This window comes from Lentzea flaviverrucosa, assembly GCF_003350445.1.
Classification (GTDB): domain Bacteria; phylum Actinomycetota; class Actinomycetes; order Mycobacteriales; family Pseudonocardiaceae; genus Lentzea; species Lentzea californiensis.
The window spans coordinates 112,436-167,578 of the sequence record NZ_QQAU01000019.1; the positions used below are offsets into that span (position 1 = coordinate 112,436).

The following is a 55,143-nucleotide window of genomic DNA, read 5'->3' on the forward strand; positions in this document are numbered from 1 at the left end:
GACGGACACGTCACCGTCGTGCGCGCCGACCACGGCGGACACGATCGACAGCCCCAGCCCGGTGCTGCCCGCGGCCCGTGAGCGCGAGGAATCGCCGCGCGCGAACCGTTCGAAGACCTCCAGGCCTTCGGGGACGCCCGGGCCGTCGTCGGTGACGCTCAGGTCGACGCGTCCGTTGTGGACGGACAGCCCGGTAGTGACGGTGGTGCCCGGCGGCGTGTGCGCGCGGGCGTTGGACAGCAGGTTGCCGATGACCTGGTGCAGCCGTTGCACGTCACCGGGAACCGTCACGGGCTCCTCCGGCAGCGCCAGCTTCCAGCTGTGGCCGGGGCCCGCGATCCGGGCGTCGCCGACCACGTCCAGCACCAGCCGCGACAGGTCGACGGCCTTGCTCTCCAGCGGGCGGCCCGCGTCGAGGCGGGCCAGCAGCAGCAGGTCCTCCACCAGCGACGTCATCCGCAGCGCCTCGGACTCGACGCGGCTCATCGCGTGCGTAACCGCGGGCGGCAGGTCCTCTCCCGTGCGCCGGGTCAGTTCGGCGTAGCCGCGGATGGCGGCGAGTGGCGTTCTGAGCTCGTGCGAGGCGTCGGCGACGAACTGCCGGACCCTGGTCTCGCTGTCGTGCCTGGCTTTCAGGGCCTGGTCGACGTGGCCGAGCATCTTGTTCAGCGCGAGGCCGACCTTGCCTGCCTCGGTGTCCGGATCGGTGTACTCCTCCGGCACGCGTTCGGCGAGCGCGACCTCGCCCTCGTGCAGCGGCAGCTCGGAGACACGCGCCGCCGTCTCGGCGACCCGGTCCAGCGGCACGAGTGCGCGCCGCACGACCACCCTGCCCGCCAGGGCGACCGCCGCCGCGCCCGCGACGATGAGCCCGGCGAGGATCCAGACCATCTGCCACACGATGTCCGTGACGGGCTGCAGCGACAGGCCCTTGATGTCCCTGCGGTCGGTGACCACGCGGAACTCGCCCGCCTCGCCCAGGTCGACGGTGTGCGGCGTCGACGGCGCGGCCGCCAGCACCTTGATCTCGTCATCGGTGAGCAGGCGCGGCGCCTGCCAGCCGGGCAGTTCGATCGTGCCGCGGATGCTGCCGTCGGGGAAGATCCTCGCGTTGATGCCGGGGGGACCGTAGGACGAACCGGGCGGCGCCGGCCGCAGCGTCGTGACCTCGCGGTCGAGGTTGGTCATCAGGAACGCGTGCAGCGCGAGCACCGAGACGCCGCCGATCACCAGGCACAGCGCGGTGAGCAGGACGATCTGGCCCGACACCAGCTTCGCCCGCAGCGTCCTAGGACGCAGGCTTGAGGACATAACCGGCGCCTCGCATCGTGTGGATCATCGGGGTGCGCCCGGCGTCGATCTTCTTGCGCAGGTACGAGATGTAGAGCTCGACGATGTTCGCCTGACCGCCGAAGTCGTAGCTCCACACGCGGTCCAGGATCTGGGCCTTGCTCAGCACGCGCTTCGGGTTGCGCATCAGGTAGCGCAGCAGCTCGAACTCCGTCGCGGTCAGATCGATCGAGGTGCCGGCGCGTTCGACCTCGCGGGTGTCCTCGTTCAGCGACAGGTCGCCGACGACCAGCCGGGTGCCCGCGTCCGCGTCGGTCACGCCGGTGCGCCGCAGCAGTGCGCGCAGCCGCAGTACCACCTCCTCCAGCGAGAACGGCTTGGTGACGTAGTCGTCGCCGCCCGCGGTGAGCCCGGCGATGCGGTCCTCCACCGCGTCCTTCGCCGTCAGGAACAGCACCGGCAGGATCGGCGCCTCCGCGCGCATCCGGCGCAGCACCTCGAAGCCGTCGAAGTCGGGCAGCATCACGTCGAGCACCACGACGTCCGGCCGGAACTCGCGCGCGGTCCGCACCGCCGTCGTGCCGTCGAGCGCCGTGCGCACGTCCCACTTCTCCATGCGCAGCGCCATCGACATCAGCTCGGCCAGAGTGGACTCGTCGTCGACGACGAGCACCCGGACGGGCTGCCCGTCCGGCCTGCGGAGTTCGGTCTTCATCGCGCGCATGGCTCCCATCGTGAACGCGGATCCTGTGTACCAGCTGTGAGCGATGTGCACAGCTCAGGCCTACTGGGCTCACAGGTTCGGCACAGCCGGCGCCGACACGGTGGCTCTCATGACCGAACAACAGTCCCCGGAGTGGGGCGCACCCCAGCCCGCCGAACCCGCCGAGCAGTCCGGTCGCCCGGCGTGGAACGTCAAGAAGACGGTGGCGGCCGTGGCCATCGCCGTCGCGATCGCCGGTGCCGGTGGCGTCGCCATCTACGCCGCCAGCGGCACGAACCAGCAGACCGGTGCCGGGGGCATGGGACCCGGCGGCATGGGCGGCGCACCGCCGGACAGCCAGGGCGGCATGCGCGGCGGCTTCGGCCTCGGGACCGGCACCACGACGCACGGCGAGTTCCAGACCGGTGAGGTCACCGCGATCAGCGACTCGTCCGTCGAGGTGAAGTCCACCGACGGTTACACGAAGACCTACGTGGTCGACGCGGACACCGTGGCCGAAGGTGTCGAGAAGGGGGACACCGTGACGGTGATCGCCACCACAGAAGACGGCAAGTCCGTCGCCTCGAGCGTCGTCGAACCTGGTCAGCGCGGCCAGCGGGCCGGACAGGCCCCTCCCGCGAGGTGATTTGGGGTCAAGTGTGAGCGGTTATGGTCGGGTGATCAGCCCGACCACAACCGGAGGTGAGCGGCGTGCGCACGTTCACACTGACTGTGATGGGGTCGACGGACCTGCACGGCAACCTGTTCAACTGGGACTACTACCTCAACCGCGAGTACGACGACTTCGCGCACAACGACGTCGGGCTCGCGAAGATCTCGACCCTGGTGAACGACGTGCGCGCGGCCGTGGGGCGGCATCGCACGTTGCTGCTCGACGCCGGTGACACCATCCAGGGCACGCCGCTCGCGCACTACTACGCGAAGGTCGAGCCGATCACGCGCGGTGCGCACACGCATCCCATGGCCGCCGCGATGAACGCCATCGGCTACACCGCCGCCGCGCTGGGGAACCACGAGTTCAACTACGGGCTGTCCGTGCTGCGGACCTTCGAGCGGCAGCTGGAGTTCCCGCTGCTGGCGGCGAACGCCCTGGACGTGGCGACCGGCCTGCCCGCGTTCCAGCCGTACGTGGTGAAGACGCTGTGGCGCACGGGCGGGCCGCCGTTGCGGGTCGGCATCCTCGGGCTGACGAACCCCGGCATCGCCGTGTGGGACCGCGCCCACGTCGACGGGGTGCTGACGTTCCCCGGTCTGGTCGAGCAGGCGCTGCACTGGGTGCCGGAGCTCCGGCACAAGTCCGACCTGGTGATCGTCGTGGCGCACTCCGGGGCCGATCTGTCGTCGTCGCTGGGCGACCAGGTGCCGTTCCCGGAGAACTGCTCCGAACTGCTGGCCGAGACCGTGCCCGGCATCGACGCGGTCCTCGTCGGCCACGCGCACGTGGAGATCCCCTCGCGGTTCGTGACGAACAAGGTGACCGGGCGGCCCGTGCTGCTCACCGAGCCGTTGTTCTCGGGCAAGCGGCTGTCGGTGATGGAGTTCGACCTGCGCCACGACGAGCACTGGCAACTGGTGACGTCGCGGTCGTCCGTGCTGTCCTCGGCCTCGGTGGAGGAGGACCCGCGGATCGTGCGGCTGCTGCGGCACGACCACGAGCGAGTCATGTCGTACGTCAACTCGCACATCGGGACCTGCGCCTCGGCGATGTCGGCTGCGCGGTCGCGGTTCGAGGACACGCCCGCGCTGCGGTTCATCAACCACGTGCAGGCGCTGGAGATCGCGAAGTCCACGTCGCTGCCCGTGCTGTCGCTGTGCGCGCCCTTCAACCGGGCGGCGGCGATCCCGGCGGGAGAGGTGTCCATCCGGGACGTCGCCGGGCTCTACATCTTCGACAACACGCTGGTCGGCGTGCGGATGACCGGCGGGCAGGTGCGCGACCTCCTGGAGGAGTCGGCGCGGTACTTCCGGCAGGTGTCCTCGCCGGGCCCGTTCTCCGCCGCCGAGATCTCGAACGACGTGCCCGACTACAACTTCGACATCGCCTACGGCCTGACGGAGCCGCTGACCTACGACATCGACGTCTCGCGCCCGGCCGGGTCGCGGATCCTCGGCCTGTCGTACGGCGGGGTGCCGGTCGAGGACTCGTTCGAGTTCGCCGTGGCCGTGAACAACTACCGGCAGGCGGGCGGCGGCGACTTCCCGCACATCGCCTCGGCACCCGTGCTGCACAACCAGCAGCAGGAGGTCCGCGAGCTGCTGATCGACTGGGTCAAGGCAGCGGGCGTGCTGGACCCCGCCTCGTTCGCCGGTGCGGACTGGCGCCTGGTCGTCGCTGGCGAACCCGTAGTGGTGTCCACGAACGAGTGAATTCGGGCGCGGTGTCCTGGGGGTTCCGCCCGAGGCGCTGGCACCCGGTCGGCCGGATGGGATAGTCCAAGCGCGTGCAGTTGCCGCAACGCGTTGTCGTCGGTGCAGTGGTCGTGCCGGCGTTGCTCGCCTCGGTGGGTCTCGCGGTGCGTCCCGTCCCGTCCGGCCGGCTGGTGCTCGCGGTGCGCGCGTCGGAGATCGTGCTGGCGGGCACCGCCATCTCGGCCGGGGAACGGCAGGAGGTCGTGGACGCCGTGCGCGCGCTGACCGCGGCCCACCGCATCACCGACGTGATCACCCCCGACGCGGGCGAACGCATGCCCGTCACCCCGGCCGCGGCCGCGTCACTGCTCGCGGTGGTGCTGGAGCACGGCGTCACCGACTTCACCGGTGTCGTCCACAAAGGACACGTGACCGCGTCGGCACGCGTCGCGGACCCGGAGCGCGCGGGCTCGCTGAGCGACGCCCTGCGCTCGGCCGCCCCCGGACTGCGCGTCGACGAGGACTTCACGACTACGGGCTAGGAGCTGTTCGGTGTTCGGGTTCTTCTTCCAGATGTTCCTGCTGTGCGCGGGCGCGTTCCTCGCCGGCGTCCTGCTGACCTGGCTGACCATGCGCTCACGCGAGTCCTCGGCCGTCGAGGTCCAGTCCCTGTCGATCATGGAGGAGCCCGCCGCCACCGCGCCCGCGATCAAGGCGAACTCGCGCACGATGATGTTCCACACCCCCGAATCGCCGTACTACAAGCGCATGAAGGGTGACGCGTTCTTCCATTCGCCGGAGGATGCGCGGCGTGCCGGTTACACGATGTGGACGCCTCGCCCGCGCGTTCCCGCGAGCGCCTAGGTGGCGCGCAGCCAGGCGTCGAGTTCCAGGTAGCCGGCGTCGGTCAGGCCGTGGCGTGGGTCCACCTTGAGCAGTAGGGCTTTGTGGTGGTGCTCGGTGACCCAGGCACGGTCCTTCTCGCTGATCTCGTCGTCCACCCAGGCGAACGGCCTGGTGCCCGCCAGCGCGACCAGGCCGCGGGTCTTCCAGTGCAGGCCCTGGCGCGCGTCCGCGTCCTCGGTGGCCGGGTCGTCCGGCCAGGTGGCGACCGGCAGCGCCGGAAGACCGAGCAGGGGCGCGATGTGCGTGTTCGCCTCGTCCATCCACGTCGTGGCCCAGATCAGCTCACACGGCAGGGCGGTGAGCCACGGGCCGTGCGTCGGGTCGAGCCTGGCCAGGCCCGGCGTGCCGGGGACGCCGTCGCCGAACGGGAGCAGCGGGCCGTCGACGTCGAGGAAGAGGATCGGGAGCGCGGCCACAACGGGCACGCTACGACGGACCTCGTAGGCTTGGCCACGTGATTGCGGACGTGATCAAGCCCGGCCTGGACGTGCTCTTCTGCGGCATCAACCCGGGCCTCGTGTCGGAGGCGACGGGACACCACTTCGCGCGGCCCGGAAACCGGTTCTGGCCCGCGCTGCATTTGTCCGGGTTCACCCCGTCCCAGTTCGCGCCGGCCGAGCAGGAGAAGCTGCTCGATCTCGGGCTCGGCATCACGAACGTCGTCGCGCGGCCCAGTGCCAGGGCCGACGAGTTGACAATTGACGAAATGCGGCAAGGTGCGATCGAGCTCGCGGAAAAGGTCGAGCGGTATTCACCGAAGGTTCTCGCGATACTCGGGGTGACGGTGTACCGGGCGGCCTTCGGGCGCAAGAAAGCACAGGTGGGGGCGCAGCAGGACGCCGTGGGCGGTGCTCGGCTGTGGATCCTGCCCAATCCCAGCGGGTTGAACGCGCACTGGCAGTTACCGGCGTTGGCCGAGGAGTTCGGGCGGCTCAAAGCGAGCATCTAGAAACCGCGACGAAAGTTCACATTCATGCCCACTGAAAGTGGGCTGGACGGAGTGGGGTCTGGTCTGGTTGCATCCAGATCTGCGTCCGTTCGAGTGCATTCACCCAGAAGTGGAACCCCGGAAAGCCAGGCTGCGTCAAAATTTGGCAATGCCGTGCATGACTCGGTGAATCTTCAACACTGGTGGGGGCACAGTGGAGGTCAGGATTCTCGGGCCGGTCGAGCCGTCGGTGCCGCCCAAGCCCGCGCAGATCCTAGCTGTCTTGGCCGTCGAGTGCGGGAAGGTCGTGCCCGTCGAGCGGCTCATCGACCTCATCTGGGGTGAGGAGCCGCCGCCACAGGCGCGCAAGTCGCTGCAGGTGCACATCTCCAGCCTGCGCCGGGCCGGGCTGCCGGTCGAGCACCGCGCGGCGGGGTACGTGCTCAGCGCCGAGCCCGAGAGCGTCGACCTGCACGCGTTCCGCAAGCTCGTGAGCAGAGCGGGCGACGAGGCCGACCTCAAGGTGAAGGCCGACGTCCTCGGCCAGGCGTTGCAGCTCTGGCGCGGCACGCCGGTCGTGTTCGCGCAGACGCTCGACGTGCAACGGCTCGCGGCCGCCGAGGCGTGGGTCGACGCCGAACTGGCGCTCGGCCGGCACGCCGGGCTCATCGACCGGCTCGGCGCGTTCGTCACCGAGTACCCGCTGGCCGAACGGTTGCGCGGGCAGCTCATGACGGCGCTCGCCAGGGCCGGGCGCCGGGCGGACGCCATGCGGGTGTTCCGCGAGACGCGCAAGGTGCTCGTCGACGAGCTCGGCGTCGAGCCCGGCGAGCAGTTGCAGAAGCTCTACCGCGATGTGCTGGAAGGCTCGCGGGACAGCCGCCGCAACTACCTGCCGCGCGACGCGGGCGACTTCACCGGGCGCGACCGGGAGCTCGGCAGGCTGCTCGACGGCGACGGCGGCGTGTGGTGGATCGAGGGGCCGGCGGGCGTCGGCAAGTCGGCGCTCGCGGTGCACGCGGCGCACCGGCTGGCCGACCGGTATCCGGACGGGCAGCTGTTCGTGGACCTGCACTCGCCGTCCGGCGCGCTGGACGCGTTGCTGCGCGCCATGGACGTGCCGAGCGAACGGATCCCGGAGTCCGCCGAGGAACGGGCGGCGCTCTGGCGCGCGCGGGTCAGCGGGCGGCGCGTGGTGATCGTGCTGGACGGCGTCACGAGCGTCTCGCAGGTCAGGCCGCTGCTGCCGGGCAGCCCCGGCTGCCTGACGCTGATCACCAGCCGCAGCAGGCTGTGCGGGCTCGAAGGCGTGCGGCGCGTCCCGCTGGACGTGCTGAGCAGCGACGAGGCCGTCACGCTGCTCCAGCGCATCCTCGGCGACGACCGGGTCTCCGCGGAACCCGACCAGGCGCAGGAGGTCGCGCGGCTGTGCGGGTACCTGCCGCTCGCGGTGCGGATCACCGGCGCACGGCTGGCCGGACGGGCGCACTGGCCGGTGTCGAAGCTCGTCAGGAGGCTGTCCGACGAACGGTCGCGGCTCGACGAGCTCGTCGCGGACGACCTCGCGGTGCGGGCCGGGCTGGAGCTGACCTACCGGGCGCTCGACGAGAACGTCCGCCGCGCCTACCGGATCTTCGGGTTCCTCGGGCTGCCCGAGGTGCCGAGCTTCCTGTGGGTGCACCTGCTCGACGAGGACGTGCTCGACCAGCTCGTCGACGCGCGGCTGCTCGACGTCATCGGCAGCGCGCGCTATCGGATGCACGAGCTGGTGCGGCTGCACGCCCGTGAGCTCGCCGAGGCCGAGGACGGGCAACAGGAACGCGAGGACGTGGTCAGGCGGGCCGTGGTCGCCGCACTGTCCACTGCGGACGGTCTGACCGAACAGCTCTTCCTCGCCGTGCCGCGCATGCAGGACTCGCTGGGCGTCGTCACGTCGGCGGCGCGCCCGACCGACAAGGACGCCTGGTTCGCCCGCGAGGAGTCGTTGCTGACCAGGCTCGTGGAACGCGCTGCCGAACTGGATCTGGCGGCGATGGCGTGCCAGCTGGCCGAGGTGCTGGTGTTCGCGTGGTTCGGGCTCAGGAACCGTTACGAGGCCTGGGAACGAACACACACGGCGGCGCTGGAGGCCGTGTGGAGGACCGGGGACGTGCGGCTGGAGGCGGTGCTGCGGTGCAGCCTCGGGCAGATGCACTACAAGCGCGACAACCTGGAGCAGGCGCGGTCGTGGTTCGACACCGCGAAGACGTTGTTCGTGAACCTGGGCGACCAGCGCGGCGAGGCCGTCGCGATGAACGGCATCGGCATGGTGTGCCGCGATCTGGGCCAGTACCCGTGCGCGCTGGAGGCTCTGGGCAGGGCCCGTGAGCTGCTGGAGGCCCAGGACCTCGAGGGCGAAGCGCACGCGCTGTACGGGATCGGCTCCATCAAACGGGAACTGGGCGACGACGAGGGTGCGTTCGGCACGCTGCGGCTCGCCGAGACCATCTACCGCCGGGCCCGCAGCCGGCGGGGTGAGGCGCTGGCCGCCCGCGGGATCGGGCTCGTCCACCGCGCCCGCGGTGAGCTCGACGACGCCGAGGACCACATCCGGCGCGCCCACGAGATGGTCGCGGGCACCGGCGACGAACTGCTCGGCTGCTACACCGCGCAGGCGTGGGCGAAAGTACTGCTGCGCAAGGGTTTTCTCGATCCAGCGGCGGAACTGATCCAGCAGGCGCTGGACGGCTGCCGTGACGTCGGCGACCGGTTCGGCGAGGCCCTGATGCGCCGCACGCTGGGAGAGTGGAAGCTCGCGGCGGGAGACCACGCGGGTGCGCGGGTGGTGCTGACCGACCTGATGCCGGTGTGGAACGAGCTGAGCCTGCCGCTGTGGCGGGCTCGGACACTGCGCGACCTGGGAGCGGTCCACGCCCGTCTGGGGGACGTCGAAGGCGCGGACCGCTCCTGGCGCGAGGCCGCCGGCCTGTTCACGCGACTGGGCACCAGGGAGATGGGAGAGGTGCGCCAGTGGCCGGCTCAATGGGCCCCGCCCGCACTCAGCCGGTGATCTTCTTGTACTTCCACGGGGCGTAGCCGCCGCTCTTCAGCGAAGAGATGGTGACGGTCTCGTGGTCCATGTCCGTCGCGGTGCTGCCCTCTTCGTAGATCCACGCCGACGTCTTCGCCGAGTTGGCCCACTTCTCGAACAGCTTCACGTGACCGTTGCGCAGGATCATGTCGCCCGGCTTGAGGTTCGCCCAGGAGATCTTGGTGGCGACCTCGTCCAAAGTGGACGTGTTGCGGCTCGTCGTGAGCTTCCACGTCATGGACACGAAACCGGAGCAGTCCGTGCGGTACTTCTTGCCCTTGCCGATGTCCCAGGCGTAGGCGGACTGGCTGTAGGGAACCTTGCGGTCCCACCAGTCCTTGGCGCGCTTGATGACCTCGGTGCGGCTGATCGAACCGCCGTACCCGGCCGCCGCCTGGACCTGCGAGAGGGAGGTCTCCTGCTCGGCAGGACCCTCCGGTGCGGCCTGGGCGGTGCCACTCAGGCCACCCAGCAGACCCAGCGAGATCGCGGTCGCCGCGACTGCGTGGCGAATGCGCATGGTGTAGCTCCGATCGACTTGCTGTCGGTGATGACCGGAACTGTCCACGGTGGCGCCAAAGATCGGCCTAAGGCTGGTTTAGGCCTTCCTTTACCGCTCCTTCCTAGGTTTCGCCGCACCTTGGGCATAAGGAGAGAGAGCACATGTTCGTTCGCACGATCGCAGCCGTGGTCGCGATGTTCGCCGCTCTGATCATGGGCGCGTCCGTCGCGTCGGCGGCCCCGGCGAAGTACACCCACTCGCAGGCCACCGCGCAGCTGCGCGCGGCCGGCATCACCTGGACGTCCAGTGGTGGGTGCAGCGACCGCAACAGGTCGAACTGCACCTCGTTCGAGCAGATCAACCAGACGACCATCGCGGGTGCCAAGACGTTCAAGAGCGCGTCGGGCTGTGCGCTGACCATCACCGGCGGCACGGAGACCGGCCACGCGTCGGGCACGTACTCGCACTGGAACGGGTACAAGGTGGACTACCGGCTGTCCAGCTGCGTCACCAACTACATCAAGGGCAGCTTCTCGTCCATCGGCGGCAACAAGTGGAAGTCGAACGCGGGCAACATCTACTACCTCGAGTCGAACCACTGGGACGTCACGTACCACAACTGCGGGTGCTGAGGTTGTTGCTGATCTGAGGTGAGGCCGGTAGTAGTTGTCGGGTGATCACACTCGGCGCCGTCTACCGGCCCCAGCTCCCTCCCGAGAACCTGCGTCCGGTCGTCCTCGCGGCCGAGGAGTCCGGTGTGGACTCGCTGTGGCTGTGGGAGGACTGCTTCCTGGAGAGCGGTATCGCCTGCGCCTCGGCGGCCCTGGCCTGGACCTCACGGCTGAAGGTCGGCGTCGGCCTGCTGCCGGTGCCGTTGCGCAACGTCGCCCTGACGGCGATGGAGGCGGCGACGCTCGACCGGTTGTTCCCCGGCCGCGTCATGATCGGCGTCGGCCACGGCGTGCAGGACTGGATGGGCCAGGTCGGCGCGCGGGTGGCGTCCCCGCTGACGTTGCTGCGCGAGTACACCGACGCGCTGAAGGCACTGCTGGCCGGCGAGCGGGTCACCGTCGAAGGCCGGTACGTCAAGCTGACCGGCGTCGCACTGGACTGGCCGCCGTCCGCGCCGATGCCCGTGTACGTGGGCGGCCTGGGCGAGAAGACCCTGGACCTGGCGGGCGAGGTGGGCGACGGCACGATCCTCGACGCGTCGGCCGACCTCGAACGCGTCCTGACCGTCAGCGCCACCCGCGAGCACCCCGTGATCGTCTACGTGGAGACGGACTCGCGGGACCGCGCGTTCGTCACGGACCTGGTCACCTCGGTGGCCGCCGCGGGCGCTACCAGCGTGATCCTGCAACAGTCCGCCACGAGCGAGGACCCGGAAGGGTTCGTCCGTTTCGTGGGATCACTCGATGGAGTGAGTGCATAGCGTCGTAGATAACGGCGGATTCCTCCGTGCGATGGAACGGTCATGGGCCTTTCGTCGCCGAACGGGGAGGTAAGCATGCTCGGGCGCAAAGACCGCCGGATCGCTGAGCTGGAGCGGGCCGTGGAGGGCCTGCAGGAACTCCTCGCCCGGATCGGTGACGCCCGATCAGCGCAGACCGTCGCGCTGGAAGAGGTCGACAGAGCCGGTGCCGAACTAGTAGCGCTGCGGCACCGGATCGACAAGGCGCGCGCCGAACTGCGACCGTTGAAGGAAGAACTGATCTTGCAACGAGCAGGCGTGTTCCGCACCGACGCCGTCGCGGACCACCAGGCGCAGCTGGACCTCATCCACGACGAGATGAAGACCCTGATCAAGACCGGCGCGGCGATCGAGGGTGGCGGGCAGGTCACCTACAACGGATCGGACGCGACCGGACGCAGGCTCGTCGAGGACTGGTCGGCGCTGATGCTCCGCTCGTACAACTGCGAGGCCGAGAACTGCCTGCGCATGCTGCGAGCCGGTGGCCTGGACGCGGCGAGGAGGCGGCTCGATCGCTCGGCGTCGGCGATCGAACGCCTCAGCGGGACGTTCGCGCTCCGCATCTCGCCGCGTTACCAGGCCTTGCGCACTTATGAGCTCGAGCTCACCGCTGATCACCTGCAGCGCAGGGCGGAGAGCCGCCGCACCCGCCGGATTGCTTCCTGATGGTCCGTTCGGGTGGGTTTGCCCGGTTGGTCTAACAGCCATCGCGCGCTCCGCGATGACGCCGATACGTGTCGTCGCACCGAGGGGGCCCACCCATGTTCGGCAGCAAGCAGAAGAAGATCGTTTCGCTGGAACAGGCTGCCGGCGGACTGCAGGCACAGGTCAACCAGTTGAGTGCGCACCTGCAGCAGATCGGCGGACTCGACCACGTCCAGGTGCGCCAGGAGATCGACCGCATGCGCGCCGAACTCGCGGGCCTGCAGCAGGCGCACGCCGGTGAGAGACAGGCGCACCAGGTCGCACTGGCCGCCGAGCGGCGGACGCAGGACGAGGCGCTGGCGTTGCAGAAGAAGGGTTTCGAGCAGGGGCTGGCCCAGTTGCGCGCCGAGCTGGCGGACGCGCAGAAGACGCTGGTGCCTTTCAGCGACGAGCTGCTGTTCCAGGACGCCGGTGTGTTCCGCTACCACCACCCGCTGGAGAACTCCGAGGCGTACAAGCGCGAGCTCGACCGCGTGCAGGACACCATGAAGCAGATGATCAAGGACAAGACCGCGGTCACCGGCAGCAGCAACTTCACCTTCAACGGGTCCAGCAGGGAAGGCGCCAAGATGGTCGCCGACTGGTGCAAGCTGATGCTGCGCTCGTACAACTCCGAGGCCGAGAACAGCCTGCGGGTGATGAAGGCGGGTTCCGTCGACGCCGCCAAGAAGCGGCTGGTGCGCGCGGCCGAGGTGATCGAGAAGCTCGGGAAGATGCTCAGCATCGAGATCAACGACCGTTACGAGGCGCTGCGCATGCGCGAGCTCGAACTCATGGCGGACTTCCTGCAGAAGAAGCAGGAGGAGAAGGAGGACGAGCGCGCCGAGCGCGAGCGTTTGCGCGAGGAGGCCAAGGCGCAGGCCGAGTTCCGCCGCGAGCTGGAGAAGCTCGAGAAGGAGCGCAAGCACCTGGAGAACGTCCGCCGGGCGTTGCTGGCCAAGGGGGATGTCGCCGGAGCGGAGAAGCTCCAGTCCGAGTTGGACGAGGTCGTCTCCGGCATCGAGGGCGTGCACCAGCGCGAGGCGAACATCCGGGCCGGGTACGTCTACGTGATCAGCAACCTGGGTGCGTTCGGGCCGAAGATGGTCAAGATCGGGATGACCAGGCGGCTGCATCCCGAGGAGCGCGTGCTCGAACTCGGTGACGCGTCCGTGCCGTTCCGCTACGACACCCACATCCTGCATTACTCGGCCGACGCGGTCACCCTGGAGACCAAGCTGCACCAGGCGCTGTCCGATCGCAGGGTCAACCGGGTCAACATGCGGCGCGAGTTCTTCTACGCCACGCCCGAGGACGTCCGCGAGCTGCTGAAGACGCACTCCGGCCAGATGCTGGAGTACGTCCTCGAACCCGAGGCGGCGGAGTACCGGCAGAGTATGGCTTCCTGATCCACGGGGTAGTCCTCAGCATGGCTGAGGTCACCCTGAACATCGAGGCACCCGTCGCGCACGTGTGGGACGTGCTCGCCGACGGCTGGTCGTACGCGGGCTGGGTGGTGGGCGCGTCGCACATCCGCGACGTCGACACCGGCTGGCCCAAGCCCGGCACCCGCATCCACCACAGCGTGGGCCCGTGGCCGCTGGTCATCCAGGACGTGACCGAGGTGGTGCGGTGCGAGGCCCCCCGGCTGCTGGAACTGGACGCCCGGCTCTGGCCCGCGGGCGCGGCGCGGATCACCTTCACCCTGCGGGCGCTGTCCGAGTCGCTGACGGAGGTGCGCATGGCCGAGAGGGTCGTGCGCGGACCGTCGACGATCCTGCCGAACGTCGTGCAGGACCTGCTGCTGACGCCCCGCAACAAGGAGACGCTGCAGCGTCTGGACGACCTGGCCAGAGGGCGCTCCTGATTCACCACCCTTTCACTAGGTAACTAGTGAAAGGGTGATACGGTTGCTCCCATGAGTCAGAGGGAGCACCCGCCGGTCCTGGCTGAGGACCTGGGGAAGAAGTACTCGCGGGGCTGGGCGTTGCGCGACTGCTCGCTGGAGGTCCCGGCGGGCCGGATCGTCGCGCTCGTCGGGCCGAACGGGGCAGGCAAGAGCACGCTGATGGGCATGATCACCGGACTGCTGCGCCCGACGACGGGCCGGATCTCGGTGTTCGGCGACGAGCCGAACGGGCGGGGGATGCACCGGTCGGTGTCGTTCCTGACGCAGGCCAAGCCGTTGTACCCGCAGTTCACCGTCACCGAGACGCTCCGGTACGGCCGCAACGCGAACCCGGGGTGGGACCAGGCGTACGCCGAGGAGCTCGTCGAGAAGGCGCAGGTGCCGTTCGCGGCCAAGGTGGGGACGCTCTCGGGCGGCCAGCGGACGCGGGTCGCGCTCGCGCTGGCGCTGGGGAAGCGGCCGCGGTTGCTGATGCTGGACGAGCCGCTCGCGGACCTCGACCCGCTGGCACGCGAGAGCGTGCTGCGGACGTTGGTGCAGGAGTGCCGGACGCAGGGCATCACGGTGCTGCTGTCGTCGCACGTGCTGGCGGAGCTGGAGGACGTGTGCGACCACCTCGTGCTGCTCGCCGACGGCCGGGTGCGGCTGGCGGGTGACGTCAGCGCGCTGCTGCGGGCGAACGCGCAGCACCGGACGCTGAGCCAGCTCGCGCTCGCCTACATGCGGATGGAGGTCGCGGCATGACCTGGATCGTGTGGCGTCAGCAGCGGCCCGTGTTCATCACGCTCGTCGCCGGGCTGGCCGTGGCGGTGGTGGCCGTCCTGGTGCTGCGGGCCTCGATGTCGGCGGACCTCGTCGCGCGCAACCTCGTGGACTGCGCGGCGAAGGGTCTGGAGTCCTGCATGGGCCCGGCGGCCACCGAGTTCCAGACCGCCTGGTTCGACAAGATGCACATCGCGCTGGCCACGGTGCTCGCCGCGCCCGTGCTGATCGGCGTCTTCGTCGGCGCGCCGCTGTTCGCGCGGGAGTTCGAGCAGGGCACCCACGCGCTGGCGTTCACGCAGTCGGTCAGCAGGACGCGCTGGATGGCGACCAAGTTCCTCGTCGCGGCACTGCCCGCGCTGGTCGTGGTGGTCGTCTACCAGCTCGTGGTGCACAGCTGGCTGGACGTGGCCGGTCAGCTCGGGCCGTTGTCGACGGGGGAGTTCTACTTCACGGTCTTCGACTCCCGTGGCGTGTCCCCCGTCGCCTACACGCTTTTCGCCTACACGCTCGGCATGTTCGCCGGTGCGCTGTTCAAGCGCACGCTCGTGGCGATGACGCTGACGCTCGGCCTTTTCGTCGTCGTGCGGGTCTTGGTCGGCGGCGTGCGGGAGTCCCTGATCACGCCGACCCGGATCATCTCCGACGACGTGGCCGAGCCGGCGTCGGCCGATCGCGGGCCGCTGGTGGTCGAGGCGGGATACCTCGACGCCAAGGGGAACGTGATCGCCGATCCGGCGCCGATGATGAACTGCGGCTCGAAGGCCGACGCGCAGGGCGTCGTCGACACGGCGGCCTGCTACCGCGAGAACGGGCTCGCGCAGCGGTACGCGGACGTCATCCCCACCGACCAGGCGACGACCCTGCACCTGCTCGAAGGGGCGATCTTCGCGGGACTCGCGGTGCTGTTCGTGCTGGGCTCGGTCTGGGCAGTGCGCAGGCAGGTGTGACTTGAGCGGACGGGTGGACACCTATGCTGAGCGGCGTGATCGAGTTTCGCATCGATCGGCACTCCGGGGTGTCCACCTATCTCCAGATCGCCGCGCAGGTCAAGCAGGCCATGCGGATGGGGCTGCTCGGCCCCGGCGACAAGCTGCCGACGGCACGGGAGGTGGTGGAGGCCACGAGGGTCAACCCCAACACCGTGCTGAAGGCGTACCGCGAGCTCGAACACGAGGGTCTCGTGGAGGGCCGCCGGGGCATGGGCACGTTCGTCACTGCCTCGCTCGCCACCGACGCGACGAAGGCGGACGCGCCGCTGCGGCAGGGCATGGAGCAGTGGATGGACCGCGCGGTCGACGAGGGACTCACCGGCGACGAGGTCGACGCCATCTACACCGACGTGCGGGGCACGCACTACTGATGTCCACTGTGGACGTGGGAGCACGATGAACACCAGTCCGGTGCGGGCGGAGAACCTCGCGAAGCACTTCGGGCGCACCAAAGCGCTCGACGGCTGCTCGTTCTCGCTGCCGGAGGGCAGCGTGACCGGGCTGGTGGGGCCGAACGGCGCGGGCAAGAGCACACTGCTGTCCTTGATCGCCGGGCTCGCGAAGCCCACCGCCGGCGAGATCACCGTGCACGGCACGGCGGTGCGCGGCCGGATGCACCCCGACGTGTCGCTGCTGACCCAGAAAAGGCCGCTCTACGACCAGTTCACCGTGCGCGAGCTGATGCGGGCGGGCGCGGCGATGAACGACCGCTGGTCGGCCGAGCGCGCGGACGAGGTGCTGGACCTCCTTGCGGGAGTGGACAAGGACGCGAAGGTGCGCACGTTGTCCGCCGGCGCGCGCACGCAGGTCGCGATCGCGCTGACGCTCGGCCGGCTGCCGAAGGTGCTGCTGCTGGACGAACCGCTGTCCGACCTCGACCCGCTGGCGCGCGACGAGACGTTGCGGATCGTCATGACCGACGTCGCGGAACGGGGCACGACGGTGCTGCTGTCGTCGCACCTGCTCACCGACCTCGGCGACGTCTGCGACCACCTGCTGCTGCTGGACGAGGGCCGCGTGCAGGTGGCGGGCGAGATCGAGGAGGTCCTGGACGACCACCAGGTCGTCGTCGGGCCCACCGGGCTGGACCTGGAGACCGACGGGGTCGTGGTCGACTCCTCGCACACGTCCCGCCAGACGACGGCGCTGGTGCGCGGCAGCGGTGCGCCCGAGGGTTTCCAGACCGAGCGCCCCGACCTGGAAGCGCTGGTGATGGGATACCTGCGGGCGTCGCGCACGCGCAGGTACGCCCGTCAGTAGATGGCCTTGTGGGCTCCCTGGATCAGAGCTCGGTACAGGCCACCCGCCGCACCCCAACGAGCCAGCGCCGCTCGTGCCGCGTTCGCACCCGCCGCACCGTGCACACCGCCGCCCGGCCACGCCGACGAACCCGTGAGGTAGAGCCGGTCGAACGGGGTGTCCGCGCGGCCGAGCCCGGGCACGGGCCGGAAGACGAGCTGCTGGTGGATCGCCGCCGTGCCGCCGTTGACCGATCCGATGTCGTCGGGGCCGAGCACCGAGCGCCCGAGTATGCGCGAGCGGAAGCCGGGCGCGCGTTCCTCGATCATCAGCTCCAGGCGGTCGGCGCGGCGCTTCAACCGGTCCGGCGTCCAGTTCCCGCCCAGCGGCACGTGGGTGTAGGCCCAGGCGGCCTCGGTGCCGGCGGGGGAGCGCGACGGGTCGGTCGTCGTCATCTGGCCCAGGATCATGAACGGGTTGCGCGGCACCTTGCCGCACGCCAGCTCGTGGGCCACGCCGGCCAGGCCGTTGACGTCGCCACCGAGGTGGACCGTGCCCGCCTGCGCGGCTTCCGCGTTGCGCCAAGGGATCGGGCCGGACAGCGCCCAGTCGACCTTGATCGTGTCGCCGTCCCACTGGAACCTCTTCAGGTCCTCCGCGAGCTTGCCCGGCAGCGCGTCACCGCCGATCAGGTCGAGGTAGAGACGGGGCGCGGGTACGTCGGCCAGGACGGCACGGCGTGCGCGCACAACGGAACCATCTGCCAGACGCACGCCAACGGCGACACCGCGTGCGTGCAGCACTTCGGTGACGCGAGCACCGGTCTCGATGCGTCCGCCGAACCTGCGGACCAGAGACGCGGCCAGTTCGCCCGCCCCGCCGCGCGGCACGGGGTTGCCGACGTCCTGGGCGAGCATGGCGAGCAGCCAGCCGAAGCCCGCGCCACCGGCCTGGTCCGGGCCGAGGTCCGAGTGCATCGTGTTGCCCGCCAGCAGCAACCGGGCGCCTTCACCGGCGAAGAGCTCCTCGCCGAGGCGGCGCACGGGCAGCGTCAGCAGTCGCGTCAGCCGCAGCGCGTCACCGGCCCCGAGCGTCCTGAGCAACGACAGACCGCCGCGCACGGGCGGGAAGGGCCGGAGCAGGCTGTCCAGCACGGCATTGCGCACCTTCTGCCAGCGGGCGTACTCGGACTGCCAGGCCTCGGCGTCCGAATGAGCGAAGGAGCCGACGGACTTCGCGGTGACGTCCACGTCACGAGAGAGGAGCGCGACACGGTCGTCCGGCAGCACATGGGCCAGTACGGCAGGTGCGTGTTGCCACTGCACGTCGAGGTTCAACGCGCCGATGACGGGAGAGCCGAGACCGAGGGGGTAGAACGCGCTGTAGACGTCGTTCGTGAAGCCCGGAGCGGTGATCTCGGCCGATGTCACGGCGCCGCCGGCCGTCTCGCGCTGCTCCAGCACGAGCACGTCCCAGCCCGCGTCCGCCAGCAGGGTCGCGGCGACCAGTCCGTTGGGGCCGGAGCCGATGACGACCGCGTCAACCTCGTTCACGCACGTCCTCCCATTGCAGCGATGACCTCACGCAGCACATCGCGCGCGTCGTGTTCGGGCCACCATTCCAGATCTTCATGTGCTCGTGTGGTGTGCACGAGAGGTGCCTGATCGGCCATCCGGACCCACTCGGGGGTCAGGGGCTGCAGCCCGAGCCGCGCTGTGGCGCCCGCGAGCTTCTCGATCACCGGGTACGGCACCGGCACCCGGACCGCGCCCACGCGTTCGGCGATCATCGGCGCGGTCAGCACCGGTTCGGCGGCGAGGTTGAAGGCCCCCAGCGCTTTGCGGCGGATGATCTCGACGATCGCGCGAGCCACGTCGTCCGCGTGCACGAGCTGCAGGCGCAGGTCGTTCCACAGCGGGACCGGCAGGAACGGCAGCAGTGCCGGCGGCAGCAACGGGCTGAGCAGCCAGCGGCGGATCTTCGCTGCGGCGGACGCCTGCCCGATGCCGCACGGCCGGATCACCGTGCACGGCAACGGATAGCGCTGGACCATCTGCTCCAGCCGCACCTTGTGCGCGCTGTAGGTGTTGCCCGCGATGCCGGTCAGCTCCCACGACTCGTCGACCCTCGACCAGCGTTGCGCAGGGCCGTAGGCCGCGACCGAAGAGGCAAGGACCAGATGACCGACGTCCTCTTTGACGCACGCGGCGAGCACGTGCTCGGTGCCGTCGACGTTGGTCTTCTGGTTGGTCGGCTTGATCGCCCACGCGAGATGCACCACGACGTCGGCGCCCCGGATCGAGTCGCGCAGGGACGAGAGTGTGCGCACGTCAACAGCGGCGTCCTCGAAGTCCAAATGGCGGCGCAGCGCGCTGCCGACGTTGCCGGACGCACCGGTGACGACGATTTTCACCCTGTCCGGATACCCGCGATGTGACCGATCACGCGTATCTCATTTCGTTCGGTACCGAAGAGCTAGCACACTCCGTAGTCGAACGGTAGTCACATGAACCTTACGAGCTTGTGTTCCGTAGCACATAAGGGGCCATTATTTAGGCCTCCGCCCAATACTGAGCTACCGCTTAGTACGGCTCGATCTCCGGACAAGGACCCTGCATGCCCCTCCGCCGTGTACTGCCCACCGCCGCCTTGGCGCTCGCCGTCCTGGTGGCCGGCTGCGGTGCCAAGACAGACGAGAAGGCCCAGGTCAAGACCGGGCCGGGCGTTACCGACGACACGATCTCGCTCGGCATCCTCACGGACATGACAGGGCCGTTCAAAGCCTCGGCGCTGACCCGCATGAAGGGCTACGACCTGTACCTGAAGCAGGTCAACGACCGCGGCGGCATCTGCGGCCGCCGGATCGAGCTCAAGCAGAAGGACCACGCGTACGACGTGCAGAAGGCGCTCGACGCCTACTTCGAACTGGAACCGCAGGTCCTCGGCCTGCTGGAGCTCGCGGGCACGCCGATGACCGCCGCCATCGAGCCCGACATCATGCAGACCCGCACGCTGACCGCTCCCGCCTCGTGGGCCGCGTCCCTGCTCGGCAACCCGCACATGATGATCGTCGGCACCACGTACGACCTCGACGTCATCAACGGGCTCGACCACTACAAGCGCAAGGGCGTGATCAAGGACGGCGACACCGTCGGCCACGTCTACGTCCAGGGCAGCTACGGCGACAACGCCGTGGAGGGCAGCCGGTTCGTCGGGACGCAGTGGAACATGAAGATCGCCGAGCAGCCGATCGGCGAGACCACGGCCGACCTCGCGCAGCAGATCGGCGCGCTCAAGGCCGCGGGCGCCAAGGCAGTCGTGCTCAGCACCACCCCCGCTCAGACCGCTGCCGCCGTCGGCGTGGCCGCGGCGCTGAAGTGGGACGTGCCGTTCATGGTCAACGTGGTCGGCTTCGACACCGCGATCCTCGACTCGCCGGTCGGTCCCGCCGTCGAGAAGCAGGTGTCCGTGGTGACCTCGGTGGCGCCGTTCACCGGCACCCAGGCCGGCCCGCGCGAGGTCGCGGCGGCGTTCAACAAGTACTACCCGGACGACAAGCCCGCGATCTACGTCGACCACGGCTACACCGTCGCGAAGGTGTTCCTGGCCGTCGTCGAGAAGGCCTGCCAGGACGGCGACCTCACGCGGGACGGCGTGCTGAAGGCGTTCCACAACACCAACGGCCTGGACACCCAGGGCCTGACCAGCGCGCTGCACTACTCGCTCGTCGGGCGGCCGTCCGCGACGCAGTCGTACATCACCAGGGTCGACTCGAAGGCGCCCGGCGGTCTCACGACCGTCGAGGAACTGTTCGAGTCCGAGCTCGTGAAGATCAAGGGCACCCGCGCCAAGTAGCCACCAAATGAGAAATGGCCCCTCCCGGTTTCGGGAGGGGCCATTTCTCTCGTCCTACTTGCCGAAGCCGGCCTTGCGGAGCGCGTCCGCCATCGAGCCGCTCGCGGCCGGAGGCGCGCTGCGCTGCTGACCGCCGCGCTGGGGCTGCCCGCCGCGCTGCTGCGGACGACCGCCGCGGTCACGGCCACCGCCGCCGCCCTGCTGCTTCGGAGCGGGCTTGCCCGGCTCGTCGGTCAGGCGCAGCGTCAGGCCGATGCGCTTGCGCGCCTCGTCGACCTCCAGCACCTTCACCCGCACCACGTCACCGGACTTCACGACGTCGCGCGGGTCCTTCACGTAGGTGTTGGACAGGGCGGAGATGTGCACGAGACCGTCCTGGTGCACGCCGACGTCCACGAACGCGCCGAACGCGGCCACGTTCGTCACGACGCCCTCCAGCACCATGCCGGGCTTGAGGTCGGCGATCTTCTCGACGCCGTCCGCGAAGGTCGCCGTCTTGAACGCCGGACGCGGGTCGCGGCCGGGCTTCTCCAGCTCGCGGAGGATGTCCGTGACGGTCGGCAGACCGAACTGCTCGTCCACGAACTTCTCCGGCCGCAGCTTCGTCAGCACGGCAGTGTTGCCCATCAGCTCGGCGCCCGCCTCGATCTGCATCCTGCGCACGACCGGGTACGCCTCGGGGTGCACGGAGGAGGCGTCCAGGGGCTCGTCGCCGCCGCGGATCTTGAGGAAGCCCGCGCACTGCTCGAACGCCTTCGGGCCGAGCCGCGCCACGTCCTTCAAGGCCTTGCGGGACTTGAACGGGCCGTTGGCGTCGCGGTGCAGCACGATGTTCTCCGCGAGACCGGCGGTGATGCCGGAGACGCGCGAAAGCAGCGGCACCGAGGCGGTGTTGAGATCCACGCCGACCGCGTTCACGCAGTCCTCGACCACCGCGTCGAGCGACCGCGAGAGCTTCGACTCCGCGAGGTCGTGCTGGTACTGGCCGACACCGATCGACTTCGGGTCGATCTTCACGAGCTCGGCCAGCGGGTCCTGCAGGCGGCGGGCGATCGAGACGGCGCCGCGGATCGACACGTCCAGGTCGGGCAGCTCCGAGGACGCGTAGGCCGAGGCCGAGTACACCGACGCACCCGCCTCGGACACCACGATCTTGGTCAGGTTCAGCTCGGGGTGGCGCTTGATCAGGTCGGCGGCCAGCTTGTCGGTCTCGCGCGAGGCCGTGCCGTTGCCGATCGCGATCAGGTCGACGTCGTGCTGCTTGGCCCACACCGCGAGCTTCGCGATCGACTCGTCCCAGCGGTTCGCGGGCACGTGCGGCTGGATGACGCCGTGCGCGACGACCTTGCCGGTGGCGTCGACGATCGCGACCTTCACGCCCGTGCGGTAGCCGGGGTCGAGGCCCATCGTGGCGCGCGTGCCGGCCGGGGCGGCCAGCAGCAGGTCGCGCAGGTTCGAGGCGAACACCCTCACGGCCTCGTCCTCGGCGAACGAGCGCAGCCGGCCGCGGAGGTCGATGCCCAGGTGCACGAGGATGCGGGTCCGCCACGCCCAGCGGACGGTGTCGGTGAGCCACTTGTCGCCGGGACGGCCCCGGTCGTCGATGCCGAAGCGGGAGGCGATGCGCACCTCGAAGGTCGAGGGACCCTCCTCACGCGGCTCCTCCGGCTCCAGGACGAGGTCGAGGACCTCCTCCTTCTCGCCGCGGAACAGCGCCAGGATGCGGTGCGACGGCAGCTTCGAGAAGGGCTCGTCGAACTCGAAGTAGTCGGAGAACTTCGCGCCCTCGGTCTCCTTGCCCTCGCGGACCTTGGAGACCACCCGGCCGCGCGTCCACATCTGCTCGCGCAGGTCGCCGATCAGGTCGCTGTCCTCGCCGAACCGTTCGACCAGGATCGCCCGCGCGCCCTGCAGGGCGGCCGCGGCGTCCGCGACCTCCTTGGCCGGGTCGACGAACTTCGCGGCCTCCTCCTGCGGGTTCAGCCCGGGATCACCCAGAAGTGCGTCGGCCAGCGGTTCGAGACCGGCCTCCCTCGCGATCTGGGCCTTCGTGCGGCGCTTCTGCTTGTAGGGCAGGTAGAGGTCCTCGAGCCGCGCCTTGGAGTCTGCGGCGAGGATCTGCGCCTCGAGGGTGTCGTTGAGCTTGCCCTGCTCGCGGATGGAGTTGAGGACGGCCGCGCGGCGCTCTTCCAGTTCGCGCAGATACCCGAGGCGTTCCTCGAGCGTGCGCAGCTGGGCGTCGTCGAGACCGCCGGTCGCCTCCTTGCGGTAGCGGGCGACGAACGGGACGGTCGCGCCACCGTCGAGCAGTTCGACAGCAGAGCCGACCTGGCCTGCGGCCACTCCGAGCTCGTCAGCGATCTTCTGGTGGATGAGCGTTGTCACAGCGCGCCATTCTGCCCGTTGTCCGATCCGACGTGGCACGGTGTCCTTCATGACCATCGCCGAGGTCGTCCCATCACTGCTGTCGGGCCTGGACGTGCCGGGTGCCGACAACACGCTAGGCCTGCCCGCCGCCCGGCGTGTCGTACTGCTGCTCGTCGACGGTCTGGGCCACGAACTGCTCCGTTCGCACGCGGAGCACGCCCCGTTCCTGTCGTCGATGGCCGGCCGGGAGATCTCCGCGGGCTTCCCGTCGTCGACCGCGACCAGCCTCGCCTCGATCGGCACCGGGCTGCTCTCGGGTGAGCACGGCATCGTCGGCTACACGTTCGAGGTCGGCGACGAGGTGCTCAACTCGCTGACCTGGTCGCGCGCCGACGACCGCCACCACGACCTGCGCAAGGCGCTCGTGCCCGAGGTCGTGCAGCCGCACCCGACGCTGTTCGAACGCGCGGCGGCGGCCGGTGTCGCCGTCAGCGTGGTCGCCCCGCTGTTCCACCGCGGCAGCGGCCTCACCAGGGCGGTGCTGCGCGGCTCGTGGTTCCGCGGCGCGGCGGGGTTCGGCGACCTCGCCCTCGGTGCTCTCGCGGCCGTCCGGGAGGACCGTTCGTTCTGCTACGCCTACCACGCGGACCTCGACACGATCGGGCACATCTACGGGCCGGGTTCCGAGGAGTGGTTGCTGCAGCTGGAGTTCATCGACGCGCTGGTGTCGCGGATCGCCGCGCGCATGCCGGCGGACTCGGTGCTCGCCGTCACGGCGGACCACGGCATGATCACCGCGGGGGAGCGGATCGACTTCGACACCGAACCCCTGCTGTGGCAGGGAGTCCGGGTGATCGCGGGAGAACCCCGGGTGCGTTACCTGCACACCGAGAGCGCCGAGGTCCTGGACGTGTGGCGCGAGTACCTCGGCGACCGCGCCGACGTGCTGACGCGCGAGGACGCGGTGGACGCCGGGTGGTTCGGCCCGATCAGCCCGCTGGCGGCGGACCGCATCGGAGACGTCGTGGTGGCGATGAAGGGCTCCGCGGTGATCGTGCGCAGTCAGGCGGAGCCCATGTGGACCGGCATGAAGGGGTTCCACGGGTCGCGGACCCGTGCGGAGCTGGCGATCCCGATTCTGTTTCACTCAGTACCTTCAGTGTAGGTTGAACTCAACCCTTTCCGTTGTCTCGCTTTAGGATCACCGATCGTGACGATCGAACTGCCAGGACCTGTCGGGTTCGTGCTCGGCGGCGGGGGAAGCCTCGGCGCCGCGCAGGTCGGCATGCTGCGCGCCCTGCGTGAGCACGGGGTGCGGCCGGACCTCGTCGTCGGCACCTCGGTCGGGTCGGTCAACGGCTCGCTGCTCGCGCTGGACCCGGACAAGGCGGCCGAGCGGCTGGGCGTGCTGTGGGAGGGCATGACGCGGCAGCGGGTGTTCCCCGGCGGGCCGATCGCGCAGCTGAGGTCGTTGCGCACCAACAAGACCTACCTCTTCCCGAACACCGGGCTCGCGCACGTGCTGTCCGAGGGGCTCGGCGGCTGCTCGTCCTTCGAGGAGCTGACGCTGCCGTTCGGCGCGGTGTCGGTGAACGGCGTGACCGGTGAGGCCGTGAACATCACCGAGGGCGAGCTGGTCCCCGCGATCCTCGCCAGCGCGGCGATTCCGGGCGTCTACCCGCCGGTGCGCATCGGCGACCAGGTGCTCTACGACGGCGGCGTGCTGGCGAACGTGCCGATCCGGCAGGCCCTCGCGATGGGCGCGAAGTCGTTGGTGGTGCTGGACTGCGCTTTCCCGGGCCACCTGCCGACGGTGCCGGAGACGCTCGCCGAGACGTTGCTGTTCTGGGCGACCCTGGGCATGCGCAACCAGGCCGTGCTGGAGGTGGAGCTCGCCTCGCAGAGCACCCCGGTGCTCTACCTGCCGGGCCCGCCCGTGCAGGCCGTGACACCGCTGGACTTCTCGCACACCGCGGAACTGGTCGAGGCCTCCTACCTGGCCTCGACCACGTTCCTCACGACGCTGGAGTTCGCCGGCGTGGGGCTCTACGGGCACCCGTCACACGGGTAGCGCGCTGAGCTGGTTGGCGGGCCGCGGTGGCGGCGGTGCGGCTCATGCGGTCCCTCCCCTTCTCGCGTGCTGAGCACGGATGCCTGGGACCTGCGCCGATGCTGACATCCGGTCCCGCCGCGGCCAAGGCCGCCCACGGGGTGGGACGTGGTCTGAACAGGTGAACGTTCGGCCATCGGCTAACAAGTCCCCGTCCGGCTCTGACTAACCCTGCACACCAGATCGCGCTTGGCGGACGCGGTCGCGGCATTGGAGTGCGCGACATGACGCCAGCGGAGACAGAGCTGTTCAACGCCATCGAGCAACTGGGACGGGTCGAGTTCGACGGCGCGGGCAGGGAGATCGGCGCAGCGTTCCTCAGCGGCGAGCTGCTGCGTGGGGTCGGACGACGGCCGCGCAAGCTGACCGTGCTCGACGTGACCGTCGTGGGAGAACTCGACCTGGAGGCGGGCGAGGTCGGCTTTCCCGTCGAGTTCGAACGGTGCACGTTCGACAGCGCGCCGAACTTCGAACAGGCGAACGTGGCAGGCCTCTACTTCGCTGACTGCGAGTTGCCCGGCCTGCGCGCCTCCCAGGTGCGGCTTCAGGACGGACTGGCGTTGCGGGGCTGCACGATCAACGGGTGTGTGCAGCTCACCGGCGCCCACGTGTCCGGTCAACTCGACATGGACGATTGTGTGATCGACGGTCCGCGCGATGGTGCCCTGAAAGCGGACGGGCTGAGGGTCGAGCACGACGTCTACTGGTCAGGCCGGTTCAAGGTGACCGGGCTGACGCACATGACGGGTGCCCACATCGGTGGCCAGTTCATCTGCGAGGGCGCGACTTTTCGCAACCCCGGCGAAGATGCGACGCTGGAGCTGAGCGGGATCGTCGTGGGGGAGCACGTCTTCTGGCGCAAGGGGATGTCCGTCAAGGGCCGGGTGAACCTGAGCGGCGCCGACATCGCCGGGAGGCTGGTCTGCAGCGATGCCCGGTTCAGCAGTTCCGGGTCGGCCGCGATCGTGGCGACCGGCCTGAAGGTCGGCCAGGACCTGCAGTTCTCGGAGAAGTGCAGGGTGAAGGGCGAACTCGCCCTGGTCGGTTGCCGGGTGGGCGGCTGGATGAGGTTCACCGGCGGTGAGTTCATCAACCCCCGCGGCGTCGCCCTCAACCTCGCTCGTGCGTCCACCGAACTGAACCTTGTGCTGCGCAAAGGAACCGTTGTGCTCGGTCAGCTCTGCCTGGCGGGCGCGCGGGTCGGTGGCACCCTGGGCGCGCAGGGTGGCGAGTTCCTGAACGGGAGCGGCACGGCGATCGCCGCCCCTGGGCTGGAGGTGCACGGCGACCTCATCCTCGGGGTTCGTGGTGACGTGCGGTTCCACTCGCAGGGCGAGGTGGTGCTCAGCGACGCGCAGATCGGAGGCAACTTCGACTGCGCCGGCGGACTGTTCGAGAACGAGGACGGCGACGCGTTGGTAGCTCGTGGGATCAGGGTTGGAATGGATGCGGATCTGACCGGGCAGTTCACCGCGCGGGGGCGGGTGGACTTCGCGGGTGCCAGGATCGACGGCAAGCTCGACTTCACCAGCGCCAGGTTGAAGAGCGAGGGCGACGCGGTGCGTTGCGACAGCGTGCGAGTCGGCCACGCCGCGGTGTTCGACGGGGTGTTCGCCACGGGATGCGTACGGATGTGCGACGCCAGGATCGGTTCGGAGATCAGCTTTGTCGGCGCGGTCCTCAAGGGCGTGCCGGCTGTGAAGCTTAAGGGAACCCAGGTCCGCGGTGCGTTGCGGCTGAGATTCGCCGAGCGGCCCGCCGGGTGGATGGACCTCCGCAGGGTGCGTGCGGGGTCGCTGGCTGACAGCGAGGGCGACTGGCCGGACGGGAGCCGCCTCGACGAGTTCGTCTACGGCGCTCTGCTCGACGGTTCGATGTCGCTGCCTCAACGCCTGCACTGGTTACGTGATGGGCATGCTTACGTTCCACAGGTCTACCTGCAGCTGTCGTCCGTCTACGCGAAGTCTGGCCTGCACGACGCGGCCACTGATGTCCTGATGGCGAAGGAGGACGCCAAGCGGCGGAGACTGGAGGGGTTCACGGGCAGGCTGCACCGCATGGTGTGGTGGTTGCTCAGCCCCACAGTCGGATACGGCTACCGGCCATTGCGGATCTTGTGGTGTCTCGGTGTCCTCACGGTGGCGGGCGGCCTGATCTTCCACTGGCTCAGGCAGGACAAGCGCAACTTCGCCATTGCGAGGCCGCAACTGGACGTCGCCTGGTTCGACCCGTGGCTCTACGCGATCGACCTGCTCCTCCCGATCATGAGTCTCGAACACAGCCAGCTCTGGGTACCCTTGCACGGTGCCCGCTGGGCTTCGCTCGCGTTCACCGTGCTGGGCTGGGTGCTCGCGGTCTGCCTCGTCACCGGGATCGGTCGGCTTTTCAAGCGGGACGAGCGTTAGCAGTCCAGCACCCACCCGATGTTGTGCTCGGCGATCTCCCGCATCGCGTCCCGGTGCGGGAAGTCGCCGTCCAGCAACCGGAGCGGACCCTCCACGAGGGACAGGTGCTGCGCGAGCCGGTAGAACGACATCCGTGCGGGGTCGAGGCCGGGCACCGGCCGGTAGTGCGGGCCGAAGCGCAGCTCGAGGAACACGTGCTCCCACTCGACGTCGAAGAACATCGCGCCCTCGATGTCGATGAGCACCGGCCGTCCGTCCGCCACGAGCACGTGGTCGGGGCCCAGCTCGCCGTGGATCAGCCCGTACGCGGTGCGCGGTTCGATCGCCGCGTGTCGTTGGCGCAGCTGGGTTTCCAGGCGGTCGCGCTCGGCGGCGACGCGTGGCACGCGCTCGCAGCACGCGTCGAGGTGGCCGAGGGCCCGGTGCAGCACCACGTCCGGTGCAGGTGGCGCGTCCGCGGGTTGTAGTGCGCTCGGGCGGCCGTAACGCGGGCTGGTGCGCTGGTGCACGGCGCCCAGGTCGTCCCAGAGTCGTTCCAGTGCCTCGGTGTCGTGGTCGAGGAGCTTTTCGAGGAACTCGGCCCCGAGGTCCTCGATCACGACGACGTCGCTGTCGACCAGCACCAGCCTCGGCACGCAGGCACCGGCCTCGGACAGGGCGGTGTGCGCGGTGAGGAACAGGTCGCGCCCGCTCGCGTTGCCGAACAACGGGTCCTGTTCGTGCGCCGGCCAGTAGTCCTCGCTCGTGCGCCACACGTAGGCGACGCCTGTCGTGCCGTCGTCGAGCGTCAGGCGGTAGACGCCCTTCTTGCTGCCGCCGTGCAGGCGGACCACGTCGCGCAGTTCACGGCCGTACGCCGCCTGCGCGATGTTCGCGAGGTCGGCCACCCCCAGATGTGCCACGCTCCACGACGTTAGCGGTGGGCGCGTGAAACTGGTGCCAACACTTCTGGGGCGAGCGGACACGAACAGGTATGACAACCGAAGACCCTGACGACCGCGCACTGTGGTCGCAGGCGGCTGGGGGCAGTGCGCACGCCTTCGGGGTGCTGTTCGACCGGCACGCGAAGGCGGTCTACAACCACTGCTTCCGGTTGACCGCGTCCTGGGCTGAGGCCGAGGACCACCTGCAGGCGACCTTCCTGCTGGCCTGGCGCAAGAAGAGCCAGGTGGCGAGGCTCGAACGGGAGTCCGCGCTGCCGTGGCTGCTCACGGTCGCGACCAACGTCGTGCGCAACGAGCAGCGGTCGCTGACCAGGCGGGTCAGGAACCTGCGCAGGGTCGGAGAAGAACGCCCGATGCCCGACCACGCGGACATGGTCGCCGAACGGCTTGATGACCAGCAACGGATGAAAGAGCTGCTCGCAGCCGTGGAGAAACTGCCGCGCAACGAACGTGAGGCGCTCGCTCTGTGCGTGTGGGCCGAGGTGTCCTACGAGGACGCCGCCGCCGTGCTCGGCATCGCCGCGGTGAGCGTGCGGGCGCGGGTCAGCAAGGCGAAGGCGAAGCTCCAGCAGCACCGCGAGCTCGTGCCCACCGGGGAGGACCTATGACCGGCATGCTTCCGCCCACCCGCGACCTGCCACCGGGCCGCCACACGCAGATCCGCGCCGAGGTCGAACGCGCGGTCGCCGGTCGCCGCCGCAGGCTGGTGTTCCCGCTCCTCGCCGGGGCGAGCGCGCTGGCCGTGGTGGTCACGAGCATCGCGCTGCTCCCGCCGGAGCCGTCGGACCCGGTGCCGGCCGTGCAGGTCACCACGTCACCGCCGGCCACGTCGAAAGCCCCGGACTTCGGGGTGCCGCCGGAGACCGTCGCGGCGATCGAGGAGGGCTGCGGACGGAGCGCCGGGGTCGGCGGGGCGAAGCTGTACCAGCTGCTGGACTCGCAGACCCGGTGGGCGTTGCTCTACACCGGCAAGGAGGCGCTGACCTGCAGCCTCGGCGTCGGGGGCGTGGAGTACAACTCCGGCTTCTCCGGGAGGGAGGTGAAATGGCTTCCCGGGCATCTTGCCCGCGACGACGAAGGGGTGAGCGCCGGCGGTGATCTGAACCTCAAGCCCGTCTACGCCGGCGTGCCCGGCAACCGCACCGTCGTCGGCCGTGTCGACGACCAGGTGGCTCGGCTGACGTACACCGTCGACGGCCGGACCATCGAGGCCACCGTCGCCAACGGCACGTTCACCGCGCGGATCCACTACCCGTCGAACTGGGCCCGCCCGAGCGTCGAGGATCGCGGAGTCCTGCACGCCTACGACGCGGCGGGCACCCTGATCGCCACCGACACGGGTGTCGTGGCCGACTGCTACGTCAGTCCGGAGACCGGCAAGATCGTCCACGGCAACGACCGGGCGGACCCGCTGACGTGCAAGCCGGCGACCCCCTGGAAGTCACGCTGAACGTCACTACCGACCGGCCGGTCCAAGCGACATACTGGTTGGTATGACGACTGTGGCGAACTTCGGCGGCATCAGTCACCACGCTGACCTCGACGGGCCCGTGCACTGGGTCGACTTCGGCGGACCGGCGGACGGTCCGCGCATCGTGCTCGTGCACGGGCTCGGCGGCTCGCACCTCAACTGGGTGCTGCTGGCACCGCTGCTCGCGCGCAAGGCCCGCGTCACGGCCGTCGACCTCGCCGGGCACGGCCTGACGAACCCCGAGGGGCGGCAGACCACGGTCCAGGCCAACACGAGGCTGCTGGGCCGGTTCCTGCGCGAGGTCGTGGAGGAGCCGGCGGTCCTCGTCGGCAACTCGATGGGCGGGCTGATCTCGCTCTTCCAGGCCGCCCACGACCCCGAACCGGTCACGGGCCTGGTGCTGGTCGACCCGGCGCTGCCGATGGTGTTCGGGACCCGGCCGGACCCGGCGATGCTCAGCACGTTCTTCCTGTACTCGGTGCCGGGCCTGGGGGAGCGGTACCTGGCCAGGTCGAGGGCGGTTCCCGCGCGCCGGCAGGTCGACCGCCTGCTGGAGCTGGTCTGCGCGGACCCGTCGGGCATCCCGGAGGAGCTCAAGCTGGCCAGCGAGCACCTGATCGGCGAGCGCGCCAAGGTCGAGGGCCTGGACAAGGCGTTCCTCGCGGCGGCGCGCAGCGTCGTCTTCACGACGTCCAAGCGCGGCGCCTACTACGCGGCGATGGCCAAGGTGCGGGTACCGGTGTTCCTGATGAGCGGCGACCGCGACCGGCTGGTCAACGTCGCCGCCGCCCGGTACGCGGCGCGCCGGTTCCCGCACTGGCGCTACGACGAGTACGCGAACGTCGGTCACGTGCCCCAGATGGAGATCCCCGAGGTCGTGTCGGAGCGGATCCTGGACTGGATGGACGCCAACCGCCTGAGCACGTCCGCGAGCTGACCCAGGGTGAGCCGCTCCCGCAGCACGGGGGCGGCTCCGGTCAGCACGAAGTGGTCGTCGCACTGCTCGACGCCCGTCAGCTCGATGCCGCGCGGCAGTTCCGGCACCGCGAACACGCGCGCCGGCAGCCACTTGTGCAGCCGCACGTGCAGCTCCGATCCGACCAGCCGGACCGTCAACGGCAACCAGTTGAACGGTCGCAGCTCCGGGACGTCCGCGAAGTCCACCTCGACGCGGAACTCGACCGGCGAGGCCACCAGGACCGCGGGCGGGTTCACGTGCACGTCGTGGCAGACGACGGTCGCGCGGCGAGCACGCCAGCGCGACCACCGCACGTCCTCCAGCTCGACGCGGACGTCGTCGAGCTGGCCGAGTGCCAGTCCCAGGGCACCCAGCCGTGCGTCGAGTCCCACCACGGTCAGGCTCAGGTCGTGCGCACCCACCCGGACCGTCAGATCGTGTCTCAGGCCGTCGTCTCCGGCTTCACGCCGTTCGTCGCGGCCTTGGAGGTCGCCCGCACGGCTCGGGGCTTGGGGGCGGGCTTCTTCGGCACCGGCTTGGCGGCGGGCTGGGGAACGGGCTTCGTGGCGGGCGCGGCCTCCACGACCTCCTGGGCCGCCTCGGTCCTCTCCGCCGCCTCGGCGGCCAGCGCCACCATCTCGTCGAAGCCCGCGCGGATGCCGTCCGCGAGCAGCTGGACGTCCGGCACGCCGTCGAAGTCGGCGTTGATGCCGAAGGTGAACCTGTCGAGGTAGGAGAAGATGCCGACGGTGATCCGGATCGTCGAGGCGATCGGCACGTACGGGAACATCTCGACCAGCGGGCGGCCGAGCATGTAGAGCGGGATGCGCGGGCCGGGCACGTTGGTGGTGACGGTCTGCAGGATCTGCTGCGGGAACCGCATCGCGGTCCGCGAGCCCAGCGCCATCAGCGTCGGCGCGGCGAAGTTCGACAGGTTCGTGAGGACGTCGGCACCGGCGGCCTGGCGCGAGCTCTTCAGGTCGTCCATCTGCGTGCGGATCGACGCTAGGCGCTTCACCGGGTCGGACTCGCCCACGGGCAGGTTCACGAGCACGGCGCTGACGCGGTTGTTCAGCTCGTTGTGCTGGTCGGCCTTACGCATCGACACCGGCACCATGGTCCGCACGACCATGCCCTCGGTCAGTTCGCCGCGCTTCTCCAGCAGGTCCCGGAAACCGCGCGTGATCGCCGTCAGGATGACGTCGTTGACGGTGCCCCCCGCCGCGACGCGGATCTGCTTGATCTCGGCCAGGTTCGCGCGCGCCCACACCCAGCGGCGGTGCGGCCCGATAGGACCGTTCAGGGACGTCGCCGCACGCGTGGTCAAACGCCTTGCCGTACCGGGAAGAGAACCGAGAACGGACTTGCCGAAGTCCACGATCTCGCTGAAGGAACGCACGTTCCGCGCGACGGCGGGCAACGCGGACAGGTGCTGCACCGGCGTCACGACGGCGTCACGCACGCCGTCCACCACCAGGTCGAGCGTGGAGGGTTGCGGCTGCGGCTTCCACTCCTTCGGCTCCGGCAGCACGCTCTCCTGCCTGAAGTCCAGGATGAGCTGCAGCATGTCCGAACCGGACACTCCGTCGATCATGCAGTGGTGGACCTTGGAGATGATCGCCCAGCGGCCGCCTTCGAGGCCCTCGACCAGCCAGGCCTCCCACATCGGCTTGGAGTCGTCGAGCTTCTGCGCGAAGATCCGGCCGGCGAGGTTGCGCAGCTGGTCCTCCCCGCCCGGCGACGGCACCGCGGTGTGGCGCACGTGGTAGAGGATGTTGAAGTGGTCGTCGTCGACCCAGACCGGACGCCCGACGTGGAACGGCAGCGCCTTCACCTTCTGCCGGTAGCGCGGAACCTGGTCCATGCGCGCCAGGAAAAGGCGGATCACATCTCCGTAGGACGGGGCCGGCCCGTCGAAAACCAGGACGGAACCGACGTGCATGGGCACGTTCTCGTCCTCGATGAAGTAGAAGCTGGCGTCCAGAGAGCTCATGCGATCCACTCGAAAAAGAGTAGAGGACCTGAGCGTCTCAATCGACGTCCATGCAGGTGAGAGGCACTGCACAGGTGTGAAGTTGCCAACGTGTTACCTGTGGGTGGCGAATCGAGACTCGAAAGTACTGGCAAAAAGATCGTTCACGAAACATCATGGACTCACCGGGCAACGCTGCCCGGGGCGCCGGCTCGGGGTTGTCGACGTGTGGGGAGGCTCCTATGTCTGCCGTACCTTCGGACGAAGTCTTCGAAGTGCCTGCCGCTCCGCCCCTCCACCTCGTCAGAGGCTCCGCGCCCGGTCTGTTCTGGTACCTCACCGAGCCCACCCGCTGCGCGCTCGACGTCAGCGAGTTCGTGGCCACCCGGTCGATGTTGCGCGGCGCGCCGTCCGGTGACGGCCACCCCGTGCTCGTCTTCCCGGGCCTGGGCGCCGCCGACTCGTCCACGGTGATGCTGCGCCGGTTCCTGTCGGGCCTGGGCTACCAGGTGAACCCGTGGGGCCTGGGCCGCAACATCGGGCCCACGCGCAAGGCCGTGGACGGCATGCACGCCTTGGTGAAGAAGGTCTCCGACGCCTACGGCGGGCCGGTGTCCATCGTGGGCTGGTCGCTCGGCGGGATCTTCGCGCGCGAGATGGGACGGGACCACCCGCACCGGGTCCGCCAGGTGATCACGCTCGGATCGCCGTACAACATGAGCGATCCCGTGCAGTCACGGGCGATGCCCGCCTTCGCGCTGTTCTCCCGCCTGCACATCCCGAAGGACGAGTTCCCGCCGCTGGAGTCGACGCGGCCGCCGATCCCGGTGCCCGCCACGTCGATCTACTCCAAGACGGACGGCATCGTCTCGTGGGAGTCGTGCGTCGAGGAACCGGGGCCGCACAAGGAGAACGTCCAGGTGTCGTCCTCACACCTGGGATATGGCTTCAACTCCAGCGTCCTGTGGGTCGTCGCGGACCGGCTGGCACAGGCGGAGGGCACGTGGGCGCCCTTCGCCGCGCCACCGGGGATGGCGCGGCTCTACCCGCGCGCGGCCTGAAACCCTTCCCTCACGCGGAAAGCGGGTGAGACCGGCAACCCGGTCCCACCCGTTCCGCGGATGATCGCCTCACAGGGCAGCGATCAGTCGTCCTCCCCCTGGGTCAGGTTCGTGGACACCGCATCGGCGTCGCCGCCGTTGCCACCGTTGCCGGTGTTGCCGCCGTGGGTGCTGCTGTTGTTGGTCGCATTGCCGGTGTCGCCCGTGGACGTGTCACCGGAGTCGCCGGAGTCGGTGCCGGTGAGGCACGTGGAGTGCACGCACATCACGGTCGCGGAGTTGTGGCCGGTGTTGCCGGAGTCGCCCGAGTCGCCGCTGTCGCCGGTCACGGCGATGTTGGTGCTTTCGGCGTCGCCGCCCTCGCCGGAAGCCGCGCCGTTCCCGGCGGTGGCGGTCGCCGCGGCTTCGTTGTCGCCGTGCGCGGCGTTCTCGTCGTCGCCCCACTCGGTCGCGGTGGAGTTGCCTGCTGCCGCATCGGCGTCGCCGCCGTTGCCGCCGTGGCCGGTGTTGCCGCCGTGGGTGCTGCTGTTGTTGGTGGCGTTGCCGGTGTTGCCAGTGGACGTGTCACCGGAGTCGCCGGAGTCGGTGCCGGTGAGGCACGTGGAGTGCACGCACATCACCAGTGCGGAGTTGTGGCCGGTGTTGCCGGAGTCGCCCGAGTCGCCGCTGTCGCCGCTCACGGCGACGTTGGTGCTTTCGGCGTCGCCCCCGTTGCCGGAATGCCCGCCGTGCCCGCCCGTGGCAGAGGCCGTGGCCTCGGTGTCGTTGCCGTGGCCCCAATGGTTGCCGTGGTTGCCGTGGCCCCAGTGGTTGCCGTGGGGCCGGTGGATGCCGTGGGCGGGGACGTTGCCCTTGTCGTCGTCCTCGTCGTCCTCGTCCCAGGTGGTCGTGACCGCGTTCTCCGCCGTGGCGACGGCGTTGCCACCGTTGCCGCCGTGGCCGGTGTTGCCACCGTGGGTGCTGCTGTTGTTCGTCGCGTGGCCGGTGTTGCCCGTGGGCGTGGCGCCCGAGTCGCCGGAATCCGTGCCGGTCTGGCAGGCGGAGTGGACGCACAGCACGGTCGCGGAGTTGTGGCCGGTGTCGCCGGAATCATCGGATTCGCCCGATTCGCCGGTGACCGCGATGTTGGAGCTTTCGGCGTCGCCACCCTCGCCGGAATGCCCGCCGTGCCCGGCCTCGGCGGAGGCCGCGACCTGATGATCGAACCACTCCCAGGCCGTGTGGTGTTCTGCGCCGCCGATCCCGAACGGGTGGAACCCGCCGATGTTCGCGCTGGCGGTCGGACCGCCCGCCAGCACGAGGCCAGTGGCCACGGCTGCGGCCAGGAGGCCGGTTTTGACGTTCTTGCGCATGTTCTTCCTTCCTTGACGACAACTTCTCGGACGTGAAACCGCGTTCACGCGAGGCGGACCGTCTTGGTGGATACCTGGCCGTCTCGTCCCTCCACGTCCCGGAGCACACCGGCATCCGGGCCGCAGGGTTGACGTTCGAGCCGGGGAACAGGACTTGCCGCCTACCGTCGCGCCGGCGTTCCGGCCTTCAGCACCTCCCCTCAGCGGAACGTCCTCGTTGCGCCGTTTGGAGTAACCGCGGTCGGGCCCAAAAAACATGCCGGACGTCAGGTAGCCGAACGAGCGACATCCGGTGCGTCTGCGCCGATGACGGCGGCCACCTGACGGGGGAAGCGCACCCCGGACAGGGGATGCGCGAACGGATGACCGTCACCGGCAGGCACCGGGCCGATCAGCTGTCCTCTTCGTCCTGGTGTTCGCTGGGAACGTGGACGCGCCAGCGCACGCTGGTGACCGACGGCTCCAAGGACAGGCGGCTCACCGCCGACTCCATCTGCTTGTCGTCGCGCTGGTCGGCGGTCAGCACCGCCCGGACCTCGACCAGGTCGCCGCGGTCGGCGTTGGTGCTCTCGACCGACTGCAGGGCGAAGCCGGTGCGCGACATCTCCTGGACCAGCAGCGTGCGCACGTGCGCCTCGGCGTCGTCCTTGGCGACGGCGAGGAAGGTGTAGGTGGCGGGCGTGTCGCCACCGGTCTCCGGGCGCCGGTCCAGGACGCGGCCCACCGGGCGGAGCACCAGGTGCACGGCGACGACGACCACGGTGCCCGTGGCGGCTTCGAGGTGCAGACCGGCGCCGGCCAGCGCCCCGACGGCGGCGGAGCACCAGAGCGTGGCCGCGGTGTTCAGCCCGCGCACGGTGAGGCCTTCGCGGAGGATGACCCCGCCGCCGAGGAAACCGATGCCGGACACGATCTGGGCGGCGACCCTGGTGGGATCGGCGTTGTCACCGGTGAAGCCGTGCGCGGACAGCAGGACGAACAGGGTCGCGCCGGCCGCGACGAGCGCGTTGGTCCGCAGCCCGGCCATCCGGGCGCGGTACTGGCGTTCGATGCCGATCACCGCGCCGAGGCCCACACCTGTGCCGAGGCGCAGCAACATTTCCGCAGTCGTCATCGGGCGGCCTTCCTCTGTCGCACCGTCAAGTCAGTCCACACCGGAGTATCCGGTGTGGACTGATGCGTGACCGGTTGCCGCAGTCGGCCCACCCACGAAGGGGTGACCGGCGTTTAGCGGAAGGCGTTGCGCGTGTACGTCAGGCTGAAGCTGCCCTTGCCGGAGAAGTACCTGTCGATCACCAGGGCGGGGTCGGTGGCCAGGTAGCCGCGGTAGATCGCGCCGTCGTTCTGGTCGTCCCAGCCCCACGGCGCGTTGGCGGCGTTGTCCTTGCCGTTGTCGCCGCGGAACGTCCCGAACGACGAGTAGGTCTCCGCGTTGTCCCGGCGCGCCCACATCCCGTTGGTCTCCAGGGTGTTCACGAGCCGGTAGCCGACGGTGCGGTCGTTGCCGCCCGACGGCACCTCACCGGTGGCGGCGGGCTGGTAGACCACACCGTCGCCGCCGGGGAAGTCGCCGCCGTTCCAGCGGTACAGGCCGTGGCCCTTGGCCTCCTGGAACGTGGCGGGGCGGCCGCCGACCAGCAGCAACGTGCCGTCGATGGTCTCCGAACCGTTCCGGTACGGCGACCCGGCCGGCACGTAGGAGTAGAAGTCGCTGTGCGCCACCGTGATCGCGGCTTCGAGCGTGCCGAACCGCGAGCCGTCCTTGCGGACCGCGAACAGCGCGCCCTCCAGGTCGTTCTCGTGGGTCCTCGTGCCGAACGGGTCGGGCTGGTCGTCCCAGTCGCGCGGGTGGAAGAAGCCGTAGACGAGGAATCAGTGCGTGGACGTCTCGACCACGGAGTAGTAGGCGGCGCCGGTCAGTTTCGCGAGCTGGGGCTGGTTCTCCCAGTTGTCCAGCGTGTTCCAGTCGCCGTCGAAGTCCACTGTGGACAGATAGTCGGCGTCGTGGTCGGACGAGTCGGTGTCCTGGTGGTGCACCGGCGCCCAGTGGAACGCCAGGTCGTGGTCCGAGACGGCGGCGTTCGCCGGTGCGGTGAGGGCCGTGGTGATGAGAGCGACGGCCAGCAGGGAGGCACGGATCGTTTTCACGACCGCGCAATTTAGCGCTGCGACTCGAAATCTGGCGAGCCAGTTCACGCTCAGTGGGGCGGCTCGCGGCACCGCCCTCACGCCCCATAGGTCCAGTATGAGGACGTGGGGGCGGCACCACGATCCACCCGCCTGAACGCGAACTGACTCGGCAGATTTCGAGCCACAGCGCTAGCTGTAGATGGTGACCGTCAGGCGGGGGTTCGAGCGAAAATCCGTCGACTCGTAGGCAACGCGCGCGAGTGGCATCGAGCCGGCCGCCGCGGTCAGCGTCGTCTCGATCTCGTTGCGCTCGTCCTCGGTCAGGTACGCCCAGAACGAGCTGTGCCAGACCACCGTGTACGTGCCGCGGTCGTCGGGCGGCACGAGGTTCTCCCGCAGCCACCGCCCGGCGGGGGAGCGCGCGACCTTCACACCGACCTCGGTGGCGAGCTCGATGGCGTCGTCGAGGTCCCACCGCAGCGCGTCGTGCTCCGGCGGGATGAACGAGTGCAGGATCATCGCGTGCTTGGGGTCGGCGGGGTCGCGCGGCTGCAGGTCGCAGCCGGCCCTGCCGACGATCTCGAGGTTCGGCGGCTGCGGCCCGACGGCGGCCAGGCGCACCGGCGAGTCCCTGTCGCCCCACTCCCAGCCGAGGCCGAACCAGCGGTAGTGGTCGAGGATCAGGTTGAGGCCGGCGCAGGCGCCGAGTTCGAGCAGCCGGACCTTCGGCGCGCCGATCATGGTGAGGCCGCGCAGCAGGTACGCGGCCGTCTTCGGCTGGTGCTGCTGCACCGTCCGGTCGAGCGCCGCGAGGATGTCGCCCGCGTTCTCCACGATCGCGCGCCGTGCCGCCAGCCACGCCAGCAGCGCCGTCGAGTCGGACTCCCCGGCCATCGCGGCCGCGTGCGCGCTGGCGAACCGCTGACTGAGCTCCGGGGCCTTGCCCGACAGCATCAGCAACCGCACGCCCGCGAGCGCCTGGATGCCGAACAACGGGCTGTGCACGGCGCTGTGTGAACACAGCAGGTCCGCCACCGGCCCGCCCCGGTCGAGCTCGCTCGCGAGTTCGGAGAGGATGCGCGCGGACACCGGCGCGCTGGTGCGCAACCGCACCGAGAGCGTGCGCAGCGTAGAAGCACCGATGGCAGCCGCCGTCACGTTTCCTCCCCCTCTTCGGCCCGGACTTTACAAGGAGGTGAACGCATCGCTACCCATCTGAGACCGCGCGTGCCGTCAGGAGGCGGTGGGTATCGTGCGGCGGGTGAGCGAGTTCCTGGAGCTGTCCGCGGCCGGTCCGGTCGCCACGTTGACGATCAACCGCCCGGCCAAGCGCAACGCGATGTCGTACGACATGTGGGCGGCTCTACCCGGACTCCTGGCGCAGGTTTCCGCAGATGAGGCCGTGCGGGTGCTCGTGATCCGCGGTGGTGAGCACTTCTCCGCCGGTGCCGACATCGCCGAGTTCTCGACACTGCGGCGGGGTGCCGAGGGCGCCGCTCACTACGGCGAAGCTGTCCACAACGGTGAGCGCGCGATCGCGCAACTGGACAAACCCACGATCGCCGCGGTCTCCGGGTTCTGCGTCGGCGGCGGCTGCGAGATCGCCCTCGCCTGCGACATCCGGGTGGCGGCCGCGGACGCCCGTTTCGGCATCACGCCGGCGAAGCTCGGCATCGTCTACAACTTCACCTCCACCAAGGCGCTGGTGGACGCGGTGGGCCCGGCCTGGGCGAAGCAGATCCTGTTCTCGGCCGACCTGATCGACGCGGCGACGGCCCTGCGGATCGGCCTCGTGAACGAGGTCGCCGAGTCGCTGGACGCCCGCGTGAAGGAGCTCTCCGAGCAGATCGCGGGCCGCGCGCAGGTCTCCGTCCGAGGTGCCAAGAAGATCATCAACTCGATCACGGACGGCGGTCACGAGGACGACTTCGTGCGCGCGCTGTACGCGGAGGCCGCCTCCAGCGCCGACTACGCCGAAGGCGTGACGGCGTTCCTGGAGAAGCGGCCTCCGCGGTTCTGAACTGTCAGAACACCTCGGCGGCGATCGTGGTGTCGTCGCCGTGCCCGGTGTGCACCACTGTGTCGCCGGGCAGCGTCAGCAGCTTCTCCCGGATCGACGCCTCGATCGTCGGCCGGTCCGAGAACGACCGGCCCGTCGCGCCCGGCCCGCCCTGGAACAGCGTGTCGCCGGTGAACACCGCGCCCAGCGACGGCACGTAGAAGCACACGGCGCCAGGGGAGTGCCCTGGCGTGTGCAGCACGTGGATCTCCTCGCCGGCGACGGTGATCACCTGGCCGTCTTCCAGCGCCTGGTGCGGGATCACGCCGGTGTGCGTCAGGTTCCACACCACGTGGTCGGCCTGGTGCAACGCCATCGGCGCGCCCGTCGCGTGGGCCAGGTCCGGTGCGACGCGGACGTGGTCGTCGTGCGCGTGGGTCAGGAGGATCGCCACGACACGGCGGCCGTCGACGGCCTTCAGGATCGCGTCCACGTCGTGCGGCGCGTCGATGACGACGCACTCCGAGGAGTCGCCGACGACCCAGACGTTGTTGTCCACGTCGAAGGTCTCGCCGTCCAGCGAGAAGGTGCCGGACGTGACGGTGTGGTCAACGCGAAGCGGCATCAGAACACCACGACCGATCGCAGCACCTCGCCGCGGTGCATCTTCTCGAACGCGCCCTCGACGCCGTCCAGCGGGATCTCCTCGCTGACGAACGCGTCCAGGTCGAAGCGGCCCTGCTGGTACAGGTCCACGAGCATCGGGAAGTCGCGCGTCGGCAGGCAGTCGCCGTACCACGAGGACTTGAGCGAGCCGCCGCGCGAGAAGAAGTCGATCAGCGGCATCTCGAGCTGCATGTCGGGCGTCGGAACACCCACCAGGACGACGGTTCCGGCGAGGTCGCGGGCGTAGAACGCCTGCTTCCAGGTCTCCGGGCGGCCGACCGCGTCGATCACGACGTCCGCGCCGAACGAGTCCGTCAGGTCCTGGATCGCCGTGACGACGTCGTCGACCTCACGGGCGTTGACGGTGTGCGTGGCGCCGAAACCCTTGGCCCACTCCAGCTTCTGCGGGTCCGTGTCGACGGCGATGATCTTCGCGGCGCCGGCGAGGCGGGCTCCCGCGATGGCGCCGTCGCCGACACCGCCGCAGCCGATCACGGCCACCGAGTCGCCGCGGCTGACGCCGCCGGTGTTCATCGCGGCACCGACGCCGGCCATGACACCGCAGCCCAGCAGACCGACGGCCGCCGCGCGGGCGGACGGGTCGACCTTCGTGCACTGTCCGGAGTGGACGAGCGTCTTCTCCACGAAAGCGCCGATGCCCAGTGCCGGCGAGAGCTTCGTGCCGTCCAGCAGCGTCATCGGCTGCGACGCGTTGAACGTCGAGAAGCAGTACCAGGGCTTGCCCCGGCGACAGGCGCGGCACGTGCCGCAGACCGCGCGCCAGTTCAGCACGACGAAGTCGCCGGGCTCCAGGTCCGTGACGCCGGAACCGACCGACTCCACGACACCCGCGGCCTCGTGGCCCAGCAGGAACGGGAAGTCGTCGTTGATGCCGCCCTCGCGGTAGTGCAGGTCGGTGTGGCAGACGCCGCACGCCTGGATCTTCACCACTGCCTCGCCGGGACCGGGGTCGGGCACCAGCACCGAGGTGAGCTCGACCGGTTGTCCCTTGCCCCGGGCGACGATGCCCTTGACCTCTTGCGCCACTGCGACTCCGTCCTAGTTGATCAGTGTCGTGCCTTCGAACTCGCCGAGAACTTCCCGGTAGAACTCAATCCCTACACCGTTGGGGTCGCGGATGTACAGGCTGTCCTCGACGCCGCGGTCGGGGCCCAGGTACTCCATCCCGGCCTCGTCCAGCTTGGACTTGATCTCGTCGAACCGCTCGGGGGAGGTCGAGAGGGCCAGGTGCTGAACGGCGCCGATCGTCTCGGAGAACGCCGGGTGGTCGTGACCGGGGAAGTCGAAGAACCCCAGCAGGTTCTTGGCGCCGAGGTCGAAGAAGAAGTGGCTGGAGCCGTTGTAGTCGCGGTTCTCCACGAGCTCGACCAGCGGGAAGCCGAGGAACTCCTGGTAGAACCGGATGGTCTCCTCGACGTCCCTGCAGATCAGCGCGATGTGGTGAACTCCGCGCGTCGGTGATCCGCCCCGCTCGGCGAGTGGCTTCACGTACTGCTCGCGCAACTCGTCGCGCTTGGCGCGGATGGCGGCGAGCTCTTCACCCTCTGGCTGTGGCATGGGGGTCAGAGTAGTTGAGTGTTCAAACGTTCGCAGGTGCAGACGCCGACGCCCGGCCCGCGTGCGGGCCGGGCGTCCGGATCAGCTCTGTCAGTCTTCCTCGTCACCGGGCCATTCGCCGGTGAGCTTCTGGAAGCCCTTGGCGCCACCGCGGTCGATGGCGGCCTTGACCAGGCCGAAGATGGCGCCCTGGATGGCCGCGGCCATCAGCACCTCGGTCCAGGCGCGGTTGCGCATGGTGGCGCTGGGGGCTTCCTTGTCGCCCGCCACGAGCTTCCAGATCTGACCGAAGATCGCGGTCGCGAGGAAGCCTCCGAGCGCACCGAAGAGCATTCCCAGCGGGCGGTACAGCAGCTTCATCGGTTCCTCCTCGAGATCGCCCAGATCGCGACGATCAGTGCGATCAGCGCGGCGGCGATGGCACCGGGGTGCCGGCGCGCCTTCTCGACCTGCTCGGCGACGGGCTCGGGCAGCGAGTCGATCGCCTCGTTGGTCGCGGCGGTCACCTTCGCGACCGTCTCGGTCGCCTGCTCCTTCACCCGGCCGGCCGTCTCCTGGGCCTGCACCTTGACCCGCCCGGCCGTCTCCTGGGCCTGCGTCTTCACGCGCTCGGCCGTCTCGTGCGCCTGTTCCTTGACGCGGCCGGGCACGTCGACCTTGTGCGCCAACGCTTCCACCGTCTCACCCAGCTCGCGCCGCGTGCGTTCGACGTCGCGCTGCAGCTGGTCCTTGGGTTCGGTCATCGGTGCGCACTCTCCTTGATCGTCGCGATGTCCTGCTGGACGTTGTCCATCGCCTGCCTCGGTACCGGTGGAGCTGCCTGCTTGACCTGGCCCTTGCCCACGAGCGCGAAGATGCCCGCGAACACCAGAAGGGCGGCCGCGACGATCAACGCGGCCGCCCACGGCGGTACTACGAGAGCCAGCAGCAGGATCAGGCCGGCGACAACGCTCAGCCCGCCCCACCACGCGAACACGCCGGCCACGCCGAACATCCCGGCGCCGACACCGGCGTGCTTGCCTTTGTCCTTCAGCTCCGCGACGGCGAGACGGATCTCATCGCGAGCGAGCCTGCTCACCTGCTCGGACAGCTGGTGTACCAGCTGCGCGGTCGACGTGTCGGTGTTCATGCACGTCAGGTACCCACAGGTGCCGCAGACCAATCAGCCCTGTTGTGCCTGGGCATCCGCGACCTTCGCGTGGACCTCTTCCATGTTCACTTCGCGCGCCTGCTGGATCAGGTCGTCGAGAGCCGGAGCGGGCAGCGCACCGGGCTGCGAGAACAGCACCACGCCGTCGCGCACGATCATCAACGTCGGGATCGACCGGATGCCGAACGTGGCCGCGAGCTCCTGCTGCGCCTCGGTGTCGACCTTGCCGAACACGACGTCCTCGTTCTTGTCCGACGCGGCCTCGTAAGTGGGCCCGAACGCGCGGCACGGGCCGCACCACTCGGCCCAGAAGTCGACCAGGACGATGCCGGAGCCGTCGGAGCCGCCGACCACCTCGTCGAAGTTCTCCTTGGTCAGCTCGACCGTCGCCATGTTGGTCCTCCTCGTTCGCTGGGGGCACCCGATCCAACGAAGCAGGGACCGGTGGAATTCCCCGCGTGCCCCCGGTCACGCCTGGCTTCAACTTTTTGTGGACGTCTTCAACTGGACGTTGTACGGTCCCCGCCATGAAGCCGCGCCTGCTCGTGACCTCGCTGCTCGTACTGGGGCTCGCCGCCTGCGGGTCCACGCCTGAGTCCACTCAGACGTCCACTCCGCCGTCGTCCGACCTGTCCTCGGTCAAGAAGGACGACGCGCTCGCCGCGCTGCTGCCGCCCGAGATCGCCTCGGCCGGCACGTTGAAGGTCGGGTCGAACATCCAGAACCCGCCGAACAACTTCTACGACCAGGACGGCAAGACCCCGATGGGGTCCGAGGTCGACCTGATCAAGGCGATCGCCGCCAGGCTCGGGCTCAAGGCCGAGCACAGCGACATGGCGTTCAGCTCGCTGATCACGAGCCTCGAGACCGGGCGCGTCGACGTGACGATGGCCGCGATGAACGACACCGCCGAGCGCCAGCAGAAGATCGACTTCGTCGACTACTTCACCTCCGGCATCACGATCATGGTGCAGAAGGGCAACCCGCAGGGCGTCAAGTCCGTCGAGGACCTGTGCGGCAAGGGCATCGCCGTGAACCTGGGCAGCTCGCAGGAGCAGTTCGGCAAGGAGCAGAGCCAGAAGTGCCTGGCCGCGGGCAAGCCGGAGGTCACGCTCAGCGTCACCGACAGCGACACCGGCAACCAGAACCAGCTGCGCACCGGCCGTGTCGCCGCGATCCTCAACGACCTGCCGACCGCCGTGTACGTCGCGAAGACCGCGGGTGACGGCCAGTACTTCGAGGTCGTGCCGCTCGCGCCGATCAACGGCGGCCCGTACGGCATCGGCGTCGCGAAGAAGAACGCCAAGCTGTCCGAGGCGATCAAGGGCGCGCTGCAGTCGCTGATCGACGACGGCACCTACGACAAGATCGTCACCACCTGGGACATCAAGCAGGGTGCGATCACGAAGGCCGCCATCAATGGCAAGTGACACCCGCGTGAACGACGTCCGCGAGGAACTGGTCGTCGTGCCGCTGCGCCACCCCTGGCGGTGGATCAGCGGCGCGGTGATCGTGCTGGTCATCGCCGGCCTGGGCTGGTCGATGTCCGAGGCCCAGATCCAGTGGGAGCACGTGCCGGGGTTCTTCACGCACCCCGTGATGCTCGAAGGCCTGCTCAACACCATCGTGCTCGCCCTCGCCGCGCAGGGCGGCGCGATCGTCCTCGGCGTGGTCATCGCGTTGATGCGGCTGTCGGCGAACCCCGTCGCGCGGTGGTTCGCGGTCGGCTACATCTGGCTGTTCCGCGGCCTGCCGGTGCTGCTGCAGATCCTGATCTGGTTCAACCTCGCGCTGGTGTTCCAGAACATCAGCATCCCGGGGCTGTTCTCCGTGCCCACCAACGTGCTCATGACCGCGTTCGTCGCGGCACTGCTGGGTTTGGGGCTCAACGAGAGCGCCTACATGGCCGAGATCGTCCGCGCCGGCCTGAGCAGTGTCGACGAGGGGCAGACCGAGGCGGCCAAGTCGATCGGCATGACGCCGATGACGACCCTGCGCCGGGTCGTGCTGCCGCAGGCGATGCGCGTGATCATCCCGCCGACGGGCAACAACTTCATCAACATGATCAAGGGCACCTCGATGGCGTCGGTGATCGCCTTCCTGGAGCTCATCCACGCCGCGAACAACATCTCGTCGCGCAACCTGGAGATCATGGAAACCCTGTTCGCCGCCGCGGCCTGGTACCTCGTGATGGTGTCCCTCGCGTCGATCGGGCAGCACTACCTGGAGCGTGCTTATGGCCCTCGTTGAGGCGATTGGGGTCCGCAAGTCGTTCGGCCACACCGAGGTCCTCAAGGGCATCGACATGGAGGTCGAGCGCGGCGAGGTCGTCTGCCTGCTCGGCCCGTCCGGCGCCGGCAAGTCGACGTTCCTGCGCTGCGTGAACCACCTGGAGACCATCGACGCCGGCCGCATCTGGGTCGACGGCGTGCCCGTCGGGTTCCGTGCCGCGGGCGGCAAGCTGTACGAGCTGCGCGAACGCGACGCCGCTCACCAGCGGCGCGACGTCGGCATGGTGTTCCAGCGGTTCAACCTGTTCCCGCACCGCACGGCGCTGGAGAACGTCATGGAGGGCCCGGTCCAGGTCCTCGGACGCGGCCGCGCGGAGGTCCGTGCGGAAGCGTTGGCGCTGCTGGAACGGGTGGGCCTGGCCGAGAAGGCCTCGGCCTACCCCGGCCAGCTCTCCGGCGGCCAGCAGCAACGTGTTGCGATCGCGCGCGCTCTGGCGATGAAACCCAAGCTGATGCTGTTCGACGAGCCCACGTCCGCGTTGGACCCGGAGCTGGTCGGCGAGGTGCTCGACGTCATGACCTCGCTGGCCCGCGACGGCATGACGATGATCGTGGTCACCCACGAGATCGGCTTCGCCCGCTCGGTCGCCGACCGCGTGGTGTTCCTCGTCGACGGCGCGGTGGTGGAGTCCGGCACACCGTCGGACGTGCTGGACAATCCGCAGCAGCCGCGCACGCAACAGTTCCTCGCAAAGGTGCTCTGACTTGATCGACGCCGCGTACCTCGCCCAGTTCCGCGAACCGGAGGGGTATCTCGACTTCGCCCGCTTCGGCCCGCCCTCCCTGCCGGTGGTCACGGCCACCGCACGGCTGATGGAACAGGCCTCCCTGGCTGGTCCATCCACTGTGGACACCTTGATGCGCGAGGAACAACGGGTGAAGGCCGCCGTCGCGCGGCTCTGCCGTTCGGACACCGACCACGTCGCGCTGGTGCCGAACACGTCGATCGGCCTGTTCCAGGCTGCCTTCGGCCTGTCCGGCACGGTCATGTACTCGGCCGCGGAGTTCCCGTCCAACACCTACCCGTGGGTGCGGGCGGGCCTCCCTTCCGTTCTGCTGGACGGTCCGGTGCACCCGGCCGCCGTCGCAACTCGCCTGACCCCCGAGGTCTCCGCCCTGTCGGTGTCCGCTGTGGACTTCCGCACCGGCTACCGCGCGGACCTGGCGGCGTTGCGCGAGGTCGTCGGCGACCGCCTGCTGGTCGTGGACGGCATCCAGGGCTTCGGCGTGGTCGACGAACCGTGGGAGCTCGCCGACGTGCTGGTGGTAGGCGGCCAGAAGTGGTTGCGCGCGGGGTGGAGCACCGGTTTCGTCGTGCTGTCGGACCGCGCCCTGGAACGCCTTTCACCGGTGCTGTCCGGCTGGACGGGCGCGGTGGACGCCGGCCTGTTCGACGACTCGGTCCACGACGCGGCCCCGGATGCCGCCGCCTGGAACATCACCAACCTCTCGCCGGTCGTGTCGGGCGCCTTCGCGGAGGCCCTGGAACTGGTCGAGCTGGCCGGAGTCTCCGCGCTGGACACGGCGGTGGCCGACATCGTCGCCGAGGTGGAGGAGATCGTGCTGTCGAGCGGCGGCAAGATCGTCTCCGCCCGCGAACGCCGAGCCGGCATCCTCGCGTTCACCATGCCCGAGGCCGCCTCGGTGGTAGGCGAAGCGTTGAACGCCTTCGGAATCACCGCCACGGTCCGCCCGGAGCACGTCCGCCTGTCACCGCACGCCACCACGTCGCGCGGCACGCTGGAACGCCTGCGAGCAGCCCTGAAGTCGTTGTCCGGCACGGCTTCCTCACCGATCCCGGCCGCACTCTCGGCGTTGGTGCCGACCATCGACAGCCTCGCCTCCGCCCTGGGCCCGGACACGGAGGTGGTGGTGCACGACCTGACTCGCCTGCCGAACTCCATCATCGCGATCGCCGGCTCGCTGACCGGCCGCCAGGTGGGCGGCCCGATGACGGACCTGTTGCTGGGTCTCGTGAGGCGCGGCACGACCACCGACATGCCCGGCTACGAGACCTATGCCCCGGACGGCCGAGCGATCTGGTCGTCGACGACGTTCGTGCGGGATGCGGCCGGTGTCGCCGTGGGGTGCCTGTGCGTCAACAAACTCGCCGCCCACGAGGCCTCCGGGCCCGTGGAGTCGTTTCCGCAGGACGTGGACACGCTCCAGCGGGTGTTGGTCGAGAAGGCCATCGCCGACGTGGGCGTGCCGGTCGAGCTGATGAAGAAGGTGCACAAGTCGCAGGTCGTCCGCGTGCTGGACGAGGCCGGGTTCTTCCTCATCCGCGACTCGGTCGACCACCTGGCCGGGGTCCTGGAGGTCACCCGGTACACGATCTACAACTACCTCAACGAGAACCGAGGGACCTGAGCAGGTCCTGCCAGGCGGGGGAGGAGAACGCGAGCACGTGGCCGCTCGCGTTCTTCGAGTCCCGGACCAGGGCGTTCTGGGCGAGGGACACCTCGACGCAGTTGCCGTCCTCCGCTCCGCCGCTGTAGGTGCTAGTACGCCAAGTGCGGTCCTGAGTCATCGAAGTCCTCTCGCGGTGGGCTGACGTACTCCGCCAGTTTGCTCCGCGATTGTTCCGCACTCAAGGCAAGCTCATCCAAGAGGCCGAAGAGAAGCCGAGTGCGCGCGATGGCTCCTGGATCTTCCACGAAGACGTTCGCGAGGTTGGTCTCACTGAAGACCAGTGGCCGCGCCTTGTCGAACTCCCAGAGCACGAAGCTGGAGGCGACTATGGGAGCGTCTTTCGGCACGATCCGGATGGTGTGCGGGTTGAACAGCAGCCGGGCGTACTGATCCTCCATTACCTCCGCGTTGCCGACCTGTAGATCCAGCGCATGCTCATGGATGTAGAACACGCAAGTCGGCCGATCGTGTCGGCGCAGGATCGCTTGGCGATCTGTCCGGTACTGGACGAGGTCCGGGATCCGTTCCTCCGCGACCATCCCGGTCATCCGGTAGACGTAGGCGGCGTACTCGGGTGACTGCATGAGGCCTGGCATCGCCAGCACGTCATAACTCGTGATTGCCGTGGCGGTCGCCTCTGCCATCACCATCGCACGGAGGTTGTCCGACACCTGCACCCGGTACTCGTCGAAGGCGTATTGGTAGCGGCGCCTGAAGTCGTTGATGAAGTCGATGTCCCTGTCGCACATCGACAAGTACTGGATGAGGTCGACTTCGCTGGCACGGGCCTTGCCGTGCTCGATGGTGGAGACCTTGCTCGGGTCCCAGCCCAGCTTCACGGCGAGCTTGTTGCCACTCAAGCCCGTGCAGGTCTCACGCAGGCTCCGGAGCTCGTCGCCCAGGTCCCTGCTGTACGCGGTGGAGGGAGTCATAGGCTGACGCTATGGGTTGTATTCAATCCAAGCAGCTGCTCGTTCGGGTGAAAACAACCGCGATGCTCCGTTCGTGTCCCGCTGGAGCCGCGCACCTTTCCTGAAACTTTCCCCTTCCCTCCTCGTCACATCGGCTTTACCGTTCCAGGTGTGAGAGCGCTCTCAAAGGTGAGATGGCGGCGCGGACTGGCCGCCGTAGCGATTGCCCTGTCGTCATTGGCGACGGTCGAGGCCGCGTACGCGGCCGACGACTACACGCAGAACGTGACCGCGATCGACGCGACTCAAGCCCGGATCAACTTCACGCCGACGACCCCTGCTGTCTACGTCGACGTGCACTACCTGATCTCCGGCCAAGGTCAGCAGAACTTCCGGATGACCAACAACGCCGGGACCTGGCAGAAGACCGTCGGGTCGCTGTCGTCCGGCACGGTGATCGATTACTGGTTCACCTACGAGAAGTCCGGGCCGCAGTACGACACGCCGCACTTCAGCTACACGCACAACAGCGCGCCGCAGCCGGTCGCGACGCCGACGTTCAGCCCACCTGGCGGTACGTACTCGACGGCCCAGACGGTGACGATCTCCACCGCCACGTCGGGTGCGACGATCCGCTACACGGTCGACGGGTCGACGCCGACCAGCAGTTCGCCGGTCTACAGCGGGCCCATCTCGGTGCCCAGCAACAGGACCATCAACGCCATTGGTGTCAAGTCGGGTCAGGCGAACTCGTCCGTCGGCAGCGCGTCGTACGTGATCGGCACGCCGGTGGCGACGCCGACGTTCAGCCCGCCGGGCGGTGCCTACGCGTCCGCGCAGACGGTGACGATCTCCACCGCGACCTCCGGATCGACGATCCGGTACACAGTGGACGGATCGACGCCCACGTCGAGTTCGCCGGTCTACAGCGGGCCGATCTCGGTGCCCAGCAACAGGACCATCAGTGCGATCGGCATCAAGTCCGGTCTCGCGAACTCGGCCGTGGCCAGCGCGACCTACACGATCGGGACGCAGCAGGGTTGTGTGCAGTCCGACAACCCGAACTTCGGTCCGAACACGCGCATCTTCGACCCGAGCATGTCGGCGACGAGCATCCAGACGCAGCTCGACATCGACTTCAACAACCAGAAGGACACGATCACCGCGCAGATGGCGCCGCGGCGGGTCGCGCACCTGTTCAAGCCGGGCACGTACAACGGCATCCACGACGACGTCGGCTACTACACGTCCGTCTCGGGTCTCGGCCGCAACCCCGGTGACGTGCTGATCAACGGCGACATCACCGTGGACGCGTTCAACGAGTCCGACAAGGGCGTGGCGCTGCAGAACTTCTGGCGCTCCGCCGAGAACATGGCGGTCAACCCGGCCAGCGGCACGAACCGGTGGGCCGTCGCGCAGGCGGCGCCGTTCCGGCGCATGGACGTCCGCGGCAACCTGGCGCTCTACCCGGCTTCCTACGGGTTCGCGTCCGGCGGCTACACGGCCGACACCCGCGTGTCCGGCCAGACGGCGTCGGTCTCGCAGCAGCAGTGGTACACGCGCGATTCCAACTACGGCAGCTGGAACGGCGGCGTCTGGAACATGGTGTTCTCCGGAACGCCGGGCGCACCCGCGACCACGTTCCCGACCCCGCCGTCGACGAACCTCGCGACGACGCCGATCTCGCGCGACGTGCCCTACCTCTACCTCGACGGCAACCAGTACAGGGTGTTCCTGCCAACGCTCCGCACCAACGCCTCCGGTGCGTCGTGGATCAACGGCGGCACGCCCGGCACCTCGTTGCCGATGAGCCAGTTCTACGTCGTGAAGTCCGGCGACACCGCCGCGACGATCAACGCGGCACTGGGCCAGGGCTGCAACCTGTTCTTCACGCCCGGCATCTACAACGTCAACCAGACGATCAACATCACGCGGCCCAACACCGTCGTGCTGGGCATCGGCTACGCGACGATCGTGCCGCAGAACGGCGTCACCGCGATGCAGGTCGCGGACGTCGACGGCGTGCGGATCAAGGGCATCCTGTTCGACGCGGGCACGACCCTGTCGAACTCGCTGCTGACCGTCGGCCCGGCGGGTTCGTCGGCGTCGCACGCGTCCAACCCGACCACCCTGCAGGACGTGTTCTTCCGCGTCGGCGGGGCGATCGCGGGCAAGGCGACCAACAGCCTGGTCGTCAACAGCCACAACACGATCATCGACCACAGCTGGATCTGGCGCGCCGACCACGGCAACGCCGGCACCTGGGGCTGGGACGAGGCGATCGGTGACACCGGCCTGGTGGTGAACGGCAACGACGTGCTGGCCACCGGCCTGTTCGTCGAGCACTACCAGAAGTACCAGACCATCTGGAACGGCGAGCGCGGGCGGACCATCTTCTACCAGAACGAGATGCCGTACGACGTGCCGAACCAGGCGGTCTGGAACAGGCCGAACGGGCAGGCCGGATACGCGGCCTACAAGGTCGGCGACCACGTCACCACGCACGAGGCGTGGGGGCTCGGCAGCTACTGCTTCTTCAACGTCAACCCGTCCGTGCGGGCCGAGAACGCGTTCGAGGTGCCCAACCGGTCCGGCGTGAGGTTGCACAACCTGCTGACCGTGTCGCTCAACTACCAGGGAACGATCACCCACGTGGTGAACAACGTGGGGGCGGTGACACCGCCGGGCACCGTGCCGGTGAACGTCGTCAACTACCCTTAGTCACACGCTGACATACGGCCCGTCACCTCAGGTGGCGGGCCGTATTCGTGATCGAGCGGCATCGGCCGCCAACCGGCCGATTTCATTTCAGGCGCGCGTCATTGCGATGATGCGTGCCATGTCGATCGACCGGGGTGCCGAGTTCGCCGAGTTCTGGGCTGAACGGCACCTGTGCACGTTGTCCACCGTCCGTCCCGACGGGACTCCGCACGTGGTGCCCGTCGGGGTCACGCTCGACGCCGAGGCCGGCGTCGCGCGGATCATCACGTCCGGCGCGTCGTGGAAGGTCAAGCACGTCCGCAAGGCCGGGTACGCCGCTGTGTGCCAGGTGGACGGTCGGCGTTGGTCCACGTTGGAGGGTCCAGCCGTCGTGCGCGACGACGTGGAATCCGTGCGGGAGGCCGAGCGGCGGTACGCGTTGCGCTACCGGCAGCCTCGGGTCAACCCGGAGCGGGTCGTGATCGAGATCCAGGTGAAGCGTGTCACCGGCACCGTCTGACGTCGTGGTCGTCGGCATCGGGGCCGACGGGTGGGACGGGCTTTCGCCCGCCGCTCAGCAGGCGGTTTCCCGGTCGCGTGTGCTGATGGGCTCGCGCCGGCAGCTCGACCTGGTGCCGGGCGAGTTCGAGCGGGTCGCGTGGCCGTCGCCGCTGGTGCCGGCGTTGCCCGCGTTGTTCGAGGAGTACCGCGACGTGTGCGTGCTGGCGTCCGGTGACCCCATGTTCCACGGCATCGGCACGACCCTGGTGCGGCTGCTGGGCGAGCGGGTCACGGTGATCCCGCACCCGTCCTCCGTGTCGCTCGCCTGCGCGCGGCTCGGCTGGGCGTTGAACGAGGTCGAGGTCGTGTCGCTGGTGGCCCGATCCGCCGACCTGCTACGCCCCGTGTTGACGCCGGGACAGCGCGTGCTCGTGCTCGGTGGGGACCCCGCAACCGTTGCGGCACTGGCCGGGCACATCACTGTGCTCGAACAGCTAGGTGGTCCCGCCGAGCGGGTTTACCCTTGGTCCGGGCAGGACTCGGACCCGCTGTGCGTGATCGCGATCGAGTACCGCGGGAGCGCTCTCTCACGGGTCCCCGGACTGCCTGATGACGCTTATGAATCCGATGGCCAGCTGACGAAGCGAGAGGTGCGGGCTATTTCGCTGTCGAGATTGGCGCCGCTGCCCGGGCAGCTGCTGTGGGACGTCGGGGCGGGGTCGGGTTCGATCGCGATCGAGTGGGCGCGAACGCATCCGACGTGCCGGGCGATCGCCGTCGAGCAGTCGGCCGAACGCGCAGAGCGAATCGCCGGTAACGCTGCGTCTCTGGGCGTGCCCGGGGTGGAGGTCCACATCGGACGGGCGCCGGACGCGTTGGAGGGGCTGGAGAAGCCCGACGCGATCTTCATCGGCGGCGGCGTGACGGTGCCCGGCGTGTTGCAGGCCTGCTGGGACGCTTTGGCCGCGGGCGGCCGTCTGGTCGTCAACGCGGTGACGCTGGAGTCCGAGGCCGTGGTCGCGCAGTGGTACGCGCGCCTCGGCGGTGACCTGGTGCGGATCTCGGTGAACCGGGGCTCCGCGGTCGGCAAGTTCACCGGGTGGCGGCCGCACATGCCCGTGACGACGTGGAGCGTGACGAAGTGACCGTGCACTTCATCGGGGCCGGGCCCGGAGCGGCCGACCTGATCACGGTGCGGGGGCGGTCGCTGATCGAGTCGTCGCCGGTGTGCCTGTACGCGGGCGCGCTGGTGCCGGTCGAGCTGCTGGACTTCTGCCCCGCGGGCGCGCGCAAGGTCGACACGGCGCTGCTGACGCTGGACGAGATCGTCGCCGAGCTGGTCGCCGCCTCGGAGCAGGGCCTGGACGTGGCACGGCTGCACTCCGGAGACCCTTCGGTGTTCAGCGCGATGGCCGAGCAGATGCGCCGGTTGGACGCGCTGGAGATCGCCTACGACGTGACTCCCGGCGTGCCGGCCTTCGCGGCCGCGGCGGCGTCGCTGCAGCGCGAGCTGACCGTGCCGGGGGTTGGGCAGACGGTCGTCCTGACGCGGACCTCGCAGCGTGCGACGCCGATGCCCGAGGGCGAGGACCTGGACACACTGGGTCGCAGCCACGCGACCCTCGTGCTGCACCTCGCCGTGCAGCGGATCTCGGACGTGGTCGCGGAGCTGGTGCCGAACTACGGGCTGGACTGCCCGGTCGCGGTCGTCGCCTACGCCTCGCGCGAGGACGAGGTCGTGTTGCGGGGGACGCTGGACGACATCGCCTCGCAGGTCGAGGCCGCCGGGATCAAGCGGACCGCGGTGATCATCGTCGGGCAGGTGCTCGGAGCCACGCAGTTCCCGGACAGCCACCTGTACTCCGCCACCCGGGTTCGATGATCCTGATCCTCGGCGGCACGGGGGAGGCGCGAGCGCTGGCCTCCCGCGTGCCCGCCGTGTCCTCACTCGCGGGCCGGGTGAGCAACCCCGCCCTGCCCGCCGGCGAGGTCCGGATCGGCGGCTTCGGCGGGGTTGATGGTCTCGCGCAGTGGTTGCGGGACAACGACGTCCATGCCGTGGTCGACGCGACCCACCCCTTCGCGCGGCAGATCACCTCGAACGCCTTCGAGGCCTGCTCACGGGTCGGCGTGCCGTTGCTGATCCTGCGACGGCCTGGATTCACGCCGCAGCCCGGATGGCGGTGGGTGGACAGCGTCGCCGGTGCCGCGCGCGACCTGCCGGGGGAGAGGGTCTTCCTCACGACCGGGCGGCAGGACCTCGCGGAGTTCGCCGAGTGCCCGCAGTGGTTCCTGGCGCGGATGGTCGAACCTCCGGAACCGCCGATGCCGCACCGCATCGAGGTGCTGCTGTCGCGCGGTCCGTTCACTGTGGACGGTGAACTGGAGCTGATGCGGTCACACGAGATCGACGTGCTCGTCACCAAGGACAGCGGCGGCTCGATGACGTCGGCCAAGCTCGAAGCCGCGCGTCAGCTCGGTGTGCCGGTCGTGATCGTGCGCCGGCCACCGCTCCCGCCAGTGGAGGCGGTGGCCGACGTCGACGCCGCCGTCAGCTGGTTGGATACCGCCGGGGCGTGAAGACGACGCCCTGGGGCGTCACGATCGTCTGCGACGAGCCGATGATCAGCAGGCAGCGCATGTCGATCGTCGCCGGGTCGAGGTCGCCGAGCGTGAGGACGCGGATCTCCTCCTCCGGGCCGCCGACGTCGCGTCCGACGACGATCGGGGTGTCCTGGCCGCGGTGCTTCAGCAGCAGGTCGCGCATGTCCGCCACCTGGTGCGTGCGGGCCTTGGACGCCGGGTTGTAGATCGCGATGACCAGGTCGGCCTTGGCGGTGGCTTCGAGGCGTTCGGCGATGACGTCCCACGGCTTGAGCCTGTCGCTCAGGGAGATCACCGCGTAGTCGTGGCCGAGTGGCGCGCCTGCCTTGGCCGCGACGGCGTTCGCCGCCGTGACGCCGGGGATGACGCGGACCGGCACGTCCTGGGTCTCCGCGGCGACCTCCAGCACGGCGGTGGCCATCGCGAACACGCCCGGATCTCCCGACGACACGACCGCGACCCGTGAGCCCTTGCGAGCGAGGTCCAAGGCGAAGGCCGCGCGTTCGGACTCCACCTGGTTGTGCGAGGAGTGCCGCTTCTGGCCGGGCCGTTCGGGAACCCGGTTGAGGTAGGTGCTGTAACCGACCAGCTCGTCGGCGGCCTCGAGCTCCTGACGGGCCTCCGGCGTCAGCCACGCACGGTCCCCGGGACCGAGGCCGACGACGACGACCTCTCCCTTCGGCTTGGCGGGCCGGGACTGGCTCGGGAGCACGGCGATGGAGAAGTACGGGACGGTCGAGGGGTCGACGTCGGCCAGCGGCGACATCTTCTGCCGGCTGGTCGTGGCGCGCTCGACGTACCAGGCGCCGTCGAGCCGCCCGGCCGTCTCCAGCGCCTCGCGGACGTTGCCGAAAGTGCGGCCCAGCTTGAGGATCGCGGC

At 69.3% G+C, this 55,143-nt stretch carries 57 protein-coding genes and 1 pseudogene (2 of these 58 only partly in view); 33 read left to right on the forward strand and 25 right to left on the reverse strand.

The window, feature by feature from the left end:
- Window positions 1-1,311, reverse strand: partial view of a sensor histidine kinase gene (locus DFR72_RS40685; RefSeq protein ID WP_090072517.1) — the 5' portion only. It extends 96 nt beyond the left edge of the window; only the first 1,311 of its 1,407 coding nucleotides appear in the window; the start codon lies at window positions 1,309-1,311; the stop codon falls past the left edge of the window.
- Entirely contained in the window at window positions 1,289-2,014 is a 726-nt protein-coding gene (locus DFR72_RS40690; protein ID WP_281273466.1) for a response regulator transcription factor, read from the reverse strand. Before DFR72_RS40690 ends, DFR72_RS40685 begins: the two co-directional genes overlap by 23 nt.
- 109 nt (window positions 2,015-2,123) lie before the next feature.
- Here DFR72_RS40690 and DFR72_RS40695 point away from each other — a divergent pair, with 109 nt between their 5' ends.
- The 4 genes from DFR72_RS40695 (at window position 2,124) to DFR72_RS40710 (ending at window position 5,227) form a co-directional block, all read left to right on the forward strand.
- Complete coding sequence (locus DFR72_RS40695) at window positions 2,124-2,639, forward strand: hypothetical protein (protein WP_143086983.1); 516 nt, start codon at window positions 2,124-2,126, stop codon at window positions 2,637-2,639.
- 65 nt (window positions 2,640-2,704) lie between these two features.
- The gene (locus tag DFR72_RS40700; protein WP_245983868.1) at window positions 2,705-4,381 is read left to right on the forward strand and encodes a bifunctional metallophosphatase/5'-nucleotidase; all 1,677 of its coding nucleotides are present in this window, start codon (window positions 2,705-2,707) and stop codon (window positions 4,379-4,381) included.
- Window positions 4,382-4,455: 74 nt separating this feature from the next.
- Complete coding sequence (locus DFR72_RS40705) at window positions 4,456-4,905, forward strand: hypothetical protein (protein WP_090072521.1); 450 nt, start codon at window positions 4,456-4,458, stop codon at window positions 4,903-4,905.
- A 10-nt stretch (window positions 4,906-4,915) separates the two neighbouring features.
- Window positions 4,916-5,227 (forward strand): sunset domain-containing protein, encoded by a 312-nt coding sequence (locus DFR72_RS40710; protein ID WP_090072523.1) that lies wholly within the window; start codon window positions 4,916-4,918, stop codon window positions 5,225-5,227.
- Here DFR72_RS40710 and DFR72_RS40715 read toward each other — a convergent pair.
- Window positions 5,224-5,685, reverse strand: coding sequence for an HAD domain-containing protein (locus DFR72_RS40715; protein ID WP_245983869.1), 462 nt, complete (start codon window positions 5,683-5,685; stop codon window positions 5,224-5,226). The genes DFR72_RS40710 and DFR72_RS40715 overlap by 4 nt on opposite strands.
- Window positions 5,686-5,723: 38 nt before the next feature.
- Between DFR72_RS40715 and mug the strand changes: the two genes are divergently transcribed.
- Complete coding sequence (gene mug, locus DFR72_RS40720; RefSeq protein WP_211335721.1) at window positions 5,724-6,218, forward strand: G/U mismatch-specific DNA glycosylase; 495 nt, start codon at window positions 5,724-5,726, stop codon at window positions 6,216-6,218.
- Between the two features lie 193 nt (window positions 6,219-6,411).
- Window positions 6,412-9,246 (forward strand): AfsR/SARP family transcriptional regulator, encoded by a 2,835-nt coding sequence (locus DFR72_RS40725; protein WP_090072528.1) that lies wholly within the window; start codon window positions 6,412-6,414, stop codon window positions 9,244-9,246.
- On the opposite strand, the gene DFR72_RS40730 is transcribed toward DFR72_RS40725, so the two are convergent.
- On the reverse strand, window positions 9,236-9,787 hold the full coding sequence (locus DFR72_RS40730) for an NlpC/P60 family protein (protein WP_090072530.1): 552 nt from the start codon (window positions 9,785-9,787) through the stop codon (window positions 9,236-9,238). The two genes, DFR72_RS40725 and DFR72_RS40730, sit on opposite strands and share 11 nt — an antisense overlap.
- A gap of 143 nt (window positions 9,788-9,930) precedes the next feature.
- On the opposite strand from DFR72_RS40730, the gene DFR72_RS40735 reads away from it, so the two are divergent.
- The 9 genes and pseudogenes from DFR72_RS40735 (at window position 9,931) to DFR72_RS40775 (ending at window position 16,847) form a co-directional block, all read left to right on the forward strand.
- On the forward strand, window positions 9,931-10,401 hold the full coding sequence (locus DFR72_RS40735) for a hypothetical protein (RefSeq protein ID WP_090072532.1): 471 nt from the start codon (window positions 9,931-9,933) through the stop codon (window positions 10,399-10,401).
- Window positions 10,402-10,442: 41 nt separating this feature from the next.
- The gene (locus tag DFR72_RS40740; protein ID WP_090072534.1) at window positions 10,443-11,201 is read left to right on the forward strand and encodes an LLM class flavin-dependent oxidoreductase; all 759 of its coding nucleotides are present in this window, start codon (window positions 10,443-10,445) and stop codon (window positions 11,199-11,201) included.
- 75 nt (window positions 11,202-11,276) lie between these two features.
- Window positions 11,277-11,906 (forward strand): SNIPE associated domain-containing protein, encoded by a 630-nt coding sequence (locus DFR72_RS40745; RefSeq protein WP_170176629.1) that lies wholly within the window; start codon window positions 11,277-11,279, stop codon window positions 11,904-11,906.
- A 95-nt stretch (window positions 11,907-12,001) separates the two neighbouring features.
- Window positions 12,002-13,333, forward strand: a complete 1,332-nt coding sequence (locus tag DFR72_RS40750; protein ID WP_090072539.1) for an SNIPE associated domain-containing protein — start codon at window positions 12,002-12,004, stop codon at window positions 13,331-13,333.
- Between the two features lie 20 nt (window positions 13,334-13,353).
- Window positions 13,354-13,791: an SRPBCC family protein gene (locus DFR72_RS40755; protein ID WP_090072541.1), complete on the forward strand. Its 438-nt coding sequence runs from the start codon at window positions 13,354-13,356 to the stop codon at window positions 13,789-13,791.
- Between the two features lie 51 nt (window positions 13,792-13,842).
- Window positions 13,843-14,349: pseudogene (locus tag DFR72_RS40760) on the forward strand (ATP-binding cassette domain-containing protein); the annotation flags it as partial.
- A gap of 224 nt (window positions 14,350-14,573) precedes the next feature.
- Window positions 14,574-15,545, forward strand: coding sequence for a hypothetical protein (locus DFR72_RS40765; protein WP_090072544.1), 972 nt, complete (start codon window positions 14,574-14,576; stop codon window positions 15,543-15,545).
- Window positions 15,546-15,580: 35 nt separating this feature from the next.
- Entirely contained in the window at window positions 15,581-15,958 is a 378-nt protein-coding gene (locus tag DFR72_RS40770; protein WP_211335723.1) for a GntR family transcriptional regulator, read from the forward strand.
- 25 nt (window positions 15,959-15,983) lie between these two features.
- Window positions 15,984-16,847, forward strand: a complete 864-nt coding sequence (locus DFR72_RS40775) for an ABC transporter ATP-binding protein (RefSeq protein ID WP_090072548.1) — start codon at window positions 15,984-15,986, stop codon at window positions 16,845-16,847.
- Here DFR72_RS40775 and DFR72_RS40780 read toward each other — a convergent pair.
- The gene (locus DFR72_RS40780; protein WP_090072550.1) at window positions 16,841-18,379 is read right to left on the reverse strand and encodes a phytoene desaturase family protein; all 1,539 of its coding nucleotides are present in this window, start codon (window positions 18,377-18,379) and stop codon (window positions 16,841-16,843) included. The genes DFR72_RS40775 and DFR72_RS40780 overlap by 7 nt on opposite strands.
- Complete coding sequence (locus DFR72_RS40785) at window positions 18,376-19,239, reverse strand: NAD-dependent epimerase/dehydratase family protein (protein WP_090072552.1); 864 nt, start codon at window positions 19,237-19,239, stop codon at window positions 18,376-18,378. Before DFR72_RS40785 ends, DFR72_RS40780 begins: the two co-directional genes overlap by 4 nt.
- A gap of 203 nt (window positions 19,240-19,442) precedes the next feature.
- Between DFR72_RS40785 and DFR72_RS40790 the strand changes: the two genes are divergently transcribed.
- Window positions 19,443-20,681, forward strand: coding sequence for an ABC transporter substrate-binding protein (locus DFR72_RS40790; RefSeq protein WP_090072554.1), 1,239 nt, complete (start codon window positions 19,443-19,445; stop codon window positions 20,679-20,681).
- Between the two features lie 54 nt (window positions 20,682-20,735).
- Here DFR72_RS40790 and DFR72_RS40795 read toward each other — a convergent pair whose 3' ends face one another.
- Complete coding sequence (locus tag DFR72_RS40795; protein ID WP_245983870.1) at window positions 20,736-23,066, reverse strand: Tex family protein; 2,331 nt, start codon at window positions 23,064-23,066, stop codon at window positions 20,736-20,738.
- 49 nt (window positions 23,067-23,115) lie between these two features.
- On the opposite strand from DFR72_RS40795, the gene DFR72_RS40800 reads away from it, so the two are divergent.
- The 3 genes from DFR72_RS40800 (at window position 23,116) to DFR72_RS40810 (ending at window position 27,563) form a co-directional block, all read left to right on the forward strand.
- Window positions 23,116-24,213: an alkaline phosphatase family protein gene (locus tag DFR72_RS40800; RefSeq protein WP_090072558.1), complete on the forward strand. Its 1,098-nt coding sequence runs from the start codon at window positions 23,116-23,118 to the stop codon at window positions 24,211-24,213.
- Window positions 24,214-24,255: 42 nt separating this feature from the next.
- Entirely contained in the window at window positions 24,256-25,119 is an 864-nt protein-coding gene (locus DFR72_RS40805; RefSeq protein WP_090072560.1) for a patatin-like phospholipase family protein, read from the forward strand.
- Between the two features lie 263 nt (window positions 25,120-25,382).
- A complete protein-coding gene (locus DFR72_RS40810; protein WP_090072562.1) occupies window positions 25,383-27,563 on the forward strand; it encodes a hypothetical protein in 2,181 nt (726 codons plus the stop codon).
- Here the strand turns inward: DFR72_RS40810 and DFR72_RS40815 are convergent.
- Window positions 27,560-28,465 carry a phosphotransferase gene (locus tag DFR72_RS40815; protein WP_177224649.1) on the reverse strand — a complete coding sequence of 302 codons (906 nt, stop codon included), beginning with the start codon at window positions 28,463-28,465 and terminating at the stop codon, window positions 27,560-27,562. The two genes, DFR72_RS40810 and DFR72_RS40815, sit on opposite strands and share 4 nt — an antisense overlap.
- Before the next feature lie 71 nt (window positions 28,466-28,536).
- Here DFR72_RS40815 and DFR72_RS40820 point away from each other — a divergent pair, with 71 nt between their 5' ends.
- The 3 genes from DFR72_RS40820 to DFR72_RS40830 are packed head-to-tail and all read left to right on the forward strand — an operon-like array spanning window position 28,537 to window position 30,915.
- Window positions 28,537-29,115 (forward strand): RNA polymerase sigma factor, encoded by a 579-nt coding sequence (locus tag DFR72_RS40820; protein WP_090072565.1) that lies wholly within the window; start codon window positions 28,537-28,539, stop codon window positions 29,113-29,115.
- Window positions 29,112-29,957: a hypothetical protein gene (locus DFR72_RS40825; RefSeq protein ID WP_090072567.1), complete on the forward strand. Its 846-nt coding sequence runs from the start codon at window positions 29,112-29,114 to the stop codon at window positions 29,955-29,957. The genes DFR72_RS40820 and DFR72_RS40825 overlap by 4 nt, the downstream gene beginning before the upstream one ends.
- A gap of 43 nt (window positions 29,958-30,000) precedes the next feature.
- Window positions 30,001-30,915, forward strand: coding sequence for an alpha/beta fold hydrolase (locus DFR72_RS40830; RefSeq protein ID WP_090072568.1), 915 nt, complete (start codon window positions 30,001-30,003; stop codon window positions 30,913-30,915).
- On the opposite strand, the gene DFR72_RS40835 is transcribed toward DFR72_RS40830, so the two are convergent.
- A complete protein-coding gene (locus tag DFR72_RS40835) occupies window positions 30,825-31,358 on the reverse strand; it encodes a hypothetical protein (RefSeq protein WP_090072570.1) in 534 nt (177 codons plus the stop codon). The genes DFR72_RS40830 and DFR72_RS40835 overlap by 91 nt on opposite strands.
- A gap of 20 nt (window positions 31,359-31,378) precedes the next feature.
- The gene (locus tag DFR72_RS40840) at window positions 31,379-32,929 is read right to left on the reverse strand and encodes a WS/DGAT/MGAT family O-acyltransferase (protein ID WP_245983871.1); all 1,551 of its coding nucleotides are present in this window, start codon (window positions 32,927-32,929) and stop codon (window positions 31,379-31,381) included.
- 221 nt (window positions 32,930-33,150) lie between these two features.
- On the opposite strand from DFR72_RS40840, the gene DFR72_RS40845 reads away from it, so the two are divergent.
- A complete protein-coding gene (locus tag DFR72_RS40845; RefSeq protein ID WP_114773958.1) occupies window positions 33,151-33,969 on the forward strand; it encodes an esterase/lipase family protein in 819 nt (272 codons plus the stop codon).
- Between the two features lie 83 nt (window positions 33,970-34,052).
- Here the strand turns inward: DFR72_RS40845 and DFR72_RS40850 are convergent, their stop codons facing one another.
- The 5 genes from DFR72_RS40850 to DFR72_RS40865 all read right to left on the reverse strand — a co-directional run bounded on the left by DFR72_RS40850 (window position 34,053) and on the right by DFR72_RS40865 (window position 38,609).
- Window positions 34,053-35,321, reverse strand: a complete 1,269-nt coding sequence (locus DFR72_RS40850) for a hypothetical protein (RefSeq protein WP_114773960.1) — start codon at window positions 35,319-35,321, stop codon at window positions 34,053-34,055.
- Window positions 35,322-35,712: 391 nt separating this feature from the next.
- On the reverse strand, window positions 35,713-36,435 hold the full coding sequence (locus DFR72_RS40855) for an MgtC/SapB family protein (RefSeq protein ID WP_090072578.1): 723 nt from the start codon (window positions 36,433-36,435) through the stop codon (window positions 35,713-35,715).
- Window positions 36,436-36,548: 113 nt separating this feature from the next.
- Window positions 36,549-37,043, reverse strand: coding sequence for a hypothetical protein (locus DFR72_RS47320; protein WP_245983872.1), 495 nt, complete (start codon window positions 37,041-37,043; stop codon window positions 36,549-36,551).
- 150 nt (window positions 37,044-37,193) lie between these two features.
- The gene (locus DFR72_RS47325; RefSeq protein ID WP_245983873.1) at window positions 37,194-37,469 is read right to left on the reverse strand and encodes a hypothetical protein; all 276 of its coding nucleotides are present in this window, start codon (window positions 37,467-37,469) and stop codon (window positions 37,194-37,196) included.
- Window positions 37,470-37,640: 171 nt separating this feature from the next.
- Window positions 37,641-38,609 (reverse strand): DUF2332 family protein, encoded by a 969-nt coding sequence (locus DFR72_RS40865; RefSeq protein WP_090072580.1) that lies wholly within the window; start codon window positions 38,607-38,609, stop codon window positions 37,641-37,643.
- Between the two features lie 103 nt (window positions 38,610-38,712).
- On the opposite strand from DFR72_RS40865, the gene DFR72_RS40870 reads away from it, so the two are divergent.
- Entirely contained in the window at window positions 38,713-39,471 is a 759-nt protein-coding gene (locus DFR72_RS40870; RefSeq protein WP_090072582.1) for an enoyl-CoA hydratase/isomerase family protein, read from the forward strand.
- 4 nt (window positions 39,472-39,475) lie between these two features.
- On the opposite strand, the gene DFR72_RS40875 is transcribed toward DFR72_RS40870, so the two are convergent.
- The 7 genes from DFR72_RS40875 to trxA form a co-directional block, all read right to left on the reverse strand.
- The gene (locus DFR72_RS40875) at window positions 39,476-40,075 is read right to left on the reverse strand and encodes an MBL fold metallo-hydrolase (RefSeq protein WP_090072584.1); all 600 of its coding nucleotides are present in this window, start codon (window positions 40,073-40,075) and stop codon (window positions 39,476-39,478) included.
- Window positions 40,075-41,163, reverse strand: a complete 1,089-nt coding sequence (locus tag DFR72_RS40880) for an S-(hydroxymethyl)mycothiol dehydrogenase (protein ID WP_090072586.1) — start codon at window positions 41,161-41,163, stop codon at window positions 40,075-40,077. Before DFR72_RS40880 ends, DFR72_RS40875 begins: the two co-directional genes overlap by 1 nt.
- Window positions 41,164-41,175: 12 nt before the next feature.
- A complete protein-coding gene (locus DFR72_RS40885) occupies window positions 41,176-41,694 on the reverse strand; it encodes a VOC family protein (protein ID WP_090072588.1) in 519 nt (172 codons plus the stop codon).
- Window positions 41,695-41,784: 90 nt separating this feature from the next.
- Window positions 41,785-42,054, reverse strand: a complete 270-nt coding sequence (locus DFR72_RS40890; protein ID WP_030476400.1) for a DUF4235 domain-containing protein — start codon at window positions 42,052-42,054, stop codon at window positions 41,785-41,787.
- Window positions 42,051-42,437, reverse strand: a complete 387-nt coding sequence (locus DFR72_RS40895; protein ID WP_090072590.1) for a DUF3618 domain-containing protein — start codon at window positions 42,435-42,437, stop codon at window positions 42,051-42,053. Before DFR72_RS40895 ends, DFR72_RS40890 begins: the two co-directional genes overlap by 4 nt.
- The gene (locus DFR72_RS40900) at window positions 42,434-42,823 is read right to left on the reverse strand and encodes a phage holin family protein (protein ID WP_090072592.1); all 390 of its coding nucleotides are present in this window, start codon (window positions 42,821-42,823) and stop codon (window positions 42,434-42,436) included. Before DFR72_RS40900 ends, DFR72_RS40895 begins: the two co-directional genes overlap by 4 nt.
- Before the next feature lie 33 nt (window positions 42,824-42,856).
- Window positions 42,857-43,237, reverse strand: a complete 381-nt coding sequence (trxA, locus tag DFR72_RS40905; protein WP_090072594.1) for a thioredoxin — start codon at window positions 43,235-43,237, stop codon at window positions 42,857-42,859.
- Window positions 43,238-43,371: 134 nt separating this feature from the next.
- Between trxA and DFR72_RS40910 the strand changes: the two genes are divergently transcribed.
- From DFR72_RS40910 to DFR72_RS40925, 4 genes are read left to right on the forward strand one after another with little or no spacing between them, the layout of a single operon-like run.
- A complete protein-coding gene (locus tag DFR72_RS40910; RefSeq protein WP_090072596.1) occupies window positions 43,372-44,274 on the forward strand; it encodes an ABC transporter substrate-binding protein in 903 nt (300 codons plus the stop codon).
- Window positions 44,264-45,094, forward strand: a complete 831-nt coding sequence (locus DFR72_RS40915) for an amino acid ABC transporter permease (RefSeq protein ID WP_090072598.1) — start codon at window positions 44,264-44,266, stop codon at window positions 45,092-45,094. The genes DFR72_RS40910 and DFR72_RS40915 overlap by 11 nt, the downstream gene beginning before the upstream one ends.
- The gene (locus tag DFR72_RS40920) at window positions 45,081-45,839 is read left to right on the forward strand and encodes an amino acid ABC transporter ATP-binding protein (RefSeq protein WP_143086984.1); all 759 of its coding nucleotides are present in this window, start codon (window positions 45,081-45,083) and stop codon (window positions 45,837-45,839) included. Before DFR72_RS40915 ends, DFR72_RS40920 begins: the two co-directional genes overlap by 14 nt.
- Window position 45,840: 1 nt before the next feature.
- Window positions 45,841-47,505 (forward strand): aminotransferase class V-fold PLP-dependent enzyme, encoded by a 1,665-nt coding sequence (locus tag DFR72_RS40925; protein ID WP_090072602.1) that lies wholly within the window; start codon window positions 45,841-45,843, stop codon window positions 47,503-47,505.
- Here the strand turns inward: DFR72_RS40925 and DFR72_RS40930 are convergent.
- Together DFR72_RS40930 and DFR72_RS40935 are read right to left on the reverse strand one after the other, a co-directional pair.
- A complete protein-coding gene (locus tag DFR72_RS40930) occupies window positions 47,483-47,665 on the reverse strand; it encodes a DUF397 domain-containing protein (RefSeq protein ID WP_090072604.1) in 183 nt (60 codons plus the stop codon). The two genes, DFR72_RS40925 and DFR72_RS40930, sit on opposite strands and share 23 nt — an antisense overlap.
- Window positions 47,637-48,479: a helix-turn-helix domain-containing protein gene (locus DFR72_RS40935; protein ID WP_090072606.1), complete on the reverse strand. Its 843-nt coding sequence runs from the start codon at window positions 48,477-48,479 to the stop codon at window positions 47,637-47,639. Before DFR72_RS40935 ends, DFR72_RS40930 begins: the two co-directional genes overlap by 29 nt.
- 150 nt (window positions 48,480-48,629) lie before the next feature.
- Here DFR72_RS40935 and DFR72_RS40940 point away from each other — a divergent pair, with 150 nt between their 5' ends.
- The 5 genes from DFR72_RS40940 (at window position 48,630) to DFR72_RS40960 (ending at window position 54,239) form a co-directional block, all read left to right on the forward strand.
- Complete coding sequence (locus tag DFR72_RS40940; protein WP_245983874.1) at window positions 48,630-51,179, forward strand: chitobiase/beta-hexosaminidase C-terminal domain-containing protein; 2,550 nt, start codon at window positions 48,630-48,632, stop codon at window positions 51,177-51,179.
- A 118-nt stretch (window positions 51,180-51,297) separates the two neighbouring features.
- A complete protein-coding gene (locus DFR72_RS40945; protein ID WP_170176631.1) occupies window positions 51,298-51,678 on the forward strand; it encodes a PPOX class F420-dependent oxidoreductase in 381 nt (126 codons plus the stop codon).
- On the forward strand, window positions 51,659-52,804 hold the full coding sequence (gene cbiE, locus DFR72_RS40950) for a precorrin-6y C5,15-methyltransferase (decarboxylating) subunit CbiE (RefSeq protein WP_090072608.1): 1,146 nt from the start codon (window positions 51,659-51,661) through the stop codon (window positions 52,802-52,804). The genes DFR72_RS40945 and cbiE overlap by 20 nt, the downstream gene beginning before the upstream one ends.
- Window positions 52,801-53,541, forward strand: coding sequence for a precorrin-4 C(11)-methyltransferase (gene cobM, locus DFR72_RS40955; RefSeq protein WP_090072724.1), 741 nt, complete (start codon window positions 52,801-52,803; stop codon window positions 53,539-53,541). The genes cbiE and cobM overlap by 4 nt, the downstream gene beginning before the upstream one ends.
- Complete coding sequence (locus tag DFR72_RS40960) at window positions 53,538-54,239, forward strand: cobalt-precorrin-6A reductase (RefSeq protein WP_177224650.1); 702 nt, start codon at window positions 53,538-53,540, stop codon at window positions 54,237-54,239. Before cobM ends, DFR72_RS40960 begins: the two co-directional genes overlap by 4 nt.
- On the opposite strand, the gene DFR72_RS40965 is transcribed toward DFR72_RS40960, so the two are convergent.
- Window positions 54,211-55,143: the 3' portion of a precorrin-2 C(20)-methyltransferase gene (locus DFR72_RS40965; RefSeq protein ID WP_090072610.1), read on the reverse strand. The gene runs 519 nt beyond the window's last position; only the last 933 of its 1,452 coding nucleotides appear in the window; its start codon lies beyond the right edge, outside the window — the gene reads right to left on this strand; the stop codon is at window positions 54,211-54,213. The genes DFR72_RS40960 and DFR72_RS40965 overlap by 29 nt on opposite strands.

What these genes read in the sequence shown, in the direction of transcription:
- DFR72_RS40690 (WP_281273466.1), bottom strand. Translation starts at nt 2,014, where the DNA reads ATGCGCGCGATGAAGACCGAACTCCGCAGGCCGGACGGGCAGCCCGTC.
- DFR72_RS40695 (WP_143086983.1), top strand. Translation starts at nt 2,124, where the DNA reads ATGACCGAACAACAGTCCCCGGAGTGGGGCGCACCCCAGCCCGCCGAA.
- DFR72_RS40730 (WP_090072530.1), bottom strand. Translation starts at nt 9,787, where the DNA reads ATGCGCATTCGCCACGCAGTCGCGGCGACCGCGATCTCGCTGGGTCTG.
- DFR72_RS40735 (WP_090072532.1), top strand. Translation starts at nt 9,931, where the DNA reads ATGTTCGTTCGCACGATCGCAGCCGTGGTCGCGATGTTCGCCGCTCTG.
- DFR72_RS40745 (WP_170176629.1), top strand. Translation starts at nt 11,277, where the DNA reads ATGCTCGGGCGCAAAGACCGCCGGATCGCTGAGCTGGAGCGGGCCGTG.
- DFR72_RS40750 (WP_090072539.1), top strand. Translation starts at nt 12,002, where the DNA reads ATGTTCGGCAGCAAGCAGAAGAAGATCGTTTCGCTGGAACAGGCTGCC.
- DFR72_RS40755 (WP_090072541.1), top strand. Translation starts at nt 13,354, where the DNA reads ATGGCTGAGGTCACCCTGAACATCGAGGCACCCGTCGCGCACGTGTGG.
- DFR72_RS40765 (WP_090072544.1), top strand. Translation starts at nt 14,574, where the DNA reads ATGACCTGGATCGTGTGGCGTCAGCAGCGGCCCGTGTTCATCACGCTC.
- DFR72_RS40775 (WP_090072548.1), top strand. Translation starts at nt 15,984, where the DNA reads ATGAACACCAGTCCGGTGCGGGCGGAGAACCTCGCGAAGCACTTCGGG.
- DFR72_RS40790 (WP_090072554.1), top strand. Translation starts at nt 19,443, where the DNA reads ATGCCCCTCCGCCGTGTACTGCCCACCGCCGCCTTGGCGCTCGCCGTC.
- DFR72_RS40800 (WP_090072558.1), top strand. Translation starts at nt 23,116, where the DNA reads ATGACCATCGCCGAGGTCGTCCCATCACTGCTGTCGGGCCTGGACGTG.
- DFR72_RS40810 (WP_090072562.1), top strand. Translation starts at nt 25,383, where the DNA reads ATGACGCCAGCGGAGACAGAGCTGTTCAACGCCATCGAGCAACTGGGA.
- DFR72_RS40820 (WP_090072565.1), top strand. Translation starts at nt 28,537, where the DNA reads ATGACAACCGAAGACCCTGACGACCGCGCACTGTGGTCGCAGGCGGCT.
- DFR72_RS40825 (WP_090072567.1), top strand. Translation starts at nt 29,112, where the DNA reads ATGACCGGCATGCTTCCGCCCACCCGCGACCTGCCACCGGGCCGCCAC.
- DFR72_RS40830 (WP_090072568.1), top strand. Translation starts at nt 30,001, where the DNA reads ATGACGACTGTGGCGAACTTCGGCGGCATCAGTCACCACGCTGACCTC.
- DFR72_RS40840 (WP_245983871.1), bottom strand. Translation starts at nt 32,929, where the DNA reads ATGAGCTCTCTGGACGCCAGCTTCTACTTCATCGAGGACGAGAACGTG.
- DFR72_RS40845 (WP_114773958.1), top strand. Translation starts at nt 33,151, where the DNA reads ATGTCTGCCGTACCTTCGGACGAAGTCTTCGAAGTGCCTGCCGCTCCG.
- DFR72_RS40850 (WP_114773960.1), bottom strand. Translation starts at nt 35,321, where the DNA reads ATGCGCAAGAACGTCAAAACCGGCCTCCTGGCCGCAGCCGTGGCCACT.
- DFR72_RS40855 (WP_090072578.1), bottom strand. Translation starts at nt 36,435, where the DNA reads ATGACGACTGCGGAAATGTTGCTGCGCCTCGGCACAGGTGTGGGCCTC.
- DFR72_RS40875 (WP_090072584.1), bottom strand. Translation starts at nt 40,075, where the DNA reads ATGCCGCTTCGCGTTGACCACACCGTCACGTCCGGCACCTTCTCGCTG.
- DFR72_RS40885 (WP_090072588.1), bottom strand. Translation starts at nt 41,694, where the DNA reads ATGCCACAGCCAGAGGGTGAAGAGCTCGCCGCCATCCGCGCCAAGCGC.
- DFR72_RS40890 (WP_030476400.1), bottom strand. Translation starts at nt 42,054, where the DNA reads ATGAAGCTGCTGTACCGCCCGCTGGGAATGCTCTTCGGTGCGCTCGGA.
- DFR72_RS40895 (WP_090072590.1), bottom strand. Translation starts at nt 42,437, where the DNA reads ATGACCGAACCCAAGGACCAGCTGCAGCGCGACGTCGAACGCACGCGG.
- DFR72_RS40900 (WP_090072592.1), bottom strand. Translation starts at nt 42,823, where the DNA reads ATGAACACCGACACGTCGACCGCGCAGCTGGTACACCAGCTGTCCGAG.
- trxA (WP_090072594.1), bottom strand. Translation starts at nt 43,237, where the DNA reads ATGGCGACGGTCGAGCTGACCAAGGAGAACTTCGACGAGGTGGTCGGC.
- DFR72_RS40910 (WP_090072596.1), top strand. Translation starts at nt 43,372, where the DNA reads ATGAAGCCGCGCCTGCTCGTGACCTCGCTGCTCGTACTGGGGCTCGCC.
- DFR72_RS40915 (WP_090072598.1), top strand. Translation starts at nt 44,264, where the DNA reads ATGGCAAGTGACACCCGCGTGAACGACGTCCGCGAGGAACTGGTCGTC.
- DFR72_RS40920 (WP_143086984.1), top strand. Translation starts at nt 45,081, where the DNA reads ATGGCCCTCGTTGAGGCGATTGGGGTCCGCAAGTCGTTCGGCCACACC.
- DFR72_RS40930 (WP_090072604.1), bottom strand. Translation starts at nt 47,665, where the DNA reads ATGACTCAGGACCGCACTTGGCGTACTAGCACCTACAGCGGCGGAGCG.
- DFR72_RS40935 (WP_090072606.1), bottom strand. Translation starts at nt 48,479, where the DNA reads ATGACTCCCTCCACCGCGTACAGCAGGGACCTGGGCGACGAGCTCCGG.
- DFR72_RS40945 (WP_170176631.1), top strand. Translation starts at nt 51,298, where the DNA reads ATGTCGATCGACCGGGGTGCCGAGTTCGCCGAGTTCTGGGCTGAACGG.
- DFR72_RS40960 (WP_177224650.1), top strand. Translation starts at nt 53,538, where the DNA reads ATGATCCTGATCCTCGGCGGCACGGGGGAGGCGCGAGCGCTGGCCTCC.